This is a genomic window from Bacillus sp. JJ1609, from assembly GCF_036967045.1.
Taxonomy (GTDB): Bacteria; Bacillota; Bacilli; order Bacillales; family Cytobacillaceae; genus Mesobacillus.
The window spans coordinates 23,736-66,764 of sequence record NZ_JBALSS010000005.1; the positions used below are offsets into that span (position 1 = coordinate 23,736).

Annotated in this window: 37 protein-coding genes, 1 pseudogene and 1 other annotated feature; of the genes and pseudogenes, 24 read left to right on the plus strand and 14 right to left on the minus strand. The window is 43.4% G+C overall.

The window, feature by feature from the left end; all coding sequences use genetic code 11:
- Nucleotides 1-102 precede the first annotated feature (102 nt).
- Nucleotides 103-2,658, minus strand: a complete 2,556-nt coding sequence (locus V7654_RS03820; RefSeq protein ID WP_335428621.1) for a CoA-disulfide reductase — start codon at nt 2,656-2,658, stop codon at nt 103-105.
- Between the two features lie 115 nt (nt 2,659-2,773).
- Nucleotides 2,774-2,962, minus strand: a complete 189-nt coding sequence (locus V7654_RS03825; RefSeq protein ID WP_335428622.1) for a hypothetical protein — start codon at nt 2,960-2,962, stop codon at nt 2,774-2,776.
- A gap of 429 nt (nt 2,963-3,391) precedes the next feature.
- Between V7654_RS03825 and V7654_RS03830 the strand changes: the two genes are divergently transcribed.
- From V7654_RS03830 to V7654_RS03860, 7 genes are all read left to right on the plus strand, one after another.
- On the plus strand, nt 3,392-4,255 hold the full coding sequence (locus tag V7654_RS03830) for a YitT family protein (RefSeq protein WP_335428623.1): 864 nt from the start codon (nt 3,392-3,394) through the stop codon (nt 4,253-4,255).
- A 50-nt stretch (nt 4,256-4,305) separates the two neighbouring features.
- Entirely contained in the window at nt 4,306-4,623 is a 318-nt protein-coding gene (cccB, locus tag V7654_RS03835; protein ID WP_335428624.1) for a cytochrome c551, read from the plus strand.
- Nucleotides 4,624-5,099: 476 nt separating this feature from the next.
- Nucleotides 5,100-5,786, plus strand: a complete 687-nt coding sequence (gene ftsE, locus V7654_RS03840; protein ID WP_335428626.1) for a cell division ATP-binding protein FtsE — start codon at nt 5,100-5,102, stop codon at nt 5,784-5,786.
- Entirely contained in the window at nt 5,776-6,669 is an 894-nt protein-coding gene (gene ftsX / locus V7654_RS03845; protein WP_335428628.1) for a permease-like cell division protein FtsX, read from the plus strand. Before ftsE ends, ftsX begins: the two co-directional genes overlap by 11 nt.
- A 99-nt stretch (nt 6,670-6,768) precedes the next feature.
- On the plus strand, nt 6,769-8,082 hold the full coding sequence (locus V7654_RS03850; protein WP_335428630.1) for a murein hydrolase activator EnvC family protein: 1,314 nt from the start codon (nt 6,769-6,771) through the stop codon (nt 8,080-8,082).
- Nucleotides 8,083-8,285: 203 nt separating this feature from the next.
- Complete coding sequence (locus V7654_RS03855; RefSeq protein WP_335428631.1) at nt 8,286-9,734, plus strand: S41 family peptidase; 1,449 nt, start codon at nt 8,286-8,288, stop codon at nt 9,732-9,734.
- A 206-nt stretch (nt 9,735-9,940) separates the two neighbouring features.
- A complete protein-coding gene (locus V7654_RS03860) occupies nt 9,941-11,134 on the plus strand; it encodes a PDZ domain-containing protein (protein WP_335428632.1) in 1,194 nt (397 codons plus the stop codon).
- 177 nt (nt 11,135-11,311) lie between these two features.
- Here V7654_RS03860 and V7654_RS03865 read toward each other — a convergent pair whose 3' ends face one another.
- The 4 genes from V7654_RS03865 to V7654_RS03880 all read right to left on the minus strand — a co-directional run bounded on the left by V7654_RS03865 (nt 11,312) and on the right by V7654_RS03880 (nt 16,572).
- The gene (locus V7654_RS03865) at nt 11,312-12,433 is read right to left on the minus strand and encodes a Ger(x)C family spore germination protein (RefSeq protein WP_335428634.1); all 1,122 of its coding nucleotides are present in this window, start codon (nt 12,431-12,433) and stop codon (nt 11,312-11,314) included.
- Nucleotides 12,417-13,541 (minus strand): GerAB/ArcD/ProY family transporter, encoded by a 1,125-nt coding sequence (locus tag V7654_RS03870; RefSeq protein WP_335428635.1) that lies wholly within the window; start codon nt 13,539-13,541, stop codon nt 12,417-12,419. Before V7654_RS03870 ends, V7654_RS03865 begins: the two co-directional genes overlap by 17 nt.
- 16 nt (nt 13,542-13,557) lie before the next feature.
- Nucleotides 13,558-15,069 carry a spore germination protein gene (locus tag V7654_RS03875; RefSeq protein WP_335428636.1) on the minus strand — a complete coding sequence of 504 codons (1,512 nt, stop codon included), beginning with the start codon at nt 15,067-15,069 and terminating at the stop codon, nt 13,558-13,560.
- 165 nt (nt 15,070-15,234) lie between these two features.
- On the minus strand, nt 15,235-16,572 hold the full coding sequence (locus tag V7654_RS03880) for a sodium-dependent transporter (RefSeq protein ID WP_335428637.1): 1,338 nt from the start codon (nt 16,570-16,572) through the stop codon (nt 15,235-15,237).
- Nucleotides 16,573-16,663: 91 nt separating this feature from the next.
- Nucleotides 16,664-16,882, minus strand: a binding site (T-box leader).
- Nucleotides 16,883-17,036: 154 nt separating this feature from the next.
- On the opposite strand from V7654_RS03880, the pseudogene V7654_RS03885 reads away from it, so the two are divergent.
- A pseudogene (locus V7654_RS03885) lies at nt 17,037-18,269 on the plus strand (MFS transporter).
- 48 nt (nt 18,270-18,317) lie between these two features.
- On the opposite strand, the gene V7654_RS03890 reads toward V7654_RS03885, so the two are convergent.
- The gene (locus tag V7654_RS03890; RefSeq protein ID WP_335428638.1) at nt 18,318-18,698 is read right to left on the minus strand and encodes a hypothetical protein; all 381 of its coding nucleotides are present in this window, start codon (nt 18,696-18,698) and stop codon (nt 18,318-18,320) included.
- Nucleotides 18,699-18,770: 72 nt separating this feature from the next.
- Nucleotides 18,771-19,967, minus strand: a complete 1,197-nt coding sequence (chrA, locus tag V7654_RS03895; protein ID WP_335428856.1) for a chromate efflux transporter — start codon at nt 19,965-19,967, stop codon at nt 18,771-18,773.
- Between the two features lie 311 nt (nt 19,968-20,278).
- Between chrA and V7654_RS03900 the strand changes: the two genes are divergently transcribed.
- From V7654_RS03900 to uvrA, 12 genes are all read left to right on the plus strand, one after another.
- Nucleotides 20,279-20,800: a hypothetical protein gene (locus V7654_RS03900; protein WP_335428640.1), complete on the plus strand. Its 522-nt coding sequence runs from the start codon at nt 20,279-20,281 to the stop codon at nt 20,798-20,800.
- 140 nt (nt 20,801-20,940) lie between these two features.
- Nucleotides 20,941-21,423: a hypothetical protein gene (locus V7654_RS03905; protein ID WP_335428641.1), complete on the plus strand. Its 483-nt coding sequence runs from the start codon at nt 20,941-20,943 to the stop codon at nt 21,421-21,423.
- The gene (locus tag V7654_RS03910) at nt 21,410-21,907 is read left to right on the plus strand and encodes a hypothetical protein (protein ID WP_335428642.1); all 498 of its coding nucleotides are present in this window, start codon (nt 21,410-21,412) and stop codon (nt 21,905-21,907) included. The genes V7654_RS03905 and V7654_RS03910 overlap by 14 nt, the downstream gene beginning before the upstream one ends.
- A 68-nt stretch (nt 21,908-21,975) precedes the next feature.
- Nucleotides 21,976-22,815, plus strand: a complete 840-nt coding sequence (locus tag V7654_RS03915) for an ABC transporter permease subunit (protein WP_335428643.1) — start codon at nt 21,976-21,978, stop codon at nt 22,813-22,815.
- A gap of 18 nt (nt 22,816-22,833) precedes the next feature.
- Nucleotides 22,834-23,778, plus strand: coding sequence for an ABC transporter permease subunit (locus tag V7654_RS03920; protein WP_335428644.1), 945 nt, complete (start codon nt 22,834-22,836; stop codon nt 23,776-23,778).
- A gap of 450 nt (nt 23,779-24,228) precedes the next feature.
- Complete coding sequence (locus V7654_RS03925) at nt 24,229-26,697, plus strand: S8 family serine peptidase (RefSeq protein ID WP_335428646.1); 2,469 nt, start codon at nt 24,229-24,231, stop codon at nt 26,695-26,697.
- Between the two features lie 56 nt (nt 26,698-26,753).
- Nucleotides 26,754-27,446, plus strand: a complete 693-nt coding sequence (locus V7654_RS03930; protein ID WP_335428647.1) for an HAD family hydrolase — start codon at nt 26,754-26,756, stop codon at nt 27,444-27,446.
- Nucleotides 27,433-27,840: a GNAT family N-acetyltransferase gene (locus V7654_RS03935; protein ID WP_335428650.1), complete on the plus strand. Its 408-nt coding sequence runs from the start codon at nt 27,433-27,435 to the stop codon at nt 27,838-27,840. The genes V7654_RS03930 and V7654_RS03935 overlap by 14 nt, the downstream gene beginning before the upstream one ends.
- Before the next feature lie 362 nt (nt 27,841-28,202).
- Nucleotides 28,203-29,450: an EAL and HDOD domain-containing protein gene (locus V7654_RS03940; protein WP_335428652.1), complete on the plus strand. Its 1,248-nt coding sequence runs from the start codon at nt 28,203-28,205 to the stop codon at nt 29,448-29,450.
- A gap of 150 nt (nt 29,451-29,600) precedes the next feature.
- Nucleotides 29,601-29,834: a CsbA family protein gene (locus V7654_RS03945; RefSeq protein ID WP_335428654.1), complete on the plus strand. Its 234-nt coding sequence runs from the start codon at nt 29,601-29,603 to the stop codon at nt 29,832-29,834.
- Between the two features lie 392 nt (nt 29,835-30,226).
- On the plus strand, nt 30,227-32,206 hold the full coding sequence (gene uvrB / locus V7654_RS03950; protein ID WP_335428656.1) for an excinuclease ABC subunit UvrB: 1,980 nt from the start codon (nt 30,227-30,229) through the stop codon (nt 32,204-32,206).
- Between the two features lie 7 nt (nt 32,207-32,213).
- Nucleotides 32,214-35,093 carry an excinuclease ABC subunit UvrA gene (gene uvrA, locus V7654_RS03955; RefSeq protein ID WP_335428658.1) on the plus strand — a complete coding sequence of 960 codons (2,880 nt, stop codon included), beginning with the start codon at nt 32,214-32,216 and terminating at the stop codon, nt 35,091-35,093.
- Between the two features lie 286 nt (nt 35,094-35,379).
- On the opposite strand, the gene V7654_RS03960 is transcribed toward uvrA, so the two are convergent.
- Nucleotides 35,380-36,297, minus strand: coding sequence for a polysaccharide deacetylase family protein (locus tag V7654_RS03960; RefSeq protein ID WP_335428659.1), 918 nt, complete (start codon nt 36,295-36,297; stop codon nt 35,380-35,382).
- Between the two features lie 288 nt (nt 36,298-36,585).
- Here V7654_RS03960 and V7654_RS03965 point away from each other — a divergent pair, with 288 nt between their 5' ends.
- From V7654_RS03965 to V7654_RS03980, 4 genes are read left to right on the plus strand one after another with little or no spacing between them, the layout of a single operon-like run.
- Nucleotides 36,586-36,909 (plus strand): DUF4870 domain-containing protein, encoded by a 324-nt coding sequence (locus V7654_RS03965; protein ID WP_335428661.1) that lies wholly within the window; start codon nt 36,586-36,588, stop codon nt 36,907-36,909.
- A 12-nt stretch (nt 36,910-36,921) separates the two neighbouring features.
- Nucleotides 36,922-38,031: a DUF4097 family beta strand repeat-containing protein gene (locus V7654_RS03970; RefSeq protein WP_335428663.1), complete on the plus strand. Its 1,110-nt coding sequence runs from the start codon at nt 36,922-36,924 to the stop codon at nt 38,029-38,031.
- 13 nt (nt 38,032-38,044) lie between these two features.
- Entirely contained in the window at nt 38,045-38,236 is a 192-nt protein-coding gene (locus tag V7654_RS03975; RefSeq protein ID WP_335428665.1) for a PspC domain-containing protein, read from the plus strand.
- Between the two features lie 2 nt (nt 38,237-38,238).
- Complete coding sequence (locus tag V7654_RS03980; protein ID WP_335428666.1) at nt 38,239-38,595, plus strand: phage holin family protein; 357 nt, start codon at nt 38,239-38,241, stop codon at nt 38,593-38,595.
- 87 nt (nt 38,596-38,682) lie between these two features.
- Here the strand turns inward: V7654_RS03980 and V7654_RS03985 are convergent, their stop codons facing one another.
- From V7654_RS03985 to nagA, 5 genes are all read right to left on the minus strand, one after another.
- On the minus strand, nt 38,683-39,423 hold the full coding sequence (locus V7654_RS03985; protein WP_438825246.1) for an N-acetylmuramoyl-L-alanine amidase: 741 nt from the start codon (nt 39,421-39,423) through the stop codon (nt 38,683-38,685).
- 105 nt (nt 39,424-39,528) lie between these two features.
- A complete protein-coding gene (locus tag V7654_RS03990; protein ID WP_335428668.1) occupies nt 39,529-39,756 on the minus strand; it encodes a DUF2164 domain-containing protein in 228 nt (75 codons plus the stop codon).
- 324 nt (nt 39,757-40,080) lie between these two features.
- Nucleotides 40,081-40,806, minus strand: a complete 726-nt coding sequence (locus V7654_RS03995; protein ID WP_335428670.1) for a GntR family transcriptional regulator — start codon at nt 40,804-40,806, stop codon at nt 40,081-40,083.
- A 67-nt stretch (nt 40,807-40,873) separates the two neighbouring features.
- The gene (gene nagB, locus V7654_RS04000; protein ID WP_335428671.1) at nt 40,874-41,599 is read right to left on the minus strand and encodes a glucosamine-6-phosphate deaminase; all 726 of its coding nucleotides are present in this window, start codon (nt 41,597-41,599) and stop codon (nt 40,874-40,876) included.
- A gap of 27 nt (nt 41,600-41,626) precedes the next feature.
- Nucleotides 41,627-42,814, minus strand: coding sequence for an N-acetylglucosamine-6-phosphate deacetylase (gene nagA, locus V7654_RS04005; RefSeq protein WP_335428673.1), 1,188 nt, complete (start codon nt 42,812-42,814; stop codon nt 41,627-41,629).
- Nucleotides 42,815-43,029: the final 215 nt, after the last annotated feature.

Consider the following 43,029-nt stretch of genomic DNA (forward strand, 5'->3'; position numbering starts at 1 on the left):
GCTGCACCCACCAGAAAAACCGCCACCCAAAAGGAATAAACGGCCCCCTCCAACAAAAAAAGCGGCCCCACCCCAAAGGCAGGACAGCTTCCTTTAACGAAATTAGATAAACAAATTCAACCCAGAATCCTCAGCATCACCAAGGTAAGCAGCAACACCACCAATTTCAACTCCATCGATGAGTTCCTCTTTCTTGATACCCATGAGATCCATGCTCATACCGCAGGCTACTAGCTTGACGCCGGCATCCATAGCATTTTTCATCAAGGTTTCGAGGCTGTCGACGTTCTTGTTGGCCATGACGGTTTTGATCATCTTGGCACCCATGCCGCCCATGTTCATTTTAGATAGGGGCAGATCGTTTGCGCCTTTTGGCATCATCATACTGAACATTTTTGCCATCATGTCTTTTTCAGCTGAAGGTGCGTCGCTGCGTTTCAGGATGTTCAGTCCCCAGAAGGTGAAGAACAAGGTTACTTCTTTGCCCATTGCCGCAGCGCCGGAAGCAATAATGAACGTTGCGATTGCTTTATCCAAATCGCCGCTGAACACGACCATGGAAGCACCATTTTTAGCTGGGGCCGGAGCTGGAATTCCAGTTGGAACCTCAGAGGGTGTAGCTACAGCATTTACAGGCACCATGACATTGCCTTTCATAATCTGTGCCTTGAACTTCTTGTCTTCAAACGTATTACTCACAAGTCTGTTTCCAGTCTTGTCGCACCAAGCCTTGATGTCTTTGGCAAAACCAGGGTCTGTAGCGTGGATCTCAAGCACCTCGCCGTCCTTCATATCGCCGATGGTCTTATACACCTTCATGATCGGGCCAGGACAAGATAGGCCGCAAGCATCGAGTGTCGTTTTTACAGCAGGTACCGCATTCCCTGCAGCCACAGGAGCCTCAGCCAATCCCACACTAGCTTCTGCAGCCCCAGCAGCGATTTCCATCATCGCTTTACGTTGCGCAACACCATTATCGCTGATTGGTGTGCCGCAGTTTTCGCTAGCATCTGGCTCATATACACAAGAGTATGTTTTATAACCTCCATCCAGATTGCGTACCTTGAAGCCAGCCTGCATAAGGATACGCGTAGCAAGGTAACCGCGAAGGCCGACCTGGCAGTACACATAGATGTCTTGGCCGCGTGGGATTTCATCCAAACGCTCACGCAGTTCACCAAGCGGAATATTCACAGAGCCTTCGATCATGCCCATTTCGCGCTCAATCGGTTCGCGGACATCAATCAGGTATCCTCCTTTTGCAAGGATGTCATTGATTTCATGCCACTGTACTGTTTCCACAAGTCCTTCAGCAATATTTTTAGCTGCATAGCCAGCCATATTGACTGGGTCTTTAGCAGAAGAGTATGGCGGTGCGTATGCAAGTTCAAGATCTGGCAGGTCAAAGATTGTCATGCCGCCCTTGATGGCAGTAGCCAGCACATCGATGCGTTTGTCTGCGCCATCGTAAGATACAGCCTGCGCCCCAAAGATTTTACCTGTCTCGCGATCAAAAATTAATTTTAACGCAATCGGGAATGCGCCTGGATAGTAGCCAGCGTGAGAGCTTGGGTGTACGTGCACGACATCATAAGAGATGCCAAGGCGTTTCAATGTTTTTTCATTATTACCAGTAGCCGCAACGGTCATATCAAATACCTTAGCAATTGAAGTACCAAGAGTACCCTGGTATTTAGAGTCGATTCCGTTTATATGGTCAGCGACGATGCGCCCCTGGCGATTGGCAGGCCATGCAAGCGGAATGTGAGTCGCCTGGCCGTTGATATAGTCCTTCACTTCAATAGCATCTCCAATTGCATAAATGCTTTCATCAGCAGTCTGCAGACGCTCATTCACGCGGATTGCACCGCGCAATCCTAATTCAAGGCCCGCTTCCTTAGCCAATTTATTTTCAGGAGCAACACCAATCGCAAGGATGATTAAGTCTGTCTCGATTTGGTTGCCGCTGTTCAGGTTGATCAGCTTGCCATTTTGTTCAAAAGATTTAACACCGTCTTCAAGAACAAGGTTTACGCCTTTTTCACGAAGATGCTGATGTAAAATGGATGCCATTTCAAAGTCGATTGGCGCCATGATCTGGTCAGCCATTTCAACTAAAGTAACTTCTACACCGCGTTCCCAGAGGTTCTCAGCCATCTCAACACCGATGAAACCGCCGCCGATTACGGTTGCCTTTTTCGGCTTCTGTTCATCCACATATGCTTTGATTTTATCCGTGTCAGGAATGTTGCGAAGTGTGAACAATGCCTCAGCGTCTTTAAGGCCAGTGATAGGAGGCTTGATAGGACTCGCTCCTGGTGATAAAACAAGAACATCGTAGCTTTCTTCATATGTTTCGCCAGTTTTCAGGTTCTTGATTTCAACCATCTTGCGTTCACGGTCAATGCGAGTTACTTCACTTAAGTTGCGGATATCCATGTTGAACTTTTTAGACATACCTTCAACAGTTTGCACAAGCAACGCGTCACGTTCTTGAATGGCACCACCGATATAATATGGAAGTCCGCAGTTTGCAAAAGAAATATATTCACCGCGTTCGATCATCACGATTTCTGTTTTCTCATCTAATCTTCTTAGACGTGCTGCTGTTGTAGCTCCACCAGCAACTCCACCAACGATAACAACTTTTTTAACCATTCTGATTACCCTCTTTCGTAAAATTTATATATGCGAATTTTGCGATTTGATTTAAGTAAATGTTATTTATACACCATTTTGTAAACCACTTCTTTGCCGCTGAACATTCCTGAAATCATGCCCGCCTTTTTTCAGTCTGGCCAGATGCTGAGATACGGTTGATTTTCGGAAGCTTCATTTCCAAAAAAAGTGAGCACACATTATAAAGTCTGCGAATGATTTGCAATGGGTTGGGATTGGCGATTGATTTTAGCAAATCGAATGAATTCTCGTAAAAATCCACTTTGCTGGTAAGACTAATCATGTGATCGCCTCCTTATACGTGAAATATATCACAAACTTTCATTACGGGTAAGGGTATTTTATGAAACGTCAAAAAATGTTCATAATTTCACAAAGTCGAAGAAAAAATAAAGATTTTAAGTTGCAAATTGTAAAAGACCGGGTTGTTTCTATATTAATGACCAAAAAAATTATTAATTGGAAACAAGCGGTCTTCCTGATAACAAAAGTCTTTTACTCCTTTAACACGTTGCACTACTAGCGTTTACAGCAAATTCGACAAATGCTATACTCACTCACGGCAAAAGGTAAATTTTCCATTAGGAGGAGTTATTTTCACTCTTACTGATGAACGAATCGGAGCTTTACTGGAGTTAATCCAAAATACTTGGTAGATTTAAGTTTGGATACTGTAGTAAATCGGCGATTAATTAAAAAAGGGGATAGTAGGTTGAAAAAGAGGCGGAATCATACATCAAATCCAACTTTAGAAAAGCTGATCGAGTATTTATATGTATTAATTGGTTCAGGAATTGTCGCAATTGCCTTCAATGTTTTCCTGCTTCCAAACCGGGTAGCTTCCGGCGGGGTGAGCGGAATCAGTACCATATTGGATGCTACTATTGGCTGGGAACCTGCATATGTGCAATGGGCTTTTAATATCCCTTTGTTTATCGCAGGGGTTGTTTTACTTGGCCGTCAATATGGGTATAAAACTCTCGCAGGGACGATTTTCCTCCCATTCGTTGTATTTTTTACGAAGGAATGGGAACCGTGGACATTGGATCCCTTGCTTGGAGCGTTGTTCGGAGGAATTGGTGTTGGCTTGGGACTTGGAATTGTCTTTCGCGGCAATGCTTCAACGGGCGGTACAGACTTAGCGGCACAGATCATCCACAAGTATACGGGTCTCTCACTTGGGACATGCGTTGCGCTGATTGATGGTCTGATTGTAATATCAGCAGCTATTGTGTTTGATATTGAACGTGGGCTTTATGCGCTTATAGGTCTTTATGTGACTAGTAAAACGATTGACCTTGTACAGGTCGGAATCGGGCGATCCAAGATGGCGATGGTCATTACAAACCGTCAGGAAGAAGTTCGTGAAGCAATCTTGCATAAAATTGACCGTGGAGTGACAAAACTATCAGCATACGGCGGCTATACCGACCAGGAACGGCCAATTATCATGTGTGTCGTTGACCAAACAGAGTTCACTAAATTGAAACAATTGGTCCAATCCATTGACCCTGCTGCATTTGTCATCGTTATGGATGCTTCAGAGGTATTGGGCGAGGGTTTTAAAAGAGCTTAGTATTGGTATAAAATAGCTGTGTATGTAAAATTTTCATAGGGGGAGTTATGGTGAAGAAGAAATTATTAGCTCTATTAATGGGAACCTCCTTAGCACTAGCAGCTTGCGGTGGCGGCGGCGGCGGCGATGAAGCTGGAGGAGACAAAGCAGGTGCAGATCCAGAAAAGCTGTTTAACCAGAAATGCTCCAGCTGCCATGGCGGCAATCTTGAAGGCGGAGTAGGACCAAAGCTTAGCGACGTTGGATCACGCTTATCTCAAGATGAAATTGAAAGCACAATTGCAAACGGAAAAGGCGCTATGCCACCAAAGCTATTAGAAGGCGACGATGCAAAAGCAGTAGCAGAATGGTTAGCAAGCAAAAAGTAATAATCGCTCGAAGAAAACGTCCTGAAACCCAGGACGTTTTTATTTTGCTTGTAAAGCTTTATCACTTTAAAGTGCCGGGGGTCTGACCCCCATCGCGTTAATGCTTTAAAGTCCTGGGGGTCAGACCCCCAATGCGTTAATGTGCTAAAGCTCTGGCTTCTACAAACATTTTAGCGATACATAATTTGTCAAATTGTGGTTACTGGTTTGTAATAAAACTGAAGATTTCACTTTTTAGAAAACCCCTTTAACTCGGCAAGAACGGCGCTAACTAGCCAAATTGCTCTATAAAACTATTGTAAAAATGCTAGATTAATCTATCATTTTAGGAAGTAAATGGTTATAAAATCCTGTTTTGAAAAGAAACTGTAATAATTAAAAGGGTTTTTTTGCTATAAATAGATGCTATAATAGGTTTGTTACAAATTGTCGAGATTAGCCGATTGATAAGACTAACTATCTAAGGTGATACAGAAATGATAGATATGCAAGATGTATACAAAACATACTCAAACGGCGTAACTGCCGCTAATGGGATAAATGTTCATATAGATCCAGGTGAATTTTTATACGTAGTAGGACCGAGCGGAGCTGGGAAATCTACTTTTATAAAGATGATGTACCGGGAAATTAAGCCAACCCAGGGCACAATCACAATCAATGGTGTGAATCTTTCTAAGCTAAAGGCAAGCAAGGTTCCTTTGCTCCGACGCAATATCGGTGTTGTCTTCCAGGACTTTAAATTGCTGCAGACTCTTTCAGTCTATGAAAATGTCGCATTTGCAATGGAAGTAATAGAAGAGCAGCCTCAATATATCAAGAAGCGTGTCATGGAGACGTTGGAGCTTGTTGGGCTTAAGCATAAAGCGAGAGCGCTTCCTACTGAACTATCGGGCGGGGAGCAGCAGCGTGTTGCAATCGCACGTTCAATAGTGAACGCACCAAAAGTAGTGATTGCAGATGAGCCAACAGGAAACCTTGATCCGGAAACTTCATGGGAAATTATGAACATTTTTGAGGAAATTAATTTAAGGGGAACCACCATTGTCATGGCTACCCACAACAAAGAAATCGTCAACACAATCAAACATCGCGTCATTGCGATAGAAAACGGCAGGATTGCCCGTGACGAAATGAAAGGTGATTACGGATATGAAAGCTAGAACCTTCCGCCGCCATGTCCGTGAAAGCGTAAAGAGTCTTGGCCGTAATGGCTGGATGACGTTTGCATCCGTCAGTGCCGTAACGGTTACCTTGCTTTTGGTCGGTGTCTTTTTCGTCATTATGATGAATCTCAATAAAGTAGCATCCACCATAGAAGAGGATGTAGAAATACGCGTCCATTTGGATGTGGCAGCGAACGACAAAGATAAAGCGGTGCTGGAACAGAGAATCAAACAAGTTCCAGGAATCAAAGATATTAAGTTTTCTCCGAAGGAAAAAGAGCTTGATAATTTAATTGAGAGCATGGGTGACGAAGGAGAAGCTTATAAACTTTTTGAACAGGACAACCCTTTAAATGATGTGTTCGTCGTAAAGACGAAAAATCCAACCGATACAATGAAAGTTGCCAAGCAAATTGAAAAGCTTGAATATGTGGCCTCTGTAAAATATGGACAGGGCAAGGTAGAGCAGCTGTTCAGTTTTATAAAAATTAGCCGGAATGTCGGTCTTGTGCTGATCGTAGGACTTCTTTTTACAGCGATGTTCCTGATTTCGAACACGATTAAAATCACGATTATGGCCCGCAGGCGTGAAATTGAAATCATGAGGCTTGTAGGGGCAACGAACAACTTTATCAGATGGCCATTCTTCCTTGAAGGTTTATGGCTTGGAATTCTTGGTGCAATCGTACCGATTGCAGTCGTTTCGAGTGCTTATTACTATGCCTACGACTTCTTGAATGAGAAATTGAAAGATCATTTTATTAAACTACTTGAATTTAACCCTTTTGTTTACCAATTATCCGCGATTCTCATTATTATGGGTGCAGCAATTGGAATCTGGGGAAGTCTCATGTCCGTCCGCAAGTTTTTGAAAGTGTAATAAGAAAAAAGTTTCTGCTAAACACTTAATAACCAATAGACGATAGATAGAAAGACAAAGTTACGAAACTATCAAAAGTATGAGAGGGGTATAGTTCTAGTGAAAAAACAGATACTCTCACTAGCAGTAGTCAGTACTTTAAGCCTGGGTTCCCTAGTAAGCCCAATAACATTGGATCATGCATCGGCTGCTAATATTTCAGATTTAAAAGCACAAAGAGAGAAAGTTGAAAATCAGCGTTCTGGCGTCAATAAACAAATCGAGCAAAAGACGAACAAGATTGGTGAGATTCAAAACGAGCAAAACAATCTTGAGGCACAAGTGGAAAAATTAGATTTTGCTGTTGAAGATGCATTGAACAAAATCTCATCAAAAAATGCTGAAATTGAGGCAACAAATAAAGAAATCGAAGTGTTAAAAGGCGAGATCGTTGTTTTAGAAGACCGGATTGCAAAGCGAAATGAATTGCTCAAAGATCGCGCACGCTCCCTGCAGCTTAGCGGGGGGACTGTAAGCTATATGGACGTCCTTCTTGGAGCGCAGAGCTTCAGCGATTTTATTGACCGTGTAAGCGCAGTGACAACGATTGTACAAGCTGACAAGGATATCCTTGAACAGCATGAAAAAGACAAAAAAGAGCTTGAAACAAAGCAGCAGCAGGTGGAATCAAAGCTTGCATTGCTTCAGCGAATGAAGCAGGATCTAGTCGGGTTAAAAGATAGCCTTAATGTCAAGATCCGCGAAAAGAATAAGGTAATGGCTCAGCTTAAGCGTGAAGAAAAACAATTGCACACAGAAAACCTTAATTTAAAAGAACAAAATGAAATTTTAGCTGCGCAGGCATCAGCAATTCAGAAAGCGATTCAGCTAGAACAACAGCGCCAGGCTGCAGCAGCGGCTGAGCGTGCAAGACAAGCTGAGCTTGCTCGTCAACGGGCTGCACAGCAAAGCAAAAACAGTGGCGGTGGCGGAAGCTCTGCACCTGCAGTAGAACAGTCAGCACCACCTGTATCCAACGGAATGTTCATGTGGCCTGCTAACGGAAGGCTAACATCCGGTCTTGGAACTCGCTGGGGAGATTTCCATGCGGGTATTGACATTGCCAATAAAGCAAGCGGTGTACCTGTTGTAGCTGCTGCGGATGGTGTAGTAATCCGTTCTTATTATTCTTCAAGCTATGGAAACTGTATTTTTGTAGCTCACTCAATCAATGGTCAAGTATATACTACTGTTTACGCACATATGAGCAGCCGCAGTGCCAGCAGTGGTCAAGTAGTTAATAAAGGCCAGCAAATCGGTGTAATGGGCAACACTGGACAGTCATTTGGACAGCACTTGCACTTCGAATTACACAAGGGCGAATGGAACGCAGCTAAATCGAATGCGATTGACCCTATCCCATACTTAAATTAAAACTTAGGAAGAGACTTTGTCTCTTCCTTTTTTGTTTTCCCGGATTCCAGCGATACAAACTTGGAAATTATACCATTTCGCGCCTGAGTGCAAAAATTAATCTTTCATACCCTGTCCATCTTCGTCATATAATGGAAAGCAGATTAATAGAAAATTTTTACGGCAGAGTAGAATGTTTGCGGTAAACAGGGAGGAGCATGGCAATGGAACCAAAGTGGATTGCCTTTTTGATGGCTGGGTCACTGCTCACAGGAGCAGGTGGTACATATGCCGGAATGCAGTGGTATGAAAGCAATGCTGGTGTTTTAGATCGTCAAATTGTACCGCAGCCAAATGCCAATGTTCAGTCTAGCAATTCTGAAAGTCTTGAAAAAGTCGAACAGGCATACAGCTTGATTTTTAACAGCTATGTAGAAAAGGTCGAAGAAAAGAAGCTAGTTGAAGGTGCGATTCAAGGGATGCTGTCTACATTGGATGACCCTTATTCTGTCTATATGGATAAGGATACCGCCAAGCAATTCAATGACACTCTACAATCATCTTTCGAGGGAATCGGAGCCGAGGTCAGTACAGTGGATGGAAAGATCATGATCGTCTCTCCATTTAAGAATTCTCCTGCGGAAAAAGCAGGGCTAAAACCGAATGATCAAATTCTGAAGGTAGACGGGGAAAGCATAGAAGGATTGGATCTTTACGAAGCAACCTTGAAAATACGCGGCAAAAAGGGAACAGCAGTAGAGCTGGAAATCGAACGAAAGGGCTTGCGAGAGCCTTTAAAGGTAAAAGTTGTGCGTGATGAAATTCCACAAATTACTGTCCATGCAGACTTAAAAAAGGTGAACGGCGAAAAGGTAGGTTATTTGGAGATCACCTCTTTTTCCGAGGATACGTCTAAAGAGTTTACCAAGGAATTAAAGGCACTTGAAAATGAAGGAATGGATTCCTTGTTGATCGATGTACGCGGAAATCCAGGAGGTCTGTTATCGAGTGTGGAAGAGATCCTAAGAGAATTGATTCCAAAGGATAAACCGCTCTACCAAATAGAGGAGCGAAGCGGGGAAAAGACACGCTATTTCTCTACTTTGGAAAAAGAGAAGAACTACCCTATAGGTGTGCTCACGAATAAAGGAAGTGCTTCTGCATCTGAAATTTTAGCAGGTGCGCTTAAGGAGGCTGGAGGCTACCCAATCATTGGCGAGAAAACGTTTGGCAAGGGGACGGTCCAGCAGGCTGTACCAATGGGCGATGGCAGCAATATCAAGCTGACGCTGTTTAAATGGCTGACACCGGACGGTAACTGGATCCATAAAAAAGGGGTAGAGCCAACGGTAGAAGTCAGCCAGCCGGCTATTTTTGACACACATCCTATCCAGGTAGAAAAATCGCTGAAACTCGATACGAACAATGAGCAGGTGAAAAATGCCCAGGAAATCCTCTCTGGCATAGGCTTTGCGCCTGGCCGCACAGATGGATATTTCAGTGAGGAAACCGAAACCGCCGTTAAGGCCTTCCAGCGGAAAAATGGTATGAAGGTAACAGGTGTGATTGATGCTAAGACGGCAACAGCACTAGAAGATGCAGCAAGAGAAGAGATGAAGAAGGAAGAAAATGACATCCAGCTGCAGACCGCTTTGAGGTTGTTGGCGAGATAAGATATAAGCGTTGTACCTCGGTTTATTCGGGGGACAACGCTTTTTGTTTTTAATAGAGGATTTGAGACCGACCTTTTTTGCTGCTGATCGTAAAAGAGAAGAAAAAAATCCCATTAAGAATTCAAAACTATTAATAGGTTTTAGGTTCCAGATTTGATAGAATTAGCTTAATATCATACTAAAATTTAAAGGCTGGTGACATAGGGGTGGCACAGGATTGGTTCATTGAACTTCTAAAAGGGTCGGGTAAGCTTCTGCTTCACCCTGTGTTTTATTTATCTATATTTTTAGCTGTGTTCCTTGGCATTTCGAGAGTGAAACGGGAGCGGAAAAATTTCACTGTAAGGGCGAAGGATGCTTATTTTGAAATTAGGCAGCTGTTTCCGCTAGGGCTGCTGATTGGACTTATCATTTCTATCGTTACTGTAGCTGCTGGCATTCCGATTCCATTCGCAGCGATCCTTTTAGTAGCGGCGTTCACGCTGCTGCTTAGCCTGACAACTGAAATCAGGCTGCTGGCACCTGCTTATGCGATTGGCGCAGCTTTTTTTACCTTGATCTTTTTATCTGGTAAAAAGATAAACATTCCGCTTATAGGCGATTCATTTGCTAGCCTCGATGAGAAAATCTATCCATCAATTGCAATTGTATTAGCATTATTGACGATCGGTGAAGGTGTGCTGATTTTACGAAACGGTAAAAAGGAAACATCACCAAAGTTAATAAAGAGTAAAAGAGGTCAAACAGTTGGTGTTCATGAAGTAAAACGGTTATGGATGATCCCGGTATTTCTCCTAATTCCGGGCGATGTGCTGTCAATGCCGTTCGAATGGTGGCCGGTGTTTGCGATAGGCGATAATACATATTCGTTGCTGCTTGTACCGTTTGCGATCGGGATGCATCAGCAAATTCAGGGCATGCTGCCGGCAGAGGCGGTACATCAATTGGGCAGCCGGGTGATTGGCCTTGGAATCTTCATTACATTTGTTGCCGGAGCAGGCTATTGGTACCCGATTGCGTCAATCGCTGCTGCCGCGCTTGCGATCATTGGACGTGAAGCATTAACGTTAAGCCAGAGGATACAGGAAGACAACAGGCCGTTCTATTTTTCAAAAAAGAATCATGGTGTCATGATCCTCGGCATCATTCCACAATCACCAGCAGATAAAATGGCTCTAGGAGTAGGCGAATTAGTCACAAAGGTAAATGGGACGGCGGTTCATGATGAAAAGACCTTTTATGAAGCACTTTCGCGCAACGGAGCACATTGTAAACTAGAAGTCCTCGACACAAACGGGCAAATCCGTTTCGTACAGCGGGCATTGTATGAGGGCGATCACCACGAACTCGGTATCTTATTCGTACAGGACGAGAAGAAGTGGGACAGTGCGGTGGTATAGGAACAGCACCAAACGAACATAAATTTAATAATAAGCACAGCGGGTGACTTTAGGGTCACCCGCTGTTTTTCGCATTTCCGCTTTAAAGCACCGGGGGTCAGACCCCCAACAGTTCACCGCGTCACAGCACTGGGGGTCAGACCCCCACTCAATCACCGCGTTACTGTGTGTTATATTTTATTCAACTACCCCTGTCCTCAAAATCTCGAACTGAATATCAACGTCTACTTTGCTTTCTGTGTACATTTCATGCCATTTATCTGAGGTGAGCTTGGATTTCCGGACGCTCTTTCGGTAGACTTCTCCAAATCCGAATGGGTCGGACCCGACTTCCTGGGTTTTGGAAATCAAAGCTTCGACGTCAGTCCTTACTTTATCGCTCAGTTTTTTTTCGAGCAGCTTTAAATTCTTTGGATTCTTAATATCCAATGTCTGATTGATTTCCAGGAGTCTTGTTTTCAATTCTATGTTGAGTTCAAACTGCAGGTTTTCCTTCCTGATCAGCTTGATATCACTCTTGCTTTCGATTGTATCCATCACCACGGCTAATTTTTTGACATCTTCAACATCGTGTATGATGTTGAAGCCGTCTTTGCTGATTATTAACTCTACAGATCCGGCCTGATAGCGGTCGTTGATGAGTTTCAAATAAAAGGCTTCTGTCGGGTTTATTTTCCCAACCATCCTATCTTTATTAATCAAGGCCATTCCAGTAATTTCAATTTCACCATTCTCGGCTTTCAAAGTAGGCAGCACCGGATCAATTCCATCTGAGTAATAATCATGCATCGTCTCCTGCAAAGTTGAGGAAGGAATCGTTTCCCCCTTAATATTCTGGTCCAGCTCCTTGTACACAAGCTGGCTGACATCTGCGAACTTGTCATTTTTCTGGTTAAGCAGCTTATTGGCACTTCCTTCGACGACAGCGAGATAAGTAAGATCGCTGATTGAAGGGTCGCGGGCAAGGGTGTCTGCGAGGTTTATGAGACCAAGCTTAACGACTTCTTCGCTGAAAAGTGCTACCCGAAGCTGTCCTGATTGCAATTTCTTCGGACTTTTTAAATCCGCCTTGTTTCTGGCTCCCTTGCTGGTAGAGGCTTTGGCAGACAGAATCGCAGTATTCTGGGGCGCTTCAGGGTCGATATGGAGCAGCACCATTGTCGCTAAAATTTCTCCGTCCTCTGTAACATCATAACCAACCGTTGTAATTAACCCCATCCGTTCAAGTGTCTTAGGATCCGCGCAGGCAGATAGCAGGACAACGAGAAAAACAGCGAGTAGCTTACTTATTTTCCGCATGGACCCCATCCTTCTTCCCGAAAAATTTCTTCTTGATCAAAACGGCTCCATAAAGGAGAAAAGGATAACAAAATACAATATAGAATGCCCCTATGGCATAATAGTCGTTCATCAAGTTGATTTCCATCCTGTTCAAAGGATAGAGGAGGCTCAGATACAGAACCGCCAGCAGCAGCCAGTTGATTTTTTTCTCTTTTTTACCTAAAATCCTTGCGATTCCCCGGGAAGCTGACCAAAGATAAAACATCAGATTTGGCAGGATTAATAATACCCAAAAAGTGATGGCTACATATTCAAATCTTTCTATAAAAGGAAAGCGAACAATCTTAAAAAGGGACAGGGTACCCCAGATTGTCCTTTCCAGCTGGCCGCCGCTAAAGTAAGCCAGAGAGACAACCATTAGTCCGAGATAAAGGATAGTCGTGAATAATAACCCATATTGCATATGCTTGTGAACCTTGTCTTTTTCTTTTAAAAAAGGATAAATGACATAAATGATTTCAAAGCCGATGATGGTGAAGGTCATCTGTTTAGCGCCTTTCAAAATTTCAGTTACACTCGATTCAAAAATCGGGAATAAATAATCCCAGTTTGTGAATTGAAAAGGATAAGCAAGCAGCAGAATCAGCCACAAGGATAAAGTAACGCTAAAAAAGCTGACTCCCACAATGGTCCGGAGCCCTCCGTTCAATCCGTAGAAAACAAGGAAGACGAGAGTGAAGGAAAGCATCCAGTTGGGGAGCTCCGGGAAGATCCATGCCTGGATGACTTCGATATAATTGCGGACAATGACGTGGAAGCCGCCAAGACAGTACAGGACAAATAAAATATTCATCGAGTTCCCGAGCCATCTCCCAAACACATCATACTGAATCCCGTAAAGGTCAGCTGATGCATAAGCGGACAATGTTTTCACCATGACAAAGCCCACGATGGCTGAAGCGACTCCGCTAAGGATAACGGAAATCCAGGCGTCGTGCTTTGCTTCAAGATAAATAACCCTTTGGAAGCCTTGGATGCCAACCCCCACCTGCATGGAGTGGACAACAAAGACGAGCAGGAAGGTATTGACCATATTTTGAGGTTTTGGCTCGATAAGCACCTTCATTTAGAACACCACGACTTTATTCTTTCTTCTTGGATTTGTTAAATCTGTATTTCATGCGGTTCTGCGGCCTTGTTTGGAGGGGCCTCATATTAGTGAATTGGATGGGCAATCGGATGATGCTGTCACGCCAGTCGGCAAACCGCGGCGGATAAAAGGGAGCCAGAAATGGCGTACCCAGGCTTGATAGCCTGATGAGATGGATCAGCAGGAAGCAAAAACCGATCATCAGGCCATAAAATCCCCAGAACCCGGCTAGTAAGATCAGTGGGAAGCGGAGGACCCTGATGACATTCCCCATCATATAGTTAGGTGTTGTAAAAGAAGCCAGGGCGCTCACTGCAATGATGATGATCAGGATATTGCTCGTAAAGCCGGCATCAACAGCCGCGGTACCGACAACAATACCGCCAACGATACCCATCGTCTGGCCAACCTTTGTAGGGAGCCTTGCTCCAGCCTCCCGCAAAAGTTCAATCATCGCTTCCAGCAGCAAAGCCTCGATGATGGGAGGAAAGGGTACCTTTGATCTCGATTCTCCCAAAGGGATGAGCAATGTCTGCGGGATGATTTCATAATGAAAGGTGAGGGCAGCCACATAAATCGCTGTAAAAAAGATCGAAACAATCATTGAAAAGATGCGCAGCAGCCTTAGGAAGGTAGCAATTTGCCATCTTACACTCTCATCCTCCATGCTTTGAAAAAACTCAATAAAAGTATGCGGACAGCCAATCACCTGAACACTGCCATCCACAAGGACAATCATCTTGCCATTGAGCAGCCAGGCGCAGGCACGGTCAGGGCGCTCTGTCATCAGCATCTGAGGGAATATGCCAAAAGAATTATCTTCAATTAATTGAACAAGCGTGGAACTGTCAAGGATACTATCGACTTTGATATTTTTAATCCGTTCGCGAAGCCTGTCCACCATTTCCTCATCAGCAATTCCTCTCATATAGAGGAGCGAGACACCAGAATTCGTTTGTTTTCCGAGCGAATAGCTTTCATTACATAAGTTTGGATTCGCGAGAAACCTTCTTATAAGAGAAATATTTGTAGTAAGGCTTTCATTGAAAGCAATTTGCGGACCCAAAACCTGAGATTCATTTTCGGGGCGGGTCAATGAGCGATTTTCCTGTGTACCAATCGATGCCGACACGATACAAGGATGACCCGATAAATGGATCAGCACAGCCCCTTTAAGCATCGTTTCTACCGCGTCCTCAATATAAAAATATTTAGCAACCTTTGATACCGTAATCTTTTTAAGAATCTCATCTAGGGAAGATTCACCATGCTGAAGTCGTGCCAGGATATCCTCATTCAGCATCTTATTATCAATTAAGGTGTCTAAAAAGATAAGTGTAACCCCATTCGAGCGGTTCTTGATATTTAAATCAGCACTATTATGGAGCCGGCTTTTCATTTCCTGAATAAATCCGTCTGTATGAGCAGGGATTAATTCGCGCTTTTCGATATTTTCCTGATTCAAGCTGTTTAGAGAGTCTGCTTTCTTTTTTTTGAAAAACATCCAATCCCCCCGATGCAATCATCTAATCAACAGGTTTTGCTTTAAAGGGTAAAATTATACTGCTGCTAGTTTACTTGTTAACATGCAGGATCAGTGCGGCCCCTTTTATTTGTTCAAATAAAAAAAGAAGCTGATAATATGTCAGCTTCCTTCTAAGGCGAATCCTTATATAATCCCCAATGAATCCAGAAAAACAACAACAATCACGACTGGCACAACAAACCTCATGACATTGTACCAGAGGGTAAATAACCAGCTTCCAGTCCTGGAATTGTGCAGCAGCTCCTGGCGCAAAACTTCTTTCTTGATTTTCAGAGGGACGAAGATTGAAATTAAGAGAACTCCGAGCGGCATTAAAATATTGCTGACAAGGAAGTCGGCGGCATCGAAGATATTTTTCCCGAAAATCGTTGCCTCGGCCAATGTCCCGAAAGATAGGGCAGAAGGGATTCCTAATAGGAAGATCAACCCTCCAGCGATCCATGAATAAGCAGCCCGTTTCTTCGGGTCTCCTTTTGCAAGGGCAGCAACAACGATTTCGAGCATTGAAAATGCCGAAGTCAATGTCGCGAATAAAAACAGAGCAAGGAAGAGCATCAGGAATAGCTCACCGAAAACCAGCTTTTCAAAAACGGCAGGCAGAACGATGAATAATAGTCCAGGACCCTCGGCCGGTTCAAATCCTAACGAGAATACAGCAGGGAAAATCGCCAGTCCTGCAAGAAGCGCGATGAACAGGTTCATCCCTACAACGGAAAGGGCAGGCTGGACAATGCCTTCATTTTTTGGCAAATACGAACTATATGTGACCATCACCGAAACGCCGACGCTTAAAGAGAAGAACGCCTGGCCCATCGCAAACAGGACACTTTCTGAAGTGATGTTTGAAAAATCAGGTGCCAGGAAGAATTTAACGCCTTCCATCGCATTCTCCAGAGTCAATGCACGGACAATTAAAATCAAAAACAAGACAAATAATGCGGGCATCAGGATTTTGCTCGCTTTTTCAATTCCTGATTGCACGCCTTTGGCAACGACAACAATCGTGATGAGTAAAAACGCAGCCTGGGCCGCAAGCACAGTCCATGAACTGCTGATTGTTTTGCCGAAAAGCTCACCATAGTTAGCACCCTCCTGGACAACTCCGCCCGCTAGACCCTTAACGAAGTAAAGGGTGATCCATCCGCCAACAACACTGTAAAAGCTAAGCAAAACGAAGCAGGTGACAACACCGAGTATCCCAATCCAGTGCCATTTGCTTTTAGGAGCAATCGCTAAATAAGCACGGATCGCTTCCTTGCCAGTGCTGCGCCCGATGACGAACTCTGCAAGCAGCAGGGGCAGACCGATGAAAAGTGAAAATAAGATAAACATCAGGAAAAACGCTCCGCCGCCACTGACGCCTGTTACGTACGGCAGCTTCCAGATTGCCCCGATTCCGATTGCTGAACCGGCCGCTGCTAATATGAAACCAATCTTCGATGACCATTGTTCCTTCTCCATTTGAATCTCTCTTTTCTCTTTGTATTTTCAGCTGGGTTGATTGGGATGGAAGAGGGCAAAATAAAAAGCCACGCCCCTATCCATTAATCTGGATAGGGACGTGGCTGAACACGCGGTACCACCCTATTTGGAAGCAAACCTGCTTCCCGCTCTAGTTTAAGATAACGGCCTGAACCGTCCTTTTTGGAATCCCCAAAAAGGAAAAGCTCCAAGAACGAAATTCACCTGGCCTTTGTATCAGTTTCCACCAACCACTGATTCTCTTTATAACAGGGAGACCGGCTTACTATACTCTCTTCAACGCTTCAACTTATTAAAATATATTTCTCGAAATTATAGTATGATAATGAGTTTGTGTCAAGTTGCTATAAGAGATAATAAAAAAATACGTTTTTTAAGGAAAAGATGATATACTCATATGAGTATATTGGATTTGTGGAATTTTAAAAAGGTGGAAAATATCAATGGAAATCAAGATTGGCATAAAGGAGAACATCCTGCAATTTATTTTATTGGTTGTGACGAACCTGTTTGTTGGATCGATGGTGGGCATTGAGCGAACCGTCCTGCCTTTGCTTGGCGAAGAGCAGTTTGGCTTGGCTTCCGCCAGTGCAGCTCTGTCCTTTATTATCAGTTTTGGTTTTTCAAAGGCGATTGTAAACTATTTTGCTGGGAAAATTGCTGACCGCCTTGGAAGGAAAAAGGTACTATTGCTTGGATGGACATTCGGACTATTCGTGCCGATTTTGATTATTTTTGCTCATGCCTGGTGGGTCATAATTGCTGCTAATATATTACTTGGTATAAACCAGGGACTTGCCTGGTCAATGACCGGCAATATGAAAATCGATCTTTCAAAAGCAGATCAAAGGGGAACTGCAGTCGGGCTGAATGAATTTTCAGGCTATTCTGGGGTTGCCCTTATGGCGGCAATATCAGGTTTTATTGCCTCTTCTTATTCACTGAGACCAGAACCGTTTTATTTAGGGATAGGCATTGTTATCATCTGAATAGTATTATCACTTGCCGTTAAAGACACGAGTGAACACTTAAGACTCCAGATTAAAAAATCAGCTGCGAATCATAACGGAGCCCAGCAATCGGCAAAAGAAGTTTTTGCGCTGACAACATGGAAGAACAGGAGTCTTTCAAGCATCAGCTTTGCTGGACTTGCAACCAATCTAAAAGATGGAACGGCGTGGGGGCTCTTCCCGCTGTTTTTTACCGTTCAAGGGCTAAGTGTTGGACAAATCGGAACAATCGTCACCGTTTATCCTGCAGCCTGGGGACTGTTTCAATTATTTACTGGAGTTTTAAGTGACAGGGTTGGCCGGAAGCTGCTCATCACATATGGGATGTGGACACAGGCGGCTGCAATCTGGATCATCTTGTTCGTTAACCAATTTGGGTTATGGATCATGGGACCTATCCTGCTTGGTCTTGGAACAGCCATGGTTTATCCGACCCTGCAGGCGGCCATAAGCGATGTTGCTCCCCCGGAATGGCGCGCATCATCTATGGGAGTCTACCGATTCTGGCGGGAAAGCGGCTATGCTTTTGGCGCCTTGTTTGCTGGTATTATAGCGGATTTGCTTGGTGTAAGCTGGGCGATTGGGTTAGTGGCATTGCTGCCCTTCCTCGCAGGAGTAAATTCATTTTTCCGTTTGAAAGAAACTCTTGTAAAAAAAGCGAATTAACAAAATAAAACCTTGGCTGCCTTTTTATAGCCAAGGTTTTGTTTGTTTTTATAGAAAATAATGAATGAAAGAGCCTGCGGTTAAGAAAAAAATTCCTGCAGAACCAAGGGTGTAGATGAGAAGCTTCCTGGCTTCAGTTTTTCTCGAGTAAACATATTGCTTATAAGTCAGTTCCCCACTAGCAAATTTTAGTCCAAACTTATTAGGCTCTATTTTATACTGCTTGCCGAAGTTATCTACTAAAATTACATTCTTGATTAATGGCAGATGCTCTCCGGGATTCAGCTGGGCATCAAGAGGTATCTCCGAATCAAAGTCCACATATTTTCCAACCAACTCAAGACGCACTATTTTATATAAAGAGCTGTTATGAATCTTTTCGGTAAATCTATATGCCTGCTGCTCGATGGCATTGCTCGTAAAGCACAAGTTTCTTCACCTCTTTATATTACTATGCAAGATTAGAGGGTTTGCACAACTGAAAAACCTATCTAAGCCATTCTAAAATATAATCGACAATAGAAGTCCGCCAACAGCCCCAGTCACTACAATGATCCAAGGCGGCAGCTTCCAATATACCAACATGCTGAACAGGATTGCTGCGAATACAAAGTCAATCGGCGCGAGAATAGAGCTTGTCCAGATTGGCTGATAAAACGCTGCAATCAAAATTCCCACTACAGCTGCATTCACACCTATCAGAGCCCGGCTGATGTTGCTATTTCGGCGCAAAGCGTCCCAGAATGGCAATGTACCAAGGATCAGCAGGAAAGCAGGGAGGAAAATTGCGACAGTCGCCAGCAATCCGCCCTGCCAGCCATTGATAACAGCCCCGATATACGCGGCAAATGTAAACAGTGGTCCTGGGACTGCCTGTGCAGCTCCGTATCCTGCTAAAAATGCTTCCTCGCTAAGCCAGCCTGTTGGAACGAATTCGCGTTCAAGCAGTGGAAGGACGACATGCCCTCCGCCAAAAACGAGCGAACCGGATCTGTAAAAGCTATCGAACATCGCAATCCAGTTCAGTGATGTAGCTTTCCTTAGGACAGGAAGGAGGATGAGCAATGCGAAAAATAGACCGAGTGACACAAATCCAACGCCTTTGGAGATGGAAAAATGCATTCTTGAGTTATCCTCAGCAATATGTGATTTGAACATAAAATATCCTAGAATTCCAGATATGATAATCACGCCTACTTGTGTGAAGGCCGTTTGCCATAGCAAAGTTGCGGCTAAAGCAAATAATGCAATGGTTTTTCTCGGCAGATCAGGAGTCAGCTTTTGCGCCATCCCTAATACTGCATGCGCGACAACGGCGACAGCCACGATTTTCAGGCCATGAATCCAGCCCGCATCAGCAATATCAAACCCCTGGACGATAAGCGCGAATACAATAAGAGCCAATACCGAAGGAAGGGTAAAGCCGAGGAATGCCAGCAGACCGCCTAGCAGACCTCCGCGCATTAACCCTACACCGATGCCGACCTGGCTGCTCGCAGGACCGGGGAGGAACTGGCATAATGCTACCAAATCCGCATAACTTTTTTCGTCCATCCATTTTCTGCGGCGGACATATTCTTCATGGAAATAGCCTAAATGGGCAACCGGACCGCCGAATGAGGTCAGCCCTAATCTGGTTGATACCAGTAGGATCTCCAGGAGTGTTGATTCACTCCTTTTTTCTGAAGTTTGAGCAATTTTCACTTTTTTATCTCCTCTTGGTAAAAGTATTTTGAATCGTACATTCTCTTTGGGAATTTTTCTTTCTTTAATGGAAAATCAATAACGAATTTCGATATCATTTTAACCTAACTTATTAAAAAAATTGAAGTAATACCCTCAATAACATTTTGAGTTATAAGGAAAGATTCAATTGCTGTTTGTTACTGCTTACAGAGATTTTTAGTAAATGGTTAAATGCTTACATTAGATGTTAAATACGCAAGGCCTTATGCTTTTTTATTTAGTGGGAATTATATGTGCATACATTTAATCTGGATGGTGTAACGATGACACAGAAGTTTTTTTCAAGAATTATTAAAATCGGCGGAACAGCATTGATCACAATCTTTTCCATAATGTTCGTTCTCGGGTTCATAACTGGAGAAACGGACTTGATGAGTGAACTTTACAAGAAAATGGGCACAATGGCAGAAATCGCAGCGATTGCGGCTTTTGCGCTATGGGTGATCAGGCTTGCGTTTATCGAACTCAAGAAACGGAAATTCACGTATGTAAAATGGATCCAGCTTGGATTCAAGCTGCTGAAAGAGCATCACATGATCATCGGCTGGGTTGCGTTTTCTGCGGCATTAGCCCACGGGTCCTACTTTTTCCTCCAGACCTCTGAAGAAGCGGAGAGTATTTACAGCGGACTCGCCACCCTAATCGGATTTGCCATTCTTGTCTCTTTTGGCCTTATTCTAAATAAATGGGGCAAGGGGAAAAAGTATTTAAGGTTTAAAAAGATCCATCAGGCAATCGCGGTTGTATTCGGTATAGCATTAGGGATCCATCTGCTGTTTGGTTAAGTTGTTTTAAAGTAATGGTTCTTTTGCGCATACAGTTACGGTCTGTATGCTTTTTTCTTTTCATGACATGGCATAGTTTGCCACCAAGTTGGACACCTATAAGTGGTAAGGCATTAAATTCAACTAAAAAGGATGTCAATATGGCTCTTGCGATTTATATATCATTAACAATCCTGCTGCTGCATTTCGCATATTACATCAGGAAACCGCTGAACTTTCTGCAAAACTCCCTCATCTTCATGGTGACTGCGATTATTACGCGTCAATGTCTGACAATCATGTCGATGGAATGGAAGTTATATAAACTGACGGAAGATGACTGGCTGTTCGTTTGTTTGTTATTGTGCCGCGATATTTTGACGCCGATGGTTACCGTTATTTTCTGCAATTTTTATTTGCGCCGTGATTTCTGGTTCTCTAAATTGGCCACATTTGTTATCTGTCTGGCCACCTTGCTGGGATTGAACTACATGGCAGTCCGTTTTGGAATCATTACCTACACTCGCTGGAACTTTGGATTTATGGCATTGCTGAACACTCTTTTTTTGCTGACTGCTCTAGGTCTCGTGAAATTGATTTCATATATTCAGATGTGGGAGAACCGCCAAAATGAAAGTATATGACCATGGATTTAATGAAAACGAATGGTTTGTGATTGCCAGCATTCTTGTCATGAATCTGGCAATTTGGCTTGCTCCCAGGATGTTTTCAAAATTAGAAGCAATCGGTTATTATATCTTTGGCATCTATATCGGCTTGTTTTACGACCATACAATCAGTATCAAGCCATGGGACTTTTATGATGTAAATGATTCTTCATCTTATCAGTTCATCGATTTCCTGAGCTATATCATGTACGGTCCTTATGGGTATTTCTTTCTTTATTTTTATGTAAAATGGAACATCAGGGGCCAAAAAACAATTCCATATATTCTGGTTTGGTCTTCATTTTCGGTATTTATGGAATGGATTGGAGTCAAGGTTGGTCTTTTCCACTATGATAAGGGCTACAGAATGTACTGGTCATTTCCGATTTATCTGTTATCCCAAACCCTGATGATCTTTTTTTACCATCTCGTTGTCCGAAATAAAAGCACTGAGGCTTAAATTGTTGGAAAATATATGAAAGTTCAAATATAATTTAATGACTAAGTTCTTCTTGAGAGGTTCAGAATATGGTTAAACAGGGTACGTTGCGTTTCGCGCAGATGGTTGTGCAATACATAATCGGGGTTTTTATTTTTATCTCCATTGGCAGTTTGCCCATTCTATTGAAAGACCTGGAACTTGATGTTGCTGGTTATATTACCAGCATCAAGGAGCTCGTGGTTAAAATCTTCAAATTAAGCAGTCTGACTTATGATGGGGAGCATGAAATGCTGCCGGCGATTATTGACCGGTATTTTTTCTCTTTAAAAACACTTAGCCTTTCCTTCGTTTTTGCTGTCATCCTTGCATTTATCCTTTCCTACATCATCGTTCTCTTTCTGAAAAATAAAAAAGACTATATTTTAAGTTTTATAGAAATCATCCGCACTATACCGGATATTGTTGGGATTTTCCTGCTGCAATCGTTATTCATCTGGATTAATAAGGCCTATGGAGTGAAACTCGTACAAACCGTATCGCTCGGGTCCGAAAACCAGGCATTCCTGCTGCCGCTTTTATCCTTGAGCCTGCCGATTTTCTTGTTTCTCATCCAGGTCATTGTGCTGAAGATTTTTGAGGAATTGGATAAGCAGTATATCGCTTTTGCAAAAGCAAAGGGACTATCATTTCTTTACTTGCTCAACATTCATGTCATCCGCAACATTCAGCATGATTTGCTCGGACACCTTAAAACAATTATCTGGATGATGCTCTCCACACTTGTCATTGTGGAGTATATTTTCAATATGGATGGCTTGATGATGTTCAATATCAAACACATTTCGATTGAGCTATTTGTGTTCAGTTGTATATTATTTTTTACACCGTTTTTCATGATTTACAGATTAATAGCTTTACGCCGGTAGATTGGGAAGGTAAATACAATGGCCACATTATTAAAAACGAAGAAGTTTATATTCGGGGCGTCATTTTTGGTGATCTTATTGACGCTAAGCATATTGAATACGATTTTGAATGACGGGAAAATCCGGCAAAAGCAATTTTTTTATGATGAAAACGGCAATTTGGAAAAAGCTCCGCCCTTTAAGCCGTTCGATGTCTTTCCGCTTGGCTCGGATATGTATGGGTATGATATTCTCCACACGGTGATTGAAGGAGCGAAATTCTCGATTGGCATTACGTTGATCGTCGCGCTTTTCAGGCTGCTGTTTTCGGTTTTCTTCAGTTATATGCTTTTTCGGATACCTGACCGAAGTTTCAAATGGGTAAAAAGATTGTCAGAGCCGCTATCGTTTTTTCCGCAGACGCTCTTTGCTTATTTTTTGCTGAGGACGGTTGTTCTGTATACGGCTGAAGGATTTCATCATCCGTTTTGGGTGAGGGCTGTGTATGAATTCATTATTTTAATCATGGTAGCCTTGCCTGCGCTTACTGTCCAACTGGCCGAACAAAAGCGCAGAGTATGGAACGAAGAGTTTGTCGAAGCGGCCATCACTCTTGGCGGCAGCAAGCGGCATATCTATTTTAAGCATATATTGCCTCATCTCTATGAGGAGTGGATTTTGATTTTTGGCCAGCAGTTCTTGCAGGTGCTGACCCTGCTCGTCCACCTTGGGGTGCTGAAGGTGCTGTTTGGCGGAACCGTTCTCGGATTCGGTTTTGGCGGAGGCGATCCCCCATCATCTGTAACACATGAATGGTCCGGCCTGATTGGTTTAAACACTCGATTCCTGCTGACCAACGAATGGATTATCTACGTGCCAATTCTGTTTTTCACTCTTACAGCGCTTAGTGTAGCGATGATCAATAAAGCATTGAGCGATTGGTTCAGCCAGAAGGACATGGTGAGGAAGAACAGAGGGATATAGGATCGTAAAAAATATTGCACTAACGCATTAAAGCAGTGGGGGTCAGACCCCCGGCGGTTTAACGTGTTAAAGGGTCCTTTTTAGGGCTTTTTTTTATGCTCTCGATACCTGTTGTTACTACTTTGTTAGTAATGAGAAGAAGTGAGGAGATTAATATTTTTTAACTCTCTTGCAAAATGGTTTCAATGTAAAAATTGTGGGAATATTAAGAAAAATAACTGAGGAGTTGAACTGTGCATGAAGTAGAAAGCCGCCATTTTTTCTTTTATTTTTATAACCCCTCAGGTGGTCCTGCTGAAGCAGCACCACCCATCTGCAACCTTAGTAAGACACAATAATAGACATTCCGGAATCCAAATTTACACCACTTGAAGATTGGTTTTACCATGGGGTTAAACGATTACAAATTCAAGAATTTTAAAATTTTATATTAGGTGAGAGGAGATCCACATGAAACGTTTCGTCTATTTGTTATTTGCCCTGTTGCTCATCTTTCCTTCCTTCATGGTACAGCAGGGAAAGGCTGAAGCCACTGCCAGCAGTACGGCGGTAGTTGACCCGCTGATTGAAAAAGCTTTCAGCACAGCTAGCTCCCTTGAGGTCATTGTCACTTTTAAAGGTGATGGTGCGCCAAGCAGTACACAATTGTCGCTGTTAAAGACGCTAGGTATCGAGACAGGGCTAAGCATGAAGTCCTTGCCGATTGCCGGAGTGGTCGCAACAAAGGACCAGATTGAAAAGCTCGCAGACAATCCAGAGGTTCAATCGATTTACCTTAACAAGAAGCTTTCCTACTTCAATGCCGACGCAACTGCCATTACTGGTGTCGATAAAGCAAGAACTGACGACAGCTTCCGCAAGGCAAACGGCGGCCTTCCTGTTACGGGGAAAGGAATCGGAGTTGTTGTAAATGACAGCGGTGTCGACGGTACACATAAGGACCATGAGTTTGGAAAAAATCTTGTTCAGAACGTTTTAGGATCCACCAATCTGAATGCCCTTGCGCCAGGCTTGCTCCCAATCACTTATCAGGAAAACGTTCCAAATACGGATACGAATTCCGGTCATGGTACACATGTTGCGGGAACGGTTGGAGGTACAGGTGCGATGTCAGGTGGCAAATATGAAGGTGCAGCCCCTGGGGCGGATCTAATCGGCTACGGATCAGGAGCGGCATTGTTCGTCCTTGATGGTATCGGCGGCTTCGATTATGCAATCACTCACCAGCAGCAGTACAATATTCGGGTCATCACCAATTCATGGGGTTCTTCAGGCGATTTCGATCCGAATGACCCAATCAATATCGCGAGTAAAAAAGCATATGATCGCGGGATCACGGTTCTTTTTGCAGCTGGCAATGAAGGTCCTGGAGAAAACACACACAATCCATATGCAAAAGCGCCATGGGTCATCTCAGTAGCAGCGGGTGTCAAGGACGGCAGGCTGGCTGATTTCTCTTCAAGAGGAACGAAAGGGGTAGGCGGTACTTTTACCTTGGATGGCCAGGAATGGACCTGGAAGGATGAGCCTACTGTTACTGCCCCAGGTGTTGATATTGTATCAACTCGCGTCATTGGGCCGGTATCAAGCCTAGCAGCCCAACAAGATATCGAGACGATCGAAACAGCGTACCTCCCTTACTACACAACAATGAGCGGAACATCGATGGCCACTCCGCATGTTGCAGGAATCGTCGCACTTATGCTTGAAGCAAATCCTCTGCTTTCACCTGCAGAAGTGAAGCAGATTCTCGAACAGACAGCTACAAATATGCCAGGCTATGAAACTTGGGAAGTGGGTTCAGGCTACGTCAATGCATATGCTGCGATTGACAAAGTCTTCAACAACACAGCTTATGGTAAAACAGTAAACGCAACACAAACCTTTTATAGCAATGTAAAATCGACAACGGAACGCAAGGATTTTTCAGTGGACTATAACCCATTAACATTTGTTTCTGACAATCAGTATGAATTTGCGGTAGAAGAAGGCATGTCCAGCCTAGTGGCAAAAATAGATGGCGCGGGTGTAATGGAACAAACAGGCAATCCGATTAACCTGGTCCTTATCGCACCAGATGGCACAGAGTACAGCTCGGGAGTCAGCCTGCTATTCCCACTCTACTATGATCGCACTGTTTCAGTTACTTCACCGGCACCGGGAGCTTGGAAAGCAGAAATCAGAGGGCTTCGCGGAGCAGACGCTAACCCGATCGGTGTAGGCCTTCCGGAAACAGTACAGGGAGATCTTGCCTTCACAAAGGTCACCGGTTTTACAGGCCTGAATGATATCACGAACCACGCAGCAGCTGATGCAATTAAAATTGGCGTAAGTGAACGATTATTCGACGGCTATTCAAATGGCGCTTTTAAGCCGGATGCACTTTTAACAAGAGCAGAACTGGCAAAATATTTAGTCATGGGAGCTGAAATCAAGCAATCCCTTCCGAAGGTCCCGAGCTTCACAGACATCCTGAGTGAAGACCTTCCATTTGTTGAAGCTGCAACGGCAAAAGGAGCATCATTCCGTGACACGCAGCATATCCAGCAGGGGGTCATTGTACCAAAAGCAGCCGGCAAGTTTGCCCCTAAAGATGGCGTTACTCGCGCAGAGTTGGCTTATTCCTTAGTTCAGGCTCTAGGCATGCAAAAAGAAGCCCAGGAATTTGATGGGCAGCTAACCGTCCAGTATAACGATGAAAGAATCGCGATTGCCGATGCAACCGAAGTACCGGCTCATCTCAAAGGCTATGTCCAGCTCGCGTTAGACCTGAACATTCTTAATGCAAAATTTGCCGTAACACAAGGACCATATGATCTAAAGCCGAAGGTGACAGCAACCTTCAGCCCATCTGTAATAAATACACGCGGAGACTTTGCAGTAGCGATGACTCGATACTATAATACGTTTCTAAAATAAGGTAAAATTAGAACAGGCCCCAGGGTCTGTTCTTTTACATATAAGGGGTGAAATAAATGCCTGAAATCAAAGCAGTATTCTTCGATCTCGACGGGACCCTGCTCGACCGCAACGCCTCTCTGGTAAAATTCATCAAAGACCAGTACGAGCGTTATATAAAGGAATTGAGTTTAATAAACAAACAGCATTTCATTAATAGATTCTTAGAACTGGATTGCCGCGGTTACGTATGGAAAGACCGGGTATACAGTCAGCTTTTACAGGAAATGAAAATAACGAGTTTAACCTGGGAAGTACTACTGGAGGACTACCTTAATAACTTTAAACATGCATGCGTGCCCTTCCGAAACGTTCGGAAGGTTCTAGAAACCCTGCGTCAGATGGGCATAAAGCTCGGCTTGATTTCCAATGGGAAAAGACAATTCCAGAGAGATAACCTGAAAGCGCTAGGGATTGCGGATTACTTTAACACCATTCTGATATCTGAAGAGGTGGGCTTAAGAAAACCTGACCCGTTGATTTTTCAAATGGGGCTGGACCATCTCTCTGTTTCAGCAGAGGAAAGTATATTTGTAGGAGATCATCCGGAGAATGATATCAAAGCCGCCAGGGATGCAGGAATGCTTGGAATCTGGAAGCGTGATGAATATTGGATGGAGGCTGCGGCCGATTTTACCATCAATGATTTATATGAAATAGTAGCCATCGTTCAAAACTTGAAAGGAGCAGCAGTAAATGAAGGATTTTGAAATTATGCATATTGCGCCAACTCCTGAAGAATATCTGGATCTGCGTCTCGAAGCTGGCTTAAGCAGTAAATCCATGGAAGCTGCAAGCGTTGGTCTAAAGAATTCACTCTTTGCCGTGACCATTTTTAGTGGCTCTATTTTAGTGGCGATGGGAAGGATCATCGGTGATGGAGGAGCCTTTTTTCAAATCGTCGACATCGCGGTCAAACCGGATCAGCAAGGAAAGGGACTTGGAAAGCTGGTAATGAAGGAATTGATGTCCTATCTTGAGCAAAATACGTATCCGGGCTCGTATGTCAGCTTGATAGCCGATGACCCGGCAAATAAACTTTATGAACAATTTGGGTTTTCTTATACATACCCTGAATCTCATGGGATGTATCGAAAATATTGAAGCGGCAAATGTAAGTTCGTAAGCTTCTCAAAAAATAGGACTATTAATGATGACTAATACCATAGGATAATGATGACTAATACCATAGGAATGTGATTTCTGAAAACAGTGATGCTCTTGTGGAAAATGGTTCTTTAGCATGGAGGGATCCTGGTCTGGTAACTAAGATACAAAGGATGCTCCTATCGCTTATTGGGGTCATTTGCAATCTATGAGCCTTTAAAATTGTGAAGTATCATAAAATTTGGTAATTCACAAATCCTCTTGTAATACTTGTAAATTAATAGTATATTTTTCCTACAAAGTCGTTGTTTAATATTTACATATTTGGTTTTTCTTAAGTGCTTCGGGAGGAATACATTGTGGATATATATGTTGCAAGGCAGCCCATTTTTGATATGAACGAAAACACTGTTGCTTATGAACTGCTTTACAGAAGCAGCACTGTCAATAATTATCAGCACACAAATGGAGATCAGGCTACCACTGATGTCATCGTGAACAGTTTCTTGAATATTGGAATTAAGGAATTGTCTAATGGTAAGCCATGTTTTATTAATTTTACAGAGAAATTATTGAAGCTGGGCGTGCCTGCATACTTCAACCCCTTATCCATCGTGGTGGAAATTCTTGAGACAGTTGAAATAAATGAAGAAATTCTTGCTATTTGTAAGGAATTAAAGGCGCATGGTTATATAATCGCTCTTGATGATTTTTTCGTTTCACAGTGGAATGATCTGACCGTTGAATTATTGGATTATGTGGATATCATCAAGATTGATTTCAGGACAACCAACCGCTCTGACAGACAAGAAATGCTCAGGTTTATAACAGGAAGGAATATCAAATTTCTGGCGGAAAAAGTGGAAACGATTTCAGAATACCATGAGGCAAAAGAAGATGGGTTTGAATACTTTCAGGGATTTTATTTCAGCAAGCCAGTGATTTTGAATAGTTACGATATACCATCCTATTATCATTCTTATTTTCAAATATTAAAAGAAATAGAGTGCCCCGAACCTGATCTTGAAAAAATCAAGGATGTCATTGAAAAAGATATATCATTATCCTATAAATTGCTCCGGCTGATTAATAATCCTGTGTTCCGTCCGAGAAATGAAGTTTCTTCGATTAAGCAGGCGATTATTTTGTTGGGGCTCAATGAAATCAAGAAATGGATTTATGTTTTGGCAATAAGAGGAGCAGACAGAGGCGGCGCTGACGGTGGTTCAAAGGAACGGGAAATAATTGAGCTTTCGCTGAAACGTGGGAAGCTGGGTGAATTGATTGGCAGAAAGGTTGGCAGAGAGGTATTGTCATCAAAGTATTTCCTGCTCGGAATGTTCTCGCTGATGGATTCATTGCTGCATCACCCGATGGATGAGCTTCTTGAGGACCTGCCTTTGAGCAATGAGCTGAAGAATGCCCTATCAGGTGAAAAGAACGATGAATATATGATGCTTCAATTCTTAAAGGATATTGAACTTGCCTTCCACGAAGGTGCGGAGCTAAAGTTCAATCCGACCTCTATGCATTTAGAAGAACTTTTCCGTCTGTATGGTGAGGCTAGTGACTGGGCAACCAAAGTCTTGAGTGAAGTTAGCGTGTAAATGGAATAGGATAGAGAGTATGCAGAGAGTCCCTTATCTTGGCATGCTCTTTTTGTTTGCAGATGTTTCTTGTAACCTGCTGCTAAAACAGCTATATTCATAAATAGAAGATTTTTTTGTTCGTTAAATTGTTTGAATGAGGTGTTCATTGTGGTGCTAAAATATTTGTCCGCTCTTATTCTTCCTGGATTCATGGTCGTTTTTTTCACCAGGGTTGCCTATAATCATATCCTTGCGCTGGTGTTAACCGTTGCCTTGATCGCTGCTTCTGTTTATAAAGGATACACAGATTCATTTCTGTTGATTGTCGTTGATGCTTTTTCGCTTACGTTAGGCTTTTATTTGGCAAACCTGATGATGAAGCAGAACAAGAAGCGGCAGTGATTGCGGTAAATTTTTTAAAAGCACATAGAGAGCCTGTCGAATCTTGTTCGGCAGGCTTTTTCTTATGGCAAAAGGTTTGAGGGATATTCAATCAAACATTTGATTAACGATAATCCGGGCTACTTCTCCATAATTCTGCAAATGAAAAATATTTTTTTCGAATGTTTGTTCGCTTTTTATTGGTTTGTTTTACCTGCTTTGTGGTAGAATGAGGATATGACTTTTTGACAGCTTAGGAAAACTGATTATAGATGAAGGCTCTTTTTGAAATGGTGTCTGAACCAAGAATGTGTTTAGAACTAGTAAAAATTCAAAATCCGATTTTTACTAGTTAAAGCAATAAAGTTTACGAAAAGAGCCAAAATGAAATTAAAATTACAGGAGGCTTTTCTGTGAAGGACCAATTTGAATTAGTCTCGAAATATTCCCCGCAGGGAGACCAGCCTGCGGCGATTGTAGAACTGGTACAAGGCATTCGCGAAAATAAGAAGCACCAGACGCTTCTAGGGGCTACCGGTACAGGTAAGACGTTCACGATTTCAAATGTGATCAAGGAGATCAACAAGCCGACGCTTGTGATTGCCCATAATAAAACGCTGGCAGGACAGCTTTACAGTGAGTTCAAGGAGTTTTTCCCGAACAATGCTGTTGAGTACTTTGTCAGCTACTATGATTATTACCAGCCAGAGGCGTACGTGCCTCAGACCGATACATTCATTGAAAAGGATGCCAGCATTAACGATGAAATTGATAAGCTGCGCCACTCTGCGACATCTTCCTTGTTTGAACGAAAAGATGTCATCATCATCGCCAGTGTATCCTGCATCTATGGTCTCGGTAATCCTGAAGAATACCGTGACATGGTCGTTTCGCTGAGAACTGGCATGGAAATTGAGCGGAACAAGCTATTGCACCGCCTTGTTGATGTCCAGTATGAACGGAATGACATCGATTTCAAGCGCGGGACTTTTCGCGTCCGCGGTGATGTTGTGGAAATTTTCCCGGTATCTCGCGATGAGCATTGCATGCGGATTGAGTTTTTCGGAGATGAAATCGACCGGATCCGTGAGGTTGATGCATTGACTGGTGAAATAATCGGTGAACGTGATCATGTAGCAATCTTCCCGGCATCCCACTTCGTCACTCGTGAGGAAAAATTGAGAATCGCCATCGAGAATATTGAAAAAGAACTCGAAGAACGACTTGAAGTACTTCGCGCCGAGGAAAAACTGCTAGAAGCCCAGAGGCTTGAGCAACGGACAAGGTATGACCTTGAAATGATGCGTGAAATGGGTTTTTGCTCTGGGATTGAAAACTACTCACGCCACCTGACATTAAGGCCGGCTGGAGCAACACCATATACTTTGATCGACTACTTCCCGGAAGATTTTTTGATTGTAGTAGATGAGTCGCATGTTACATTGCCGCAAATAAGGGGAATGTTTAATGGTGACCAGGCTCGTAAGCAGGTTCTTGTGGATCATGGTTTCCGTCTGCCATCGGCAATGGATAACCGCCCGCTGACGTTCCCTGAATTTGAGAAACATGTTCATAATGCTGTTTTCGTCTCCGCTACCCCTGGTCCATATGAATTAGAGCACACACCTGAAATGGTCCAGCAGATCATCCGTCCGACAGGGTTGCTTGACCCGACGATTGATGTAAGGCCGATCGAGGGACAGATTGATGACTTGATTGGAGAGATCCATGAAAGAGCAAAACGGAATGAACGGGTATTGATTACCACTTTAACTAAAAAAATGTCTGAGGACCTGACTGATTATCTTAAGGAAATCGGCATAAAAGTGCAGTACCTTCATTCCGAGGTTAAGACACTTGAAAGAATTGAGATTATCCGCGAGCTGCGGCTAGGCAAGTATGATGTGCTCATCGGGATCAACCTACTAAGGGAAGGAATAGATATTCCTGAAGTATCGCTTGTGGCAATCCTTGATGCAGATAAAGAAGGCTTCCTCCGTTCCGAAAGGTCGCTCATCCAGACGATTGGCCGTGCAGCGAGGAACGAGCGCGGACATGTCATCATGTATGCAGATAAGATGACGAACTCAATGGAATTGGCCATCAGCGAAACGAAGCGCCGCCGTGCGATCCAGGAAGAGTATAATGCGAAGCATGGTATCACACCGCAGACGATCCAGAAGGAGATCCGCGATGTAATTCGTGCGACCATTGCTGCCGAAGATCAGGAAGAATACAACCCGGCAGAGGGTTTGAAGAAGCTGTCAAAGAAAGATCGCGAACAAGTGATTTTAAATATGGAAAAGGAAATGAAGGAAGCGGCGAAGTCACTCAACTTCGAACGAGCGGCCGAGCTGCGTGACCTCATTCTTGAGTTAAAAGCGGAAGGATGACGATAAAATGGCTATGGATAAATTGATAGTTAAAGGCGCCAGAGCCCATAACTTGAAAAATATAGATGTCACCATTCCGAGAGATAAGCTTGTGGTGCTGACAGGACTTTCCGGTTCAGGGAAGTCCTCACTGGCCTTCGATACCATCTATGCCGAAGGACAGCGCCGTTATGTCGAGTCATTATCGGCATATGCGCGCCAATTTCTTGGACAGATGGACAAGCCTGATGTCGATTCAATCGAAGGATTGTCTCCTGCGATTTCAATTGACCAGAAAACGACGAGCCGGAATCCTCGTTCCACGGTTGGAACAGTGACGGAAATCTACGATTATTTACGATTATTATTTGCAAGGGTTGGACGTCCAGTCTGCCCTGTGCATAATATTGAAATTTCGTCCCAGACGATCGAGCAGATGGTCGACCGTGTACTCGAATATCCGGAAAGAACAAAGCTGCAAATCCTTGCACCGCTTGTTTCTGGCAGGAAGGGTACACATGCCAAGGTTCTTGAAGATGTAAAAAAACAAGGCTATGTCCGTGTCCGTGTCGACGGGGAAATGTTTGACCTTGGAGAAGATATTGAGCTGGAAAAGAACAAAAAACACTCCATTGAAGTCGTCATCGACCGCATTGTTGTCAAGGAAGGCATCGCTGCACGTCTTGCCGACTCCATGGAAGCTGCTCTTAAGCTTGGTGAAGGCAATGTACTGATCGATGTTATCGGTGAAGAAGAATTGATGTTCAGCGAGAATCATGCCTGCCCGATTTGCGGTTTTTCAATCGGTGAGCTTGAGCCAAGGATGTTCTCCTTCAATAGTCCTTTTGGAGCTTGTCCAGAATGTGATGGACTAGGTGCTAAGCTTGAAGTGGATGTTGAACTCGTCGTTCCTAATAAGGACCTGACATTGCGCCAGCATGCGATCGCTCCTTGGGAACCTACTAGCTCGCAGTATTACCCATCACTGCTTGAGGCAGTCTGCAACCATTATGACATCGATATGGATGTTCCAGTAAAAGACCTGCCTGACCACCAGATGGATAAAATCCTTCACGGTTCGGGTAAAGACCGGATTTATTTCCGTTATGAAAATGATTTTGGCCAGATTCGTGAAAATTATATTGTTTTTGAGGGAGTTCTCAAAAATATCGAGCGCCGTTATAAGGAAACAGGCTCTGACTATATCCGTGAACAAATGGAAAAATATATGGGTGAGCACGCCTGCCCAACATGTAAAGGCTACAGGTTGAAGCGTGAAACACTTGCAGTCCTTGTCGATGGCCGCCATATTGGTGAAGTAACTGCATTGTCAGTCGAGGAGGCACATCAGTTTTTCCAGAGTTTAAAGCTTTCGGAAAAAGAAATGAAGATCGCCAATATGATTTTCCGTGAAATCACGGAGCGTCTCGGCTTCCTGATCAATGTCGGGTTGGACTACCTGACGATGAGTCGCTCAGCTGGTACACTTTCAGGCGGTGAAGCTCAGCGGATCAGGCTTGCGACCCAAATTGGTTCACGCCTGACTGGAGTCCTATATATCCTTGACGAGCCATCCATTGGTCTCCATCAGCGAGACAATGACAGGCTGATTGATACGCTGAAAAACATGCGGGAAATCGGAAACACTCTGATTGTCGTTGAGCATGATGAGGATACGATGCTTGCTGCTGATTATCTAATTGATATTGGCCCTGGAGCAGGTGTCCATGGCGGGGAAATCATTTCACAGGGTACACCAGCAGAAGTAATGGCCGATCCGAACTCATTGACTGGCAAGTATCTGTCGGGAAAAAAATTCATTCCGCTGCCAATCGAGCGCCGCAAACCGGATGGACGTTACATCGAAATTAAGAGTGCGAAGGAAAATAACCTCCGAAATGTGAATGTGAAATTTCCACTTGGAACCTTTATGGCTGTCACAGGCGTATCCGGCTCAGGTAAAAGTACATTGATTAATGAAATCCTTCATAAATCACTTGCGATGAAGCTTCATCGGGCAAAAAGCAAGCCTGGTGAGTTCAAGGAAATCAAAGGTGTCGAGCATCTCGATAAGGTCATCGACATTGACCAGTCACCAATCGGCCGCACACCAAGATCGAACCCGGCTACCTATACAGGTGTATTTGATGATATCCGCGATGTGTTTGCTTCTACAAATGAAGCGAAGGTACGCGGCTATAAAAAAGGACGCTTCAGCTTCAATGTAAAAGGTGGACGTTGTGAAGCATGCCGCGGCGACGGTATCATCAAAATAGAAATGCACTTCCTGCCGGATGTTTATGTACCATGCGAAATCTGTCATGGAAAGCGTTACAACCGTGAAACACTGGAAGTAAAGTATAAAGGGAAGAACATTTCCGAAATCCTCGATATGACGGTTGAGGATGCGGTGGAGTTCTTCGCCAACATTCCGAAAATCAGCCGCAAGCTGCAGACGATTTATGATGTCGGCCTTGGCTATATTAAGCTTGGCCAGCCCGCGACTACGCTATCCGGAGGGGAAGCGCAGCGCGTCAAGCTTGCATCCGAGCTGCACCGCCGCTCAACCGGCCGTTCGCTCTATATCCTTGATGAGCCGACAACCGGCTTGCATGTTGACGACATCTCTCGTTTGTTAGTCGTCCTTCAACGCCTCGTTGAAAATGGCGACACTGTGCTGGTCATCGAACACAACCTGGATGTTATCAAGGCTGCCGATTTTATCATCGATCTCGGTCCAGAAGGCGGAGACCGCGGCGGTACCATTATTGCTTCCGGAACACCGGAACAGGTCGCTGAAGTTCCAGAATCGTATACCGGCAAGTACCTCAAGCCAGTACTCGATCGCGACCGCCTGCGGATGAAGCAGGAGATTGTTGAGAAAGAAAAAAGCACTAGTAATGCTTAATACAGATAAGACGCTGACTCAAAAGGTTGTTGAATGCGACTTTGAGCAGATTAGTGGTTCAATGTCCGAGAACAACTCAAAGCGGAAAAAGGCCGACGAGTTGTCATGAGAAGGGTTCCGAGAACAACTCAAAGCGGAAAAAGGCCGGCGAGTTGTCATGAGAAGGGTTCCGAGAACAACTCAAAAAGGGTGTCCCAAGATACTTTTGGGGACACCCTTTTTTTTTCGTTGAGATATTCTTTCCAGCACGTATTTGAATAATTGCCTCTTCAAATACGAACGCGCTTCACTTCAATTGAATCGGCTCCATTGTCGGATCTAAAGCCTTAAAACTGTAGTTGTGCTCTTTTAGATATTTCAACAACTCTGGAAGCTGAGCTAATGTTTCTTCTCTTTCATGGAGAAGGATGACAATTGGTTCTTGTTTTTTAGATTGGCTGCTAATTTGGGAGATCGTGTTTTCAACCAGCCTATGATCCCGGTAATACCAATCCTTGCTGTCGATATTCCAATCCCACATTTGGTACCCTTGCTCATTGACGGCTTTTTTATAAGGATCTGTCATGTATGGAGCACTTCCGTATGGCGTGCGAATGAAAGATGTGTCGATGCCTGTGATTTCCTTGATTGTGTTCAGTGTCTGGTTCATTTCAGCGACGACTGTTTTCGGAGATTGATAGATTTTCGTTTTATCATGTGTTACTCCATGTGCACCAAGGCTGTGCCCATCCTGAGCCATCCTTTTTACAGCATCGGGAAAGTTTCTCATATTCCCATCAAGCATAAAGAAGGTCGCTTTAGCGTCATACTCATCAAGCATGTTTAAAATTTGGTTTGATACCCTATGAGGACCGTCATCAAATGTTAAATAAACAGTTCTTTGATCAGTGGTTTGTTCTGCAGGTGCTTTATGATCAGCGGGAACGAGTGGAGGATTGTTTACAATATCTGCGTTTTCGTTTTCTGCTTTATTTTCATTTACCTCTGCAAATCTTGGTGACTTTTTTTCTACTGTTTTTAACATCTCGTTTGTACGGTTAGAAGCTAGTTTAATCTCGCCGGGAGGGTTTGGAATTTGGATCTTCAACTTTACGGTTTCACCAGCCATTGGCCTTTTTTCCTGGCTTGCCACAACGGTGGATGACGTAACGATTCCACCGATTAAACAAATTAATGCGCACCATTTTGCTGTCTTCTTTTTCAAGCTTGCCACTTTGCATCCCTCGCAGATTGTTCTTAGATGATTTTCATAAAATCAGACGTATGTATTTTAACAAATGTTACAGTAATATTTCTCTATGATTACAGAATAATATGTAAGTAGATTATTTTATATAAGAAAATAGTGGGAATTTTTATGCTGATTTCACAAAAATGTGGGTAATATCACTTGTATTCCGGAGGGTTCAAATTGTATTTGTCGAAATAATTTCTCAAAGGAATGAAACTTCTTGGGCTCTTTAGCGTATTTATTGCTAAGGAGTTGAAAAGGATGGATACAAAACGTATAGTGTCTGCCTTGTGCTATTTTAGTATTATGTTCGCTGGAATATTGTTTCCCTTGGTAGCATACTTTGCGTCTGAGGACCTTGATGTTAAGCATCATGCGAAGAAGGCATTATTTTCACATCTGATCCCGCTGATTCCACTGCCGCTTATCCTGTTATCGGTTTATTTTGATATCACAAGAGGAGCAGAAGAATTTCCAGTACTGATGTTTGCAAGTGCCATGTTAATGGTGGTTTTGAGTTTTATTGTACTGATCTGGAATTTGGTTAAAGGTATAAAAGTTCTCAATATAAAGGATGATTTTTAAGGAGGATGCAGAATGAAGGAAGAACGCAAACGGATTTTGAAGCTTGTTGAAGATGGAAAAATAACTGTAGATGAAGCATTATTTTTAATCGAAGAACTGGAGAAGGGCAATGCAAAAGCAGAGGAGAAAACAACAGCCCTATCAACAACAGTGAAATTTGAAGAAGCAAAGAAGGAAGAGCCTGGTTCCTATAAATTTAACTCGGTAAAAGATAAGGTTCTTGATTTTGTGGATACAGCTTTTAAAAAAATCAAGGATCTTGATCTTGATTTGAACTTTGGTCCATCAGTAGATATCACCCATATCTTCCAGCAGGGTGATGCTTATTTGAACCAAGTGGATATTGATATGGCAAATGGTTCAGTCCAAATTGTTCCATGGGTGCAAAAGGATGTCCGGATTGAATGCACTGCAAAGGTATATCGGGTTGAGAACCAGGATGAAGCTCGCCGTAAATTTTTGGAGGATGCCGTTTTTGCGATTGAGGGTCAAAAGCTTCGCTTTGCAATTCAGCAAAAGTGGATGAAGGTAGATGCTGTTGTCCATGTTCCAGCAGAAGAGTATGAAAATATCCGAATCCGCTTGTTTAACGGGTCCATCCAGAGTGAAAACTTAAATGTGAAGGATTGCCGTGCAAAGACTGCGAATGGAAAAGTCCTTCTCGAAGGGATTGAGTGCGGAAAGCTGGAGGCAGAAACTGCGAATGGACATATTGGCATTCACAGAAGTGCAATCAGGGATTTGGAAGCAGAAACGATTAATGGGGCAATCAAAGCTGATGGATATTTTAATCAGGTGGATTTACAGTCCTTCAATGGCAATCTGACTTGTACGGTACTCAATCAGGAATGCGAGAGTGTCGAGTTGAAGGCAACTACTGGCAGCATCGACGTGTTCCTGCCGGAGAAAACACCTGCAAGCGGGGAACTGAAATCAAATCTTGGCGGTTTCAGCATCGAGCTGGATGGAATTCAAGTGGTCGAAGAGAAAAGCGATATGGTCCAAAAGACGCTGCGTTTCAAGCCTGCCGATGGCAGCCTGCATGCAGTGAGACTGTATGCTGATACAAAAACGGGTTCCATTTCTGTGAAAAAAACGACTGGAGTCCATATAGAAAAATAGGAAGGTGTTAGAAATGAAATTATATCGTTCTCGGAGTAATAGAATGCTGGCAGGAGTAATCGGAGGATTGAGCGAATCCTTCGGAATGAATGCAACTCTCCTTAGAATCCTGTTTGCTATTCTATTATTCAGCACAGGCTTAATGCCGATGGCCATTTTATACTTAGTGCTTGTATTCGTTCTTTCAAACAAGGAAGGCTATTAAAGATGAGATGGCTGCTCGGTATTATCATAAATGCGATTCTATTTATGGCTCTTGCGGGTTATTTTGAGAATGAGATTTATTTATCGGGATTCGGTGCAGCTCTCGGAGCCAGCTTTATCCTTTCCATCCTGAATGTATTAGTTAAACCAATCCTGATTATATTGACGCTGCCGGTAACGGTGCTCAGCCTTGGATTATTCCTGTTTGTCATTAACGCGATTACGTTGATGCTGACCGACAGTCTGATGGGAAGTTCCTTTGAGATCGCTGGATTTGGAATGGCGCTATTGACGGCGATCATCATGTCAGTAGCAAACTTGGTCATTCAGAATACCGTTCTTAAGGATTCAAAGAAATAATAAAAAGGGAATGCCGGCACACATTGGATGTGCCGGCATTCCCTTTAATTTAAATATCCGCTGATATGCGGGGGATATTACAGAGTGTTAGTCAGAATCAATGTAAGCTTCGAATCCAGCCTTCCTTAATCTTTCTGCCAGCTCTTGTGCATTCTGCTCTTCGTCAAATGCTCCGGCCTGAACCTTATAGCGTCCACCAGCACTTTTATTCGTAGTTGGAGCAGGAGACTTTGTGGGAGCGGGAGCGAGGGATGGAGCAGCTTTTGTTATTGGCTGCAGTTTGAATTGATCGACTAAAGCTTTCACAATTGCTTCCGCAACCGTTTTTCGGTACGTTTCTGAACGAAGCAATTTGACTTCTTCCTGATTTGTCATAAAACCGCATTCAGCAAGTACTGCATCCATTTTAGTTTCTCTGAGAACATGAAAATCAGCCGTTTTTACACCTCGGTTTTCCAATCCTGTAGAGAGTACTAGATTTCGCTGGATTTTTTGGGCAATCTCATAGGCCAAAGGAGGTCTTGTGGGATATACATAAGTCTCGATACCGCCAGCATTGTTCCATCCGCCGCTGCCATATGCATTGGCATGTATGGAAACAAATATATCCACGGCCAGACGATTCGCCTTATCCGTCCTCTCCCGCAAAGACACATCTTCCTGGTCAGAATGAGAAAAATAAACGGTGACATTTTTATAATTCACCAGCAATTGCCTGGCATAGTTGGCCACTGCCCTGCTAAATTCATATTCCCTCATTCCATCAGGACTTCGCTTACCCGGGGTGTTGTAGCCATGCCCAGCATCAAGCATGATCTTCATAACCATCATCATACCTTCCGATAAAAGATTTCCTCACCAGTATATATATGAACAAAGTTGGGAAAAGGACATAGTGAGATACTCTGAAAGAACTATTAATAATATTTAAGCCTATTTATTCAGCTCAAAAATATCCTCAAGCCGCTGTGCCATAAACTCATGTGCATCCTGGATCCCCAAATTATAAAACTGAGGTGCCAGCTTATCTGCAAAAAACTCAAGCATCAGCAACGCAGCCAGATCCCCAAGTTCCTCACCCCGTTCATCACGGAAATAACGCTTAATCTCATCCATCATCACAAGCTTCGCATCATCATCAATCCGAAAATTCTTAAGCATAAAAAACACAACCCCTTCAATTAAGTACATACCTACATTGTAGCCTAATCCCAAAAAGAATTCACCGCATCACCGCACTGGGGGTCAGACCCCCAGCAATGTACCGCGTTAAAGCGCCGGGGGTCTGACCCCCGGGGGAGTAATGCGTTAATGGGGTGAAGCCTAACCCTTCTTTTTTCGACATTGTTCAGGGAATGGTTCGATTATTTCCGTGGAAATAAGGTGGTTTTTTAATGTGTTTCGACGTGTTTTTTTGCATTTTACAACAAAAAGGAGCTGGGAACTAAAAGTTTATTAGTACTTTCAGTTTCCAGCTCCTTATGATTAAGAACGTTGCATGGTATGAACGAATTTGTAACGATCTGCGCGATAGGCAGATTTTACGAATTCGAAGGGGGTTCCGTCCTTTAATGTTGATGTTCTAAGAATCAACAGGACGGGGGAACCTTTTTCGATTTCCAGAAGACGGAGCTCTTGGTCCTTTGCATTAGAAGCTTCGATTTGCTGAGTGGCTTCATGAATAACAAGGTTCAATTTTTCCTCGATATATTGATAGAGTGATTGATTGATGATGTCCTCCGTCAATCCTTTGACCAGGTTTGCCGGAAGATATGTTGTTTCAAGAGCCATTGGAACATTGTCCGCAAGACGGACTCGTTTGATTTCATAAACAGGGGTGTTTTCGTTCAGCTTCAGGCGGTCGGCAATTTCGCGGCCTGCCGGTATGATCTCAAATGAAATCAGCTTGCTGCCTGGAGTGAATCCACGCTCACGCATGTCCTCAGTAAAACTCGTCAGCCCTTGCAGACGCTGTTCGACCTTCTTTTTATTAACAAAGGTTCCTCTGCCTTTTTGGCGGTACAAGTACCCATCGTTCACGAGGTTGGTCAGTGCCTGCCTGATAGTCATCCTGCTGATCTGGAACATATCAGCATAGACGCGTTCAGACGGAATGGTTTCATCCGGCTGCAGTTCACCGCTGTCTATTTGCGCTTTGATATACTCTTCGAGCTGATGGTAAATTGGTATAGGTGAATTTTTATCGATCATTGGCTATTCTCCTGACTACATACAGAATTTCCTGAAGGGAGAACTCCCGTTGTCAGCTATGGGAGTATTAAAGTAATGCTGATGCTTCCTTATCGGCAAAAATTGTTACGTTTTGGTGATTCTTTAAAACAGAGGCAGGGAATTGTTCACTGACTTCACCATTCACTAAGCGTGCCAGTGCTTCTGCTTTAGAGGCACCGGACACAAGCAGGAAGATTTCCTTGCTTTCCATAATAGAGGCGATTCCCATTGTGATTGCTTGTGTTGGAACATCTTCAAGTGATTCGAAAAACCTCGAGTTAGCCATACGCGTGCTTTCCGCGAGATTGATAATATGAGTCCTGCTGCCAAAGGGGGTGCCAGGCTCGTTAAAGCCAATATGCCCGTTCTGGCCGATTCCGAGAATCTGCAAATCTATGCCGCCATGCTCCTGGATGAACTGTTCGTACCGTCTGCATTCTTCGTCCAAATCCTCTGCGGTACCATCCGGAATATGCGTATGATCAAGCGGGATATCGATGTGATCGAACAAATTCTCACACATAAAATAGTGATAACTGTTAGGGTCCTTTTTAGAAATACCAATATATTCATCCAGATTGAATGTATTGACTTGTTTATAGGAAGTCGTATTTTCATCATGATCTTGAATCAGTCTTTTATAGACACCCGTAGGAGTGCTGCCAGTCGCAAGTCCAAGATTCAGCCTTTGGTTTGCATGGATTTTGGAGATGATTTGTGCCGCAGCCATTAGGCTGAGCTCTTCGTAGGTGCTTGTCTTAATCAATTTCAACGTCATCACCTCATTTGAAATTAAATTTTATGCTAAGGCATCACGCTTAAAGCTATTTACACCCCGGCAAAAAGCCATTGAAACATCAAAATTTTCATCGAGGACGACTAAATCTGCATCCTTGCCTTCAGCGATGCTTCCTTTTCTGTCGAATATCTTGAGCTGCTTTGCAGGATTTTCACTCGCAAGCTTTACCGCTTCTTCAAGGCTGATGCGTGAGAATTCCATCATGTTCTTCAATGAATCTTTCATTTTTAAAATGCTTCCAGCAAGCGTGCCATCAGCTAAAAGGGCCTTTCCATTGGCAACACTGACTTCCTGCCCTCCAAGGTCATACGTTCCATTCTTGAGGCATTTTGCCCTCATGGAGTCGGTGATCAGGATGACACCGTCAGTGCCCTTTGCCCGCAAAGATAAATCGATCATTTCGGGAACGACATGAATGCCATCGGCAATAATCTCTATTTTTAACTCATTAAAAAGTAAGGCGGCACCAGCTACACCAGGATCGCGATGATGCATACCGCGCATTCCGTTGAACAGGTGGGTAACATGAGTAGCGCCAGCTTTGACTGCCTCAGCCATTTGTCCATACGTTGCATCTGAATGGCCAATAGAAGCAATAACACCGTTTTCAGCTAAATAAGTGATAAACTCATATCCATTTTCTTTTTCCGGAGCAAGTGTAACGAGACGTATATGATTACCGGCTGCTTCCTGCATTTTAGCGAAAAGCTCAACATCTGGAGCGATGATATGATCAGCGGGCTGTGCACCTTTGCGAGATTCATTGATAAAAGGGCCTTCAAGATGGACGCCTAGTACCTCTGCTTTCCCTGATTGATTATGATTGCTGATATAATCAGCAGTATTTCTTAAGGCTTTGAGGATTTCATCTTTATCCTGAGTGATGGTCGTCGCCAGGAAGCTGGTTGTCCCTTCCTGAGGCAGGATCGATGCCATTGTATTCAAAGCATCAGTGGTAGCATCCATTGTATCCGCACCGCCAGCTCCGTGGATATGGACGTCAATAAAGCCCGGTACAATCGTGCTGTTCTCAGGGAGTTCAATTACCTCAGCATGGCTATATTCAGCCGGCAGGGCAGAAGCCTGTCCTGTTTCAGCGATTTTGCCATCCTTAATATATATAAAGCCCTTATCAATCAATCCTTCTTCTGTTAAAACCCTTGCATTTAAAAGCAATAAATCCTTCATTCTTCATCACTCCTGTAGAGAGCTGACTTTACTGCTTACCTTTATACCCTCTATGCTATTATTATACTAATACAACAGGTTGGTTGTCTATACCAGTTTAACCTAGAAATATTAACCTTGGTAATGGTATATACAGGTAAAAAGCGGAGGATTTCTCCGCTGTTAGTTTAAGCTTTTGGTAGATTTATTTTTAATATTTAGCTCTGTTAAACAAG

What these genes read in the sequence shown, in the direction of transcription:
- V7654_RS03985 (WP_438825246.1), bottom strand. Translation starts at nt 39,423, where the DNA reads ATGGTTATGAAGATCATGCTTGATGCTGGGCATGGCTACAACACCCCG.
- V7654_RS03915 (WP_335428643.1), top strand. Translation starts at nt 21,976, where the DNA reads ATGGTTAAACAGGGTACGTTGCGTTTCGCGCAGATGGTTGTGCAATAC.
- V7654_RS03900 (WP_335428640.1), top strand. Translation starts at nt 20,279, where the DNA reads ATGACACAGAAGTTTTTTTCAAGAATTATTAAAATCGGCGGAACAGCA.
- V7654_RS03965 (WP_335428661.1), top strand. Translation starts at nt 36,586, where the DNA reads ATGGATACAAAACGTATAGTGTCTGCCTTGTGCTATTTTAGTATTATG.
- V7654_RS03975 (WP_335428665.1), top strand. Translation starts at nt 38,045, where the DNA reads ATGAAATTATATCGTTCTCGGAGTAATAGAATGCTGGCAGGAGTAATC.
- V7654_RS03930 (WP_335428647.1), top strand. Translation starts at nt 26,754, where the DNA reads ATGCCTGAAATCAAAGCAGTATTCTTCGATCTCGACGGGACCCTGCTC.
- V7654_RS03870 (WP_335428635.1), bottom strand. Translation starts at nt 13,541, where the DNA reads ATGAAGGTGCTTATCGAGCCAAAACCTCAAAATATGGTCAATACCTTC.
- V7654_RS03935 (WP_335428650.1), top strand. Translation starts at nt 27,433, where the DNA reads ATGAAGGATTTTGAAATTATGCATATTGCGCCAACTCCTGAAGAATAT.
- V7654_RS03995 (WP_335428670.1), bottom strand. Translation starts at nt 40,806, where the DNA reads ATGATCGATAAAAATTCACCTATACCAATTTACCATCAGCTCGAAGAG.
- V7654_RS03970 (WP_335428663.1), top strand. Translation starts at nt 36,922, where the DNA reads ATGAAGGAAGAACGCAAACGGATTTTGAAGCTTGTTGAAGATGGAAAA.
- ftsE (WP_335428626.1), top strand. Translation starts at nt 5,100, where the DNA reads ATGATAGATATGCAAGATGTATACAAAACATACTCAAACGGCGTAACT.
- V7654_RS03910 (WP_335428642.1), top strand. Translation starts at nt 21,410, where the DNA reads ATGAAAGTATATGACCATGGATTTAATGAAAACGAATGGTTTGTGATT.
- V7654_RS03880 (WP_335428637.1), bottom strand. Translation starts at nt 16,572, where the DNA reads ATGGAGAAGGAACAATGGTCATCGAAGATTGGTTTCATATTAGCAGCG.
- V7654_RS03980 (WP_335428666.1), top strand. Translation starts at nt 38,239, where the DNA reads ATGAGATGGCTGCTCGGTATTATCATAAATGCGATTCTATTTATGGCT.
- V7654_RS03825 (WP_335428622.1), bottom strand. Translation starts at nt 2,962, where the DNA reads ATGATTAGTCTTACCAGCAAAGTGGATTTTTACGAGAATTCATTCGAT.
- V7654_RS03855 (WP_335428631.1), top strand. Translation starts at nt 8,286, where the DNA reads ATGGAACCAAAGTGGATTGCCTTTTTGATGGCTGGGTCACTGCTCACA.
- V7654_RS03905 (WP_335428641.1), top strand. Translation starts at nt 20,941, where the DNA reads ATGGCTCTTGCGATTTATATATCATTAACAATCCTGCTGCTGCATTTC.
- ftsX (WP_335428628.1), top strand. Translation starts at nt 5,776, where the DNA reads ATGAAAGCTAGAACCTTCCGCCGCCATGTCCGTGAAAGCGTAAAGAGT.
- uvrA (WP_335428658.1), top strand. Translation starts at nt 32,214, where the DNA reads ATGGCTATGGATAAATTGATAGTTAAAGGCGCCAGAGCCCATAACTTG.
- V7654_RS03920 (WP_335428644.1), top strand. Translation starts at nt 22,834, where the DNA reads ATGGCCACATTATTAAAAACGAAGAAGTTTATATTCGGGGCGTCATTT.
- V7654_RS03820 (WP_335428621.1), bottom strand. Translation starts at nt 2,658, where the DNA reads ATGGTTAAAAAAGTTGTTATCGTTGGTGGAGTTGCTGGTGGAGCTACA.
- V7654_RS03875 (WP_335428636.1), bottom strand. Translation starts at nt 15,069, where the DNA reads ATGTTTTTCAAAAAAAAGAAAGCAGACTCTCTAAACAGCTTGAATCAG.
- V7654_RS03865 (WP_335428634.1), bottom strand. Translation starts at nt 12,433, where the DNA reads ATGCGGAAAATAAGTAAGCTACTCGCTGTTTTTCTCGTTGTCCTGCTA.
- V7654_RS03990 (WP_335428668.1), bottom strand. Translation starts at nt 39,756, where the DNA reads ATGCTTAAGAATTTTCGGATTGATGATGATGCGAAGCTTGTGATGATG.
- nagA (WP_335428673.1), bottom strand. Translation starts at nt 42,814, where the DNA reads ATGAAGGATTTATTGCTTTTAAATGCAAGGGTTTTAACAGAAGAAGGA.
- V7654_RS03925 (WP_335428646.1), top strand. Translation starts at nt 24,229, where the DNA reads ATGAAACGTTTCGTCTATTTGTTATTTGCCCTGTTGCTCATCTTTCCT.